The sequence below is a fragment of the Rhodopseudomonas pseudopalustris genome (genome assembly GCF_900110435.1).
Classification (GTDB): domain Bacteria; phylum Pseudomonadota; class Alphaproteobacteria; order Rhizobiales; family Xanthobacteraceae; genus Rhodopseudomonas; species Rhodopseudomonas pseudopalustris.
Genome location: NZ_FODT01000001.1, coordinates 563752 through 621422 on the forward strand (window position 1 = coordinate 563752; position 57671 = coordinate 621422).

The following is a 57671-nucleotide window of genomic DNA, read 5'->3' on the forward strand; positions in this document are numbered from 1 at the left end:
GCGGGGTCCTATATCAAGCTGTATCTGTTCAATCCCTGGGTGGTCTGCTTCTCGCTGATCGTCGGCGGCGCGATCCTGCTGTGGGTCGATCAGCTCGATCTCAATCCGCAACAGCACGACGCCACGGCGTTTCCGCTGCCGATGTACTTCTACATTGGATGCGCGCAGTGCCTGGCGATGATCCCCGGCGTGTCACGGTCCGGCGCCAGCATCGTCGCGGCGATGCTGTTCGGCGCCGACAAGCGCTCCGCCGCCGAGTTCTCGTTCTTTCTGGCGATCCCCACCATGGTGGGCGCCTTCGTCTATGATTTCTACAAGAATCGCGGCGAGATGACGACCGATCACCTGACCATCGTGGCGATCGGTTTCGTGGTGTCGTTCATCACCGCGGTCATCGTGGTGAAAACGTTCCTCGGCTACGTCACGCGCCACGGCTTCGAACTGTTCGCATGGTGGCGCGTCATCGTCGGCACGCTCGGCCTGATCGCGCTGGCGATGGGCCGATAATCGCACGTCCGAATGCCGGCGTCGGAACGCCGGACTCGGACGCTTGCTGACCGCTATCGGCTACGCGCTTTTGCGCGCGAACTGACCGGTCTTGCGGAATCGCCACAGATAAGACGGCACGATCGCCTGCATCGAATCCGGCGTGACGCCCAGGCCCTGCAGCGTCAGGCCGGCGCTCTTGGCTGCGTCCGACACGACGTTGTCGACCTTCAACAGCTCGACCTGATCCGGCGTCAGCTTGAGATCGCCCGGCGCGAATTGCAGCAGCATCGCCTGCATGCGGGCGAGCCCGAACGGCAACGGCAGCAGCACGCGCTTGCGGTCGATGGTCTCGAGGATGATCTCGATGATCTCGCGCATCGTCAGTTGCTCGGGACCACCGAGTTCGTAGGTCGCGCCCGGCCTGGCGTTGCCATCGACGGCCTCGGCCACCGCGGTCGCGACGTCGCCGACATAGACCGGCTGAAGTTTGGTGTCGGCGCCGACCAGCGGCACCACCGGCGAGATTCGCGCCAATGCGGCAAAGCGATTCGTGAACTGGTCTTCGGGGCCGAACACCACCGAGGGCCGCAGGATCGTCGCCTGCGGCACCGCGCTGAGCACGGCCTGTTCGCCGGCGGCCTTGGAGCGGGCGTAGCGCGCGGGCGAATTTGCATCGGCTCCGATCGCGGAAACGTGCACCATCCGCGCCCCCACGGCCGCGGCGGCCTTGGCGATCGCCGCTGCGCCCTCAGCCTGCACAGCGTCGAATTTTTGCGCGCCACCCTCGGCAAGAATTCCGACCAGGTTGATCGCCACATGGGCGCCGCGCATCGCCGCCGCAACCGACGCCGGATAGCGCAGATTGGCCTGCACCGCGTGGATCTGACCGACCCGCCCGAGCGGTTGCAGATGCCCCGCCAGTTCCGGACGCCGCACCGCCACCCTGATTCGGTAGTCCCGACGGGCCAGCGCGCTGACCACATGGCGGCCGATGAAGCCCGAACCGCCGAAAACCGTGACCAGGGTGTCGATATTCGTATTCATGCGGCGTGATCCTGTGAACAAATGCAGTGCCGGAAACGTCCGGCAATTGCCGTCAATCTGGCGGTTTGGCGTTATGCCATCAACCTTTCGCTGTATAGCGGATTTGGCGGCCGCCAAGCATTTGACATTTCCGTGTCGGGTCCCTATCAACCCGCCCGGGCCCAGGTGGCGGAATTGGTAGACGCGCTGGCTTCAGGTGCCAGTGGCTTCACGGCCGTGAAGGTTCGAGTCCTTTCCTGGGCACCACTCGCCCAATGCCCTGAAGCCGTCCTGTTCGAAACAACGTTTCGACGGCCCAAGCCGAAATCGCGCGGCGCTCGCCTTGGATTGATCGGGGCGATAGGTTGAGCGGGCGATTCGAGGCTGGCTCCGGCCTCTTCTTCGAAGTCAATTCCACCCCCTAAGGATATCCTGCCCATGACGATCCGTCTGCATCGCGGCGATCTGCCGGATCTTTCGCGCTATACGAATTCGGTGGCGATCGACACCGAGACGATGGGGCTGCATCCGCATCGCGACCGGCTTTGCGTGGTGCAACTGTCGAACGGCGACGGCAGCGCCGATGTGGTGCAGATTCCGCAGGGACACACCGACGCGCCGCATCTGAAGAAGCTGCTCGGCGATCCGGCCATCGTGAAGATCTTCCATTTCGCGCGGTTCGATCTCGCAGCGCTGTACAACGCATTCGGGGTGATGCCGCAGCCGGTCTACTGCACCAAGATCGCCTCGCGGCTGACCCGCACCTACACCGACCGCCACGGCCTGAAGGATCTGGTGCGCGAGCTGCTGAACGTCGACCTGTCGAAACAGCAGCAATCCAGCGACTGGGGCGCGGAGACGCTGAGCGACGCCCAGCTCGCTTATGCGGCCTCCGACGTGCTGCATCTCCACGGGCTGCGCGAAAAGCTGGACGCGATGCTGGCGCGGGAGAACCGGACCGATCTGGCCCAGGCCTGCTTCGGTTTCCTGCCGCACCGCTCCCGGCTCGACCTCGACGGCTGGAGCGAAGAGGATATCTTCGCGCATTCTTGACCTATTCGGTCCGGATTCGGCAGGCGAGCCGGCCCCGTTTCGGTCATACTCCTCGTCCTGATAGACTTTTGATGGAACCGCCGCCCGGAGACCCTCGCCTGTCGCGGCGATTGCGACTATCTGGGGTTGCTCCCCGCGCCGGATTTCGCCCGGCCGGTCCCCCGACGCGGAGCGCGAGACGACGATAGCAGGGCTCGAGGCTGGCTGGTCAGGCCAGGCCTCGGCACCACGCGGGAGCAACGGTGGCTTCGGTTCAGACGGCGGCCTATCACACCAGCATGGAGGCGCGCTTCGCGGCGGCGGCGCGCCATAGCCGGCTGGTGCGAACGCTGCGGGTCGCGGTGCCTCTGGTGGTGGCGCTGTCGCTCGCTGCGATCCTCGCCATCTCGATCTTCAACCCGTTCCGCCTGCTTTCGAAACTGCCGATCGACATCGGCGATCTGGTGGTGTCCGGGACCAAGATCACAATGGAGTCGCCGCATCTTGCGGGCTTCACCAATGACGGGCGGCCCTATGAGATGTGGGCGCGCTCGGCGACCCAGGATCTCACCAGCCAGGACCATGTCGATCTGCATACGCTGCGGGCGAAGTTGGTCAGCGACGACCAGTCCACCGTGCTGATCCAGGCCCGCGACGGCAAGTTCAACACCAAGGCGCAGCTTTTGAACCTGCAGAAGGACGTGTATCTGCGCACATCGACCGGCAGCGAGGCGTGGATGACTCAGGCCGACATCGATATGGGCAAGGGCAATGTCTCGTCTGACGAGCCGGTCGACGTCAAATGGCTCGGCGGCACGTTGCGCGGGCAGCGGCTGCGCATTACCGAGAAGGGCGACGTGATCCGATTCGAGGGCGGGGTGGTGATGAACCTGGACAACGCCAATCTGCCGGAGCCCGCCGAGGAGACCGACACGCGTGGGCAGCCCGCTCCGGCCGCGGTTCCGAACGCCGACGCGGCGGCCAAATCGAAGTCGTCGCAACCGGGCCAGCGCCGCGAAGTGAATCGCCCATGACAAACGCCCGTTGCCTTCTCGCTCGTCGCAAACTGCTTGCGATCGCCGGCGCAGCGTTTCTGGCCGGCTCGGCGAACTTGTCGGGCGCGTTGGCGCAAAGCGCCGTGCAAGGCGTGCCGAACGCGATGCAGGGCTTCTCGCAGAATCGCGATCAGCCGATCCAGATCGAATCCGACACGCTGGAGGTTCGCGACAAAAAGAAAGAGGCGACCTTCACGGGCAGCGTCAAGGTGGTCCAGGGCGACACCACCATGACCTCGAAGACCCTCGTGGTGTTCTACGATCAGGATCAGTCCGAGACCTCCGCCAAACAAGCCAAGCGCAAGGCGTTGCCCGCAGCGACGCCCGGTCCCGGCGGCACATCGTCGATTCGCCGGCTCGAGGCCAAGGGCAATGTGGTGGTCACCCAGAAGGATCAGGTGGTGACCGGCGACAGCGCGGTGTTCGATACCAAGACCAATCTGGTGACGATGCTGGGGAGCGTGGTGCTCACTCAGGGCAAGAACGTTGTGCGCGGCGATCGGCTGCTGGTCGACATGACCACCGGCGTGTCGCGCGTCGAATCCAACAGCGGCCGGGTTCAGGGCCTGTTTCAGTCGTCAGGCAGCGGATCAGGCGCCCCGCTCGGCATCGGGCCGCCCCCAGCGGGCCAGAAGAAATGACGGCGCGATCGCTTCGGATAGCGGCACGGCGCACGGCAGGACCTGATCGGTAACGGCATGGTAGACCTCCTCGGCATGTTCCGTCGTCGCGCCGCGAAACCCTCGGGCTTCGGACGCACGCGCATGGACATCACCGCGCTGCAAGGCGAGGTCGGCGACATGCTCGCCGCGCCGGTGCGCGACGCGCCGCCCGTCGCGCACGCAGGTGCGAACGAGCCAACGCAAACGCCGACACCCGCGCCAGCGCGTCCGCGTCGGCCTGCCGCGACGCAACCGCGCGAAAGCCATACCGGCTATCTCGCCGTGCATCGCGTCGAGAAGAGTTTCGGGACCCGCAAAATCGTGCGCGGCGTCAGCATCTATGTCCGCCGCGGCGAGGCCGTGGGCCTGCTCGGGCCGAACGGCGCCGGCAAGACCACGGTGTTCTACATGATCACCGGGCTGATCAAGGCGGATCGCGGCGCCATCGAACTCGATGGACACGACGTCACCAAGCTGCCGATGTATCAGCGCGCCCGGCTCGGCATCGGCTATCTGCCCCAGGAAGCCTCGATCTTCCGGGGCCTCAATGTCGAACAGAATATTCGCGCCGTGCTCGAAGCGGTCGAGCCGGACAAGCGCAAGCGCGAGGCCGAACTCGACAATCTGCTGCACGAGTTCAACATCGAGCGGCTGCGAAAGTCGCCGTCGATCGCCCTGTCCGGCGGCGAGCGGCGGCGCGTCGAGATCGCCCGCGCGCTGGCGAGCCGGCCGAACTACATGCTGCTCGACGAGCCGTTCGCCGGCATCGACCCGATTGCCGTCGGCGACATTCAGGATTTGGTGCGGCATCTGACCAATCGCGGCATCGGCGTGCTGATCACCGACCATAACGTCCGCGAAACGCTCGGCCTGACGGATCGCGCCTACATCGTCTATGCCGGCGAGATTCTGACCGAAGGCAGCCCGGAGGAGATCGTCAACAATCCAGACGTCCGCCGGCTTTACCTTGGCGAGGAGTTCCGCCTTTAAGACGGTTGCAGTTCCTGGCCCGCCGCGTAATGCTCGACCCGCCCCTTTCGCCCGATCCGAACCGGAGGGCGGGCCCCTACTCCAAATTTACAATCCGTCAAGCCGTGTACATCGCTCACGGAAAGGGGTAAGCAAGAAACGGACCAATTTGGATCGTTTTTGCCGCCATGGCGCTCACGCAACGCCTCGAATTTCGCCAATCGCAGTCGCTGGTGATGACGCCGCAGCTGATGCAGGCGATCAAGCTGCTGCAACTGTCCAATTTGGATCTCGCGGTGTTCGTCGAGGACGAGCTCGAGAAGAACCCGCTGCTGGACCGCGCCAGCGACAACGCCGAACCGCTGGTTGCCGGCGAAGCGTCGATGGACCGCGCCGAGAATGCGGGTGACGAGTTCGGCGGCAGCGAGGCCGGCGGCGAGGCATCGGACTTCGCCGACAACGCAGGCGGCGATTCCTTCGAGCCGGGCAGCGAAGAATGGATGCACCGCGATCTCGGCAGCCGCAGCGAGATCGAGCAGACACTCGATACCGGCATGGAGAACGTTTTCCCGGAGGAGCCGGCCGAGGCTGCGGCCCGCGCCGCTCAGGACGCGGCGCCCGCGTCATATACCGAGTGGGGCGGCGGCGCCTCCAGCGACGAGGGCTACAATCTCGAAGCCTTCGTCGCGGCCGAGACCTCGCTGGCCGACCATCTCAGCGAGCAGCTCGCAGTCGCGCTGTCCTCACCATCGGAACGCATGATCGGGCAATATCTGATCGACCTCGTCGACGATGCGGGCTACCTGCCAGCCGATCTCGGTGAGGCCGCCGAGCGTCTCGGAACGACCCAGACCGAAGTCGAAGCCGTGGTCGGCGTGCTGCAAACCTTCGACCCGCCGGGCATCTGCGCGCGTTCTTTGGCCGAATGCCTCGCCATTCAATTGCGTGAACTCGACCGGTTCGACCCGGCGATGCAGGCGCTGATCGAGCACCTCGATCTCTTGGCCAAGCGCGACGTCGTCAGCCTGCGCAAGATCTGCGGCGTCGATGACGAGGACCTCGCCGACATGATCGGCGAAATCCGTCACCTCGATCCGAAACCTGGCCTGAAGTTCAACTCCTCTCGCGTGCAGACCGTCGTGCCCGATGTGTTCGTGCGCCCCGGCCCCGACGGAGGCTGGCTGGTCGAACTCAACAGCGACACGCTGCCGAAGGTGCTGGTCAACCAGTCCTATTACTCGGAGTTGTCGAAGACGATCCGCAAGGATGGCGACAAATCCTACTTCTCCGACTGCCTGCAGACCGCAACCTGGCTGGTGCGCGCGCTCGACCAGCGCGCTCGCACCATTTTGAAGGTCGCGACCGAGATCGTGCGCCAGCAGGACGGCTTCTTCACCCACGGCGTCGCGCATCTGCGACCACTGAATCTGAAAGCGGTGGCCGACGCGATCCAGATGCACGAGTCGACGGTGTCGCGCGTGACCGCCAACAAATATATGGCGACCAACCGTGGCACGTTCGAACTGAAGTATTTCTTTACCGCGTCAATCGCCTCCGCCGATGGCGGCGAGGCGCATTCCGCCGAAGCCGTTCGTCATCACATCCGGCAATTGATCGATGGCGAGGATCCGTCAGCAATTCTGTCGGACGACACGATCGTGGAGAGGCTGCGCGGAGCCGGCATCGATATCGCACGTCGTACCGTCGCGAAATATCGCGAGGCGATGCGCATCCCCTCGTCGGTGCAACGGCGACGCGACAAGCACAGCATGCTCGGCACGGCCCTGACGGCGCCAGCCGATCGGTCCCGCGACACCGCTCCGGCTTGATTACGCCGCAGCGACGATTACTGTCATTCTCCCCTAGGACGAAAAGAGGCATCCCATGACCATCCGGGTCTCCGGCAAGAGCATCAGCGTCGGCGAAGCGCTGCGCGGCCGTGTCAGCGAGCGCACCGAAGAGGTGTTGCGCAAATATTTCGATGGCAATTATTCGGGCCATATCACGCTGAGCAAGGACGGCTTTGGATTCCGCACCGACTGCTCGCTGCATCTCGATTCCGGCATCACGCTGGAAGCCGAGTCGAACGCTGCCGATGCTTATGTCAGCGCCGATCAGGCGCTGCTGCAAATCGAGAAGCGGCTGCGCCGCTACAAGAGCCGGCTGAAGGATCGCTCGTCCCGCAAGGCCCATGCCGAGGCGACCGCCCTGGCCGAACTGACTGCGCCGGTCGACATGCCGAGCTACGTCATCGAGGCGCCCGGCGACGAGGAGCATCACGAGGACGCGTATAATCCGGTGATCATCGCCGAGGCCACCACCGCCATGAAGCGTCTGTCGGTGAGCGAAGCCGTGGTGGAGCTCGACCTCACCGGCGCGCCGGTGCTGATCTTCCTTCACGGCGGCTCCGGCCGTGTGAACATCATCTACCGTCGCGCCGACGGCAATATCGGCTGGATCGATCCGCCGTCGCTGAACGGCGCCGCGGCCTGACGAAACCCTATCCGCGGAAGGCGGTGTTCCCTGCAGTAGCGATGAGATCGGCCATTGACGCCCGTCGACGCCTCTGCATATGGTCCGCCGCCTTCTGCCGCTGCTGCCGCAACGGCCGGAGTTTGCCACCGCCGGCAGGGATGATATACTAGCTAGGTTGATGATTTCAGGGCGGTTTTCCCCAGGCTTCGAATGGCTCGGTGGACCTCTGGAGTTCGAGCTTGACGCAGCCTCCCCCTGTCCTATTTCACACTGACCGCACACCGCATCCTCGGAACGCCTCATGACGATTACCGATCTGGTCGCGCCCGAGGCCGTCATCCCGGCGTTGAAAGTTATCAGCAAGAAGCAGGCGCTGCAGGAACTCTCGGCGCGCGCAGCGGAACTCAGCGGCCAGAACGAGCGCGCGGTGTTCGAGGTCTTGCTGCAGCGCGAGAAGCTCGGCACCACCGCGGTCGGATATGGCGTGGCGATCCCGCACGGCAAGCTGCCGAAGCTCGAGCGGCTGTTCGGCCTGTTCGCGCGGCTGGAGCGCCCGATCGATTTCGAGGCAATGGACGGCCAGCCTGTCGACCTGATCTTCCTGCTGCTGGCGCCTGAAGGCGCCGGCGCCGATCACCTGAAGGCGTTGGCGCGCATTGCCCGCCTCCTCCGCGATCAGGACGTCGCCAAAAAACTGCGCGCCTCGCGCGACGCCCAGGCGATTTATTCGGTGCTGGCGCTGCCGCCTGCGACCGTCGCTTAGAGCTTTTTTTCGGTTCTGATCGAATCAGAACCGGCGCTCTGGCTTGATGTTCTGACGCGTATCCTGGACGCGAACCGGCCCCTCGAAAGCCCTATAGCTCGCGATTAGCCGCGGACCAAGTTACCCTCAACGACTCCGATGGAGCACGCCCTGACTTCAGGGAGAGGCTTCGCGAACGCACATTCCGCGACGGTGATCGGCAACTCGGGCGCCATCACTCAAGTCTCCGGCGCGATCGTGGGCGCGGTTGAAAAGCGAAGAGCTACCGCAGGAGTTTCCAAAATCTCAGGACGATTGCACGACTCAGTGATGTAACGGCCGAAATCGGACCGGCGTCCGGGCCGGGATAGTCTGGCACGTTGCTTATCGCTGAGGAAAACTACTGGGCTCAGGCACGGAGACTACTGGGGGCGGTGGGCGCAGCGTCAGCGCGAGCTCAATGATCACCGCATACGCGGGGTCCGTCACCGGACGCTCCGCGATGCGTAACTCTGAGTGTCAGCGCTCAGTGAACGCTGACGGCCTGCAGCTCCTGGCTCCAGGCATTCGCGACCGCCGCCTCCCGGCTATCGGTCAGCATGATCGGCGTTCCATCGGCTGAATGGAGTGCAAACAGCTTGAGGCCCGGCGCAATCTGCGGCGCTTGCGGAAACAGCCCGGGGACATCCTCGGAGCGGATCTGCTTCACATAGGCGATGTGACCTTCGCCCAGATGCGCCAGCGCTTCCGGCGTGACGCGTACATTCTCGTGGTTGGTACCCAGTTCAGCCATGGTCTCGACTCCTCTGTCAGACTAAGCGGTCGAGTCCGCTACTCGTTCCATTATTCGTGTTCGGTGATGGCGATTGTCTTAATGACCCGCTCAGGCTCAGGCCGGACCAGATCGATTGATAGCAATCCGTTCTTCAAGTCCGCTCCGAGCACCTGCATCCCTTCGGCCAGCACGAAGGTGCGCTGGAAGTGTCGCGCGGCGATGCCGCGATGGATGTATTGCCGGGTTTTGTCATCCTGCTGCCGGCCCCTGATGACGAGTTGATTTTCCTCAATCGTCACATCGAGTTGATCGCGGGTGAAACCCGCCACCGCCAGCGTGATCCGCAGCTTTTCCGGATCGCCGTTGCCGCGCTCGCAGCGCTCGATGTTGTAGGGAGGGTACCCGTCGGCGCCTTTCACGACGCGGTCGAGCGCACGCTCGATCTCGTCGAATCCCAGCAGGAAGGGACTTGATAACGTAGGAACACGAGACATCACAAAGTCCTCTCGAAGCGACTTTGAGGGGGTCCTTACGGCACCCCGCTGACCAGCCGGCACCTTGCCGGTCGGTCCAAACCAATATGGGCAGTGCGAAAAAAGGTTCAAGACGGCCGAAACAACGAATTTGGCCAGTGGGTTAGAGCTTCAGACGGCGATCCGCCGGCGGCCGTCGGCGCTGAACAGATGCAGATTGTGCCGCAGCGCAACCACCGAAATCCGCTCGCCGATGGCTGGAGCCTCCTGGCCCGGGATCCGGATGATGATCTCGTCGGGCGGCAATTCCCCGGGTTTGCTGCTGATCGCGGCGAGGTCGCCCCCTGGCGACCGCGTTCCGTAGACAAAGGTTTCCGGACCGACCCGCTCGATCGCCTCGACCGCAAGGTCGAGCGTCAGCCCGCCGGGCGCGGGCGGCTCGGACGAAATCGCCAGGTCCTCGGGACGCACACCCAGAACCCCCGCCTCGGTGACCGCGCCGCCGAACCGGGCGCGCACCCCTTCGGCATCGAGCGGGATCAGATTCATCGGCGGCGCGCCGATGAAGGAGGCGACGAAGGTGGTCGCCGGCTTGGCGTAGACGTCGAGGGGCGAGCCGATCTGCTCGACCTGGCCGGCGTTCATCACCACCAGAATGTCGGCCAGCGTCATCGCCTCGAGCTGGTCGTGGGTGACGTAGATCGCCGTTGTGCTGAGCCGGCGCTGCAGCTTGCGAATCTCGACCCGCATCGCCACCCGCAGCTTGGCGTCGAGATTGGACAGCGGCTCGTCGAACAGGAACACTTTCGGCTGACGCACGATCGCGCGGCCCATTGCGACGCGCTGGCGCTGGCCGCCGGAGAGTTGCCGCGGCTTGCGGTCGAGCATCGCGCCGATTTCCAATATCCGCGCCGCCTCCTGCACCCGCGCCTCGATCTCCGGCTTCGCCATGCCGCGATTGCGCAAGCCATAGGCCATATTGTTGTAAACGCTCATATGCGGATAGAGCGCGTAGTTCTGGAACACCATCGCGATGTCGCGATCGGCGGGCTCGACGTCGTTGACGACGCGACCGCCGATATCGATCTCGCCGGAGGTGATCGTTTCCAGCCCCGCCACCATCCGCAACAGCGTGGACTTGCCGCAACCCGAGGGACCGACCAGCACGCAGAACTGGCCGTCGCCGACCTCGAAGTCGACGCCCTTGATGGCTTCGAAGCCGCCCGGATAGGTCTTGCGGACATTGCGGAGAACGACGTTGGCCACAGCTGTTACTTCTCCGTCTCCACCAGTCCGCGCACGAACAGTTTCTGCATCAGCACCACCACCGCCACCGGTGGCAGCATCGCCAGGATCGCGGTCGCCATCACCACCGGCCATTCGGTCAGCGCGTCGGAGGTGACGATCATCTTGCGGATGCCGATCTGGATGGTCTGCATGTCGTCGCGCGTGGTGATCAGCAGCGGCCACAGATACTGGTTCCAGCCGAGGATGAACAGGATCACGAACAGCGCCGCCATGTTGGTGCGCGACAGCGGCAGCAGCGTATCCCAGAAGAATCGGAACGGCCCGGCGCCGTCGATTCGCGACGCCTCCAGCAACTCGTCCGGCACCGTCATGAAGAATTGCCGGAACAGCAGCGTCGCCGTCGCCGACGCGATCAGCGGCAGCGTCAACCCGGCGTAGCTGTCGAGCAAATGCAGATCGGCGACGATCTTGTAGGTCGGATAAATCCGGACTTCGACCGGCAGCATCAGCGTGATGAAGATCAGCCAGAAGATCGTCATCCGGAACGGAAACCGGAAATACACGATCGCATAGGCCGAGATCAGCGAGATCGCGATCTTGCCGACCGCGATCATCATCGCCATCACGAAGGAATTGAACAGCATCGTGCCGACCGGCTCGCGGGTGGTGCCGGAGGTGCCGACGAACAGCGTCTTGTAATAGGTCTCCAGGAAATGGCCGCCGGGCAGCAACGACATCTGGCCGTTGGCGATGGTCGCATTGTCCTGAGTCGAGGCGACGAAGGCGATGTACACCGGAAACGCGACGATCAGGACGCCGGTCCACAGCACGAGATGCGGCAGCAGGTTTCCGAACTTCCGGTGCTCGACCATCAGTAATTCACCTTGCGCTCGACGAAGCGGAACTGGAACGCGGTCAGCGCGATGACGATGCCCATCAGGATCACCGACTGCGCCGCCGAACTGCCGAGATTGCCGCCGAGCAGGCCGTCGCTATAGACCTTGTATACCAGCGTTTCGGTGGCCTTGGCCGGGCCGCCGCGGGTCATGGTGTCGATGATGCCGAAAGTTTCGAAGAACGCGTAGACGATGTTGACGACGATCAGAAAGAAGATCGTCGGCGACAGCAACGGGAAGATGATGGTCCAGAACCGTCGCATCGGCCGGGCGCCGTCGATCGCCGCGGCCTCGATCACGCTCGACGGGATCGCCTGCAGCCCGGCGAGGAAGAACAGGAAGTTGTAGGAGATCTGCTTCCAGGCTGCGGCGAGGATGATCAGGGTCGCGGCCTGATTGCCGTCGAGCAGCGGATTCCAGTCGATTCCGATCGCGCGCAGCCCGTGAGCAATCACGCCGAGCGAGGGGTTGAGCATGAACACCCAGAGCACGCCGACCACCGGCGGCGCGACCGCGTAGGGCCAGATCAACAGCGTGCGATAGAAGGTCGAGCCGCGCAGCGGCCTGTCGGCCATCACCGCGAGCAACAGCGCCAGCGACAGCGACGACAGCGCTATCGCAACCGAAAACAGGAAGGTGCGGAGAATCGCGCTGAAATAGTCCGGGTCGCTCAGTAGCTCGCGATAATTGTCGAACCATACGAAGGTGGTCGACAAGCCGAACGCGTCCTGCAACAGGAACGACTGGATGACCGCCTGCACCGCCGGCCAATAGAAGAACACCAGCACCACCGCGAGCTGCGGCAGCACCAGCATATAGGGTAGGAATTTCGAGTGGAAGACGGACTGCTTCTGCATGATCCTCGACCGCCCCGCCCTCACTGCCGTCATGCGCGGGCTTGACCCGCGCATCCGTCACTCTTGAGAAGGATGGATTGCCGGGTCAAGCCCGGCAATGACGGTTGGTGTGAATTGCGGATGACTTACTTCACCGCGGTCTTTTCGAATTGACGCAGCATGGTGTTGCCGCGGGTGACGGCAGCGTCGAGCGCTTCCTTCGCGGTCTTCTTGCCGGCTAGGGCCTGTTCGATCTCCTCGGCCCACAGGTCGCGCAGTTGCACCATGTTGCCGAGCCGCAGGCCGCGCGAATTCTCGGTCGGAGGCTTGTTGGTCAGTTCCTTGATCGGCGTCTCGAGATAGGGCGCTTCCTTGTAGAAGCCCTCGGCCTTGGCCTTCTCATAGGCCGCCATGGTGATCGGCAGATAACCCGAGGCCTTGTGGACCGCGACCTGGCGGTCGGTGTCGGACAGGAATGCCAGGAATTTGGCGACGCCCTTGTATTCCTCGGGTGTCTTGCCGCCCATCACCCACAGCGATGCGCCGCCGATGATCGAATTCTGCGGGGCGCCCTTCACGTCCGGGTAGTACGGCATCGGCGCGCTGGTCCAATTGAACTTGGCCTGCGACTTGACGTTGCCGAAGAAGCCCGACGAGGTCAGGAACAGCGGGCACTCGCCCGATGTGAAGCGTCCCTCGCCGGTGTTGGTGCGGCCGGAATAGTCGAAGGTCTTGTCCTTCTGCAACTCGATCAGCTTGTCGAGATGCTTGACCTGCACCGGTCCGTTGAATTCAAGCTTGGTGTCGAAGCCGTCGAGACCGTTCGCCTTGCTCGCCAGCGGCACGTTGTGCCAGGCGGACAACTGCTCGACATGGGCCCAGGTCACCCAGGCGGTGGAGAAGCCGCAGGTGGCATAGCCGGCCGCTTTCAGCTTCTTTGCGCCTTCGAAAACTTCGGGCCAGGTCTTCGGGATCTCGGCGATGTCGGCCTTCTTCAGCGCGTCGAGATTGACCCACATCACCATCGACGACGAGTTGAAGGGGAACGACAGCATCTCGCCCTTCGAGGTCGAGTAGTAACCGGTGATCGCCGGCAAATAGGCCTTGGCGTCGAACGGTTCGCCGGTCTCCTGCATCAATTTGTAGACCGGCTTCACCGCGCCGGTCGCCGCCATCATGGTGGCGGTTCCGACCTCGAACACCTGCATGATATGCGGCGCGTTGCCGGCGCGGAACGCGGCGATGCCGGCGTTCATCGTGTCGGCGTAGCCGCCTTTGTAACTCGGGACGACCTTGTAGTCGCTCTGCGCTGCGTTGAAGTCATTGGCAAGCTTGACGACGACGTCGTTGTTGCCGCCGGTCATGGCGTGCCACCACTGGATCTCGGTCGCCGCATGCGCCGGCGTGGCGATCGCCAGAGTCGCAGCGATCGCGGTTGCGGCCGCAGTCGGACCAAAGAAACGAAATGCCATATAAACCTCCCGGTTGGGCACTCATCTACGCGACTGGCGCGGTAGCAGCGCGAAATGACGGACAGATGACCCCAGCGGTGAGCGTATATGCGACCTGCCGACACGGGGAAAGCGCTGCAGTGGACAAACGTCTCTGCTGCGCTGCAACGGAGTGCGGCGCAGCGCGCGCGTGCGATGATCGGACGCAAGCCGAAACGCGCCTAGACTACCGTTTGCGTTCGGGCCCGCTGACTACGCCGTCCGCGACGAGCTTTGAGATCTCGTCCGGCGAATAGCCGAACTCGCCGAGCACTTCGCCGGCGTGCTGGCTGAATTTCGGCGGCAAGCCGCGCAGGCTGGCTTTGGTACGCTCGAACCGGATCGGCGACGCAACACCCTTGTACCAGTCCTGCTCAATCACATCGCCGCGGTGCGTGGTATGCGGGCTGGTGAGCGCCTTGTCGATCGACTGCACCGGCCCCGCCGGCAAGCCGGCATCGAGCAGCCGGTCGCATAGCGGCGCCGCATCGTGCTGGCGGAACACCGCCTCGAGCTCGGTGCGAAGCGCGGCCCGGTTGGCGATCCGGTCCTTGTTGCGGGCGAAGCGCGGGTCGGTGCCGAGTTCAGGCTTACCGATCTCCTTGCACAGCTTTCGGAAGGTGCCGTCATTGCCGACGCCGGTGAAAATCTTGCCGTCGCGCGCCTCGAAGATCGCATAGGGCACGAGATTGGGATGCTCGTTGCCGGTCAGCGCAGGCGGCTTGCCGTGCAGGAAATAGTTCGCCGTATGCGGGTGCATGATGGCGAGACCGGTCTCGTACAGCGTAGTTTCGAGGAACTGCCCCTTGCCCGAGCGCTGGCGTTCCGACAGCGCCATCAGGATGCCGATGGCGGCGTAAAGGCCAGTGGTGATGTCGACCAGCGGCACGCCGATTCGCATCGGCCCACTCTCGGGCGAGCCGGTCGCAGCGATCATGCCGGTCATCGCCTGGATGATCGCGTCGTAGCCCGGATTGCCGCCGCGCGGGCCGTCGGCGCCGAAGCCGGAAATCCGGCAATGCACCAGACGGGGGAATTTCTCCCGGACGATGTCGTTGCCGAGGCCCCATTTGTCCAGCGTGCCGGGCTTGAAGTTCTCGATCAGCACGTCGGCGTCCTTGAGCATCTCGAGCAGAACGTCGCGGCCGCCGGGCGAGGCGAGATCGAGCCCGATCGAGCGCTTGTTGCGGTTGATGCCAATGAAATACGCCGCATCGTCGTCGTGGAAAGGGGGACCCCAATCGCGGACTTCGTCGCCGGCGGGCGGTTCGACCTTGATGACATCGGCGCCATGGTCGGCGAGAATCTGTGTGCAGTACGGGCCGCCAAGAACGCGCGTCAGATCAATCACGCGCAATCCGGCCATCGCGCCGGGCATCAATGCAGCAGTCATGAGGGCTTTCTTGCGAAGCTTTGAGGGAGCGGAAACTTACCGTTCAAAGCCGTAGCTTGGCAAATGCCGCTCGCTTCGGGCTATGCCGCGTCAGTGTCCGCCAGCTTTGCGAAGGAACCGGGTGGTTTGCCTAATCGTCGCTTCAGACGCGAACGAAGGTTGGTGGAGCCAGGCGGGATCGAACCGCCGACCTCTTGCATGCCATGCAAGCGCTCTCCCAGCTGAGCTATGGCCCCTGACCTTGGGTGCGCGCGGGCAAATCGTCCGCGCGCGGCATTCGTTGATCACATATCGGCGACGATCTCAAGTCTCCTCATCGCCAGAAACGTCACCAATGATGTCGGTGACGTCTTCATCCCCTTCTTCTTCGTCGGCGATGAAGGTCGAATCGTCGTCATCCTCGATCGATTCGTCGATTTCGATATCGTCCTCGGACTCCGGAACAATCGCCTTGACCTTGCCGGTCTTCTCTTCGGCATCGGCCTCCTCGAGCGACACCAGCTCTTCGGCCTCCATCGCCTCGGGCGCCTCGGCGGCGGCAGGGGCTGCGGCAGAGCGCGAGTCGGCCCGGGTTCGCGGCGCCACCACCGGCGCAATCGGCACGACCTCGCCGGTATAGGGCGAGATCACCGGATTCTTGTTCAGATCGTAGAACTTTTTGCCTGTCGTCGGGCAAATACGCTTGGTTCCGAGATCGGATTTCGCCACTTGTGCAACCTTGGGATTTCTTGAAAAACGGTGCTTCACTTGGCTAGTTGCCACGCTGGTGTCAATAGCGGTTTATGCGGTACCGGCCGGCCACGCGCTGCGTACGGCCGCAATCGATCACGCGCCTGACGCGCAGGGGACCCCAATCTTGAGCCATTCAGACCAAACCTCACCGCTCGAGGCGCGCAAGAGCGCAGCGCTGAGCGGGACTGCCCGCGTGCCCGGGGACAAGTCGATTTCCCACCGCGCCCTGATTCTCGGGGCGCTCGCGGTCGGCGAGACCCGGATTTCCGGTCTGCTCGAGGGACAGGACGTGATCGATACCGGCAAGGCGATGCGTGCGCTGGGCGCCCGGGTCGAGCGCACCGGCGAATTCGCCTGGACGGTCCGCGGCGTCGGCGTCGCCGGCTTCGCCCAGCCCGAGGCGCCGCTCGATTTCGGCAATTCCGGCACCGGCTGCCGGCTGGCGATGGGCGCTGTCGCCGGCTCTCCGATCACCGCGACCTTCGACGGCGACGCCTCGCTGCGCAGCCGGCCGATGCGGCGGATCGTCGATCCGCTGGAGCAGATGGGCGCCCGGGTGATCCAGAGCCACGAGGGCGGCCGGCTCCCCCTCACCCTGCAGGGCGCACGCGACCCGCTGCCGATCACCTACCGCACCCCGGTGCCGTCAGCGCAGATCAAGTCGGCGGTGCTGCTCGCCGGGCTCTCGGCGCCAGGCGTCACCACCGTGATCGAAGCCGAGGCGAGCCGCGACCATACCGAGCTGATGCTGCAGCATTTCGGCGCGACGCTGGTGACGGAGCCGGAAGGCGCCCACGGCCGCAAGATTTCCCTGACCGGCCAGCCCGAGCTGCGCGGCGCCCGGGTGGTGGTGCCGGCCGACCCGTCGTCAGCCGCGTTCCCGATGGTCGCCGCGCTGCTGGTGCCGGGCTCGGACATCGTGCTGACCGAGGTGATGACCAACCCGCTGCGGACCGGCCTGATCACGACGCTGCGCGAGATGGGCGGCGCAATTGAGGAGAGCGAAACCCGCGACGATACAGGGGAGCCGATGGCGCAATTCCGCATCCGCGGCTCGCGGCTGCGCGGCGTCGAGGTGCCGCCGGAGCGGGCGCCATCGATGATCGACGAATATCTGGTGCTGGCTGTCGCGGCCGCCTTCGCCGAGGGCACTACTGTGATGCGCGGTCTGCACGAGCTGCGGGTCAAGGAATCCGACCGCCTGGAAGCGACCGCGGATATGCTGCGGGTCAACGGCGTCAAGGTCGAGATCGTCGGCGACGATCTGATCGTCGAGGGCAAGGGCCACGTACCGGGCGGCGGCCTGGTCGCCACTCACATGGATCACCGCATCGCGATGTCGGCGCTGGTGATGGGACTTGCCGCGGACAGGCCGGTCAAGGTCGACGATACCGCCTTCATCGCCACCAGCTTCCCGGATTTCGTGCCGATGATGCGGCGGCTGGGCGGCGAGCTGGCGTAATCGTTTCCGCGCGAATCTCAGGCCGGCTCGACCGGAATGCGGCCGACCAGCCGATCGGTCTCCTGCTGCGCGGCGGTCAGCGACGCCGACAGCCGCGCCCGGATCTCGGCGCGATCGGCATCGGCATCGACGATCACCGGCTCGCCGAATCGAATCGCAACCCTCGAAAACAGTCCTGGCAGCATCAACCGGTCCCAGCTGCGCAGCAGCTTGCCGCGCTGCAGGCTGACGGCGACGGGCAGGATCGGCAGGCCGGTCAGCCGGGCGAGGTCGAGAATGCCGTCGTTGTTGATATGCATTCGCGGGCCGCGCGGACCATCGGGCGTCACAAACAGGCTGTGGCCGTCCCGCGCCAGCCGCAGCATCTCGCGCGCCGCCCGCATCCCGCCCTTGGAACTTGAACCGACCGCAGTCTGGATCCCAAACACAGTGCCGGCCTTGCTGATGATCTGGCCGTCACGATGGCCACTGATCAGCGCGACCAACGGTTTGCTCCCGTTGCGCAGCATCGGAAGCATGTTCAGCCGGCCGTGCCACATCGCCAGGATGTACGGCTCCGCAATCGGAAACGGCGCACGATCAAACCGACCGGTCCACATCACGAACTGGAAATAGATTGCGGCGGGAATCACCGCCGTCCATTGGAATGCGTCGCTCCTCAGGATGCGTTTGACGAAAGCAGGAGTGGCCATACCGAGGATTGTCCGGGCAGAGATCTGTTCGCGGCATGCCGGGCTGGTTTCCGCGGCTCGGGGGTTTATACCGGCCAACGGGAAGCTGCAAACCACGCCGCTTGAAATCCATCTCGCTCACGTGTTGAACCGCAGCTGCGCCGTTGGCCTATTGGAAACTCGAGAACAGCATGATCATCGCCATCGACGGACCGGCCGCTTCCGGCAAGGGCACGCTCGGCAAGCGGCTCGCCGCCCACTATGGCTTTCGGCACCTTGATACCGGCGTAATCTACCGTGCGGTCGCCAAGGCGCTGCTGGACGGGGGCGCCGACCTGACCGACGAAGCCCGGGCTGTCGCCGCCGCGCGCAAGCTCGATCCCGGCATTTTCGGCGACCCCGCGCTCAAGAGCCAGACCGTTGGCGACGCCGCCTCGGTGATTTCGGCCTATGCCCCGCTCCGCGAGGCGCTGGTCAGCTTTCAAAGGCAATTCGCCGCCGATCCGCCGGGCGCCGTGCTGGACGGGCGCGATATTGGGACTGTGATTTGCCCCGACGCAGACGTGAAGATCTTTGTCATCGCCGATCCCGTGGTGCGCGCCCGCCGCCGGACGCTGGAGGCCCTTGCACGCGGCGAGGCTGCCGACGAGGCGCGAGTCCTCGCTGACATCCTCAAGCGCGACGAGCGCGACAGGAACCGCAGCGCAGCGCCGCTGACGCAGGCGCCCGATGCAGTCTTGCTCGACAATTCCAATTTGGATATAGAAGGCGGCGTCCGGGCCGCCATCGATATTGTCGAGGCCGTTCGAGCGGGCCGGCGTCGGGTCTGAGGACCAAACGACGCCGTCATTGGAGGAACGCCCGCTCCACGGTTTGAACAGATGGTCGAACGCACAACGTCCAGGTTTGTTTTGGCCTGCCGTATCGTTCACTGCCCGACCGATTCTTGGAATGACAGTTTTCTGATCCGATCGTTTCGGATCAACGGCTCGACCGTGCAGGCATGCTGCCGGCCCGCTCCGCAATGATTTGCTGAGCGGTCGTCAGGTTCGCGGACCCCTGACACTGCGCGCGCGAGACGTCCCTCAACCGAACTGCCGGCGACATCCGCATCTGGAGAACAAATGGCTTCGACTGATACTTACAACCCGACCCGCGACGATTTCGCCGCGATGCTCGACGAGTCCTTTGCCGGCGGCAATCTGCAGGAAAGCTCGGTCATCAAGGGCATCGTCGTTGCGATCGAAAAGGACATGGCCGTCATCGACGTCGGCCTGAAGACCGAAGGCCGCGTGGCACTGCGCGAATTCGCAGGACCCGGCCGTGAAAGCGAATTGAAGGTCGGCGACACCGTCGAAGTGTTCCTTGACCGGATCGAAAATGCGCTCGGCGAAGCCGTTCTGTCGCGCGACAAGGCGCGCCGCGAAGAGAGCTGGGGCAAGCTCGAGAAGGCCTTCCAGGGCAACGAGAAGGTGTTCGGCGTCATCTTCAACCAGGTCAAGGGCGGCTTCACGGTCGACCTCGACGGCGCCGTGGCGTTCCTGCCGCGCTCGCAGGTCGACATCCGTCCGATCCGCGACGTCGCGCCGCTGATGAACAACTCGCAGCCGTTCCAGATCCTCAAGATGGATCGCCGCCGCGGCAACATCGTGGTGTCGCGCCGCACGGTTCTCGAAGAGACCCGCGCCGAGCAGCGCCAGGAGCTGGTGCAGAACCTCGAAGAGGGTCAGGTGATCGACGGCGTCGTCAAGAACATCACCGATTACGGTGCGTTCGTCGACCTCGGCGGCATCGACGGCCTGCTGCACGTCACCGACATCGCCTGGCGCCGGGTCAATCACCCGACCGAGGTGCTGACGATCGGCCAGACCGTCAAGGTCAAGATCATCAAGATCAACCACGAGACCCACCGCATCTCGCTCGGCATGAAGCAACTGCTGGACGATCCGTGGCAGGGCATCGAGGCGAAGTACCCGCTGAACGCGCGCTTCACCGGCCGCGTCACCAACATCACCGACTACGGCGCGTTCGTCGAGCTGGAGCCGGGCATCGAAGGCCTGATCCACGTCTCGGAGATGTCGTGGACCAAGAAGAACATGCACCCCGGCAAGATCGTTTCGACTTCGCAGGAAGTCGACGTGCAGGTGCTCGAGGTCGATTCGGTCAAGCGCCGGATTTCGCTCGGCCTCAAGCAGACCATGCGCAATCCGTGGGAAGTGTTCGTCGAGAAGTACCCGGTCGGTTCGACCGTCGAAGGCGAAGTCAAGAACAAGACCGAGTTCGGTCTGTTCCTCGGCCTCGACGGCGACGTCGACGGCATGGTCCATCTCTCGGACCTCGACTGGAAGCAGCCGGGCGAGCAGGTGATCGACAACTTCAAGAAGGGCGACATGGTCAAGGCCGTGGTGCTCGACGTCGATGTCGAGAAGGAGCGCATCTCGCTCGGCGTCAAGCAGCTCGAAGGCGACCCCTTCGCCGAGCCGGGCGACGTCAAGAAGGGCGCGATCGTGACCTGCGAAGTGCTGGACGTGAAGGAATCCGGGATCGACGTGCAGATCGTCGGCACCGACTTCGCGACCTTCATCAAGCGCTCGGAGCTGGCGCGCGACCGCAACGATCAGCGCAGCGACCGCTTCGCGGTCGGTGAGAAGGTCGACGCCCGCGTGATCCAGTTCGACAAGAAGGCCCGCAAGGTCCAGGTGTCGATCAAGGCGCTCGAAGTCGCCGAAGAGAAGGAAGCCATCGCGCAATACGGCTCGTCCGATTCGGGCGCGACGCTGGGCGACATCCTCGGCACCGCGCTCAAGCAGCGCGACAAGTAAGCCTTTCGAGGCTTACGCCAAACGATCAGGGCTCCGGCATCGCCGGGGCCCTTTTTCTTTGACTTCGTTTGAAGGTTCTTGATGAATTGGCTCGATGCCGGCTCAGCCTGCGCCAGGGCGGCGAACAAATACGTCGCAAGCCGCCCGGACCTTGTTTTCTTCTTATTCGATTGCAATTGATGTAATCCCGTGACGGGAAATCAACGATCCCCTCTGACAACCGTGAACATCGCTTCGCCGGAGAACCTCTATGTCGCTTGATTCCGATGTGATCGTCGATCGCCGCCGCATCCGCCGCAAGCTGACGTTCTGGCGGGTCGCCGCGGTGTTGGTGGCCATCGTCGCCGTGGTGGCGGTCGGCGCGATGGTGTCGCCCGCCGGACAGGGTGGGCTCGCGACCTCCAGCTCGATCGCGCGGATCAAGATCGACGGCCTGATCCGCAGCAATTCCGAGCGGGTCGAGGCACTGGAGCGGTTGGAGAAGTCGCAGAGCGCCGCCGTGATCGTTCACATCAATTCGCCGGGCGGCACCACCGCAGGCTCGGAAGAACTCTACAACGCGCTGATGCGGCTGAAGGCCAAGAAGCCGATGGTGGTCGTGGTCGAGGGCCTGGCGGCTTCGGGCGGCTACATCGCTGCGCTCGCCTCCGATCACATCATCGCCCAGCAGAGCTCGCTGGTCGGCTCGATCGGCGTGCTGTTCCAATATCCGAACGTCTCCGAGCTGATGAAGACGGTCGGCGTCAAGGTCGAGGAAGTGAAATCGTCGCCGCTGAAGGCCGCGCCGAACGGATTCGAACCGACCAGCCCCGAGGCGCGCGCCGCGCTGGAATCGCTGGTGCGAGATTCCTACGCGTGGTTTCGCGACATGGTGAAACAGCGCCGCAGCATGGATGACAATCAGCTCAGCGTGGTCGCTGACGGCCGCGTCTTCACCGGCCGTCAGGCGGTCAGTCTGAAGCTGATCGACGAACTCGGCGACGAAAAGACCGCGGTGGCGTGGCTGGAGACCGAGAAGAAGGTCAAGAGCGGCTTGCCGGTGCGCGATTTCAAGCTGTCTCCGCAGTTCGGCGATCTGGCGTTCCTGCGGGTGGCGGCGTCGGTGACGCTGGATGCACTCGGCTTGGGCGCGATCGCGCGGCAGATCGAGCAATCGGGCGCGGTGCAGTCGGTCGAGCGGCTTGGCCTCGACGGCATGCTGGCGCTGTGGGCGCCGGGCGGCTCGCGCTGACGGCTCGCGGTATCCGAGAGCCTTTAAAACCGTCTTGCAAGCACCGCCGCGAGACATTGTCCAGCTCTGTCGATTTGATTTAGCGTCTTGACAGTTCACAGTATTTTCAAGGAAATGGCGATCCGCACGCACGGACCACATCCTCGATGATTAAATCCGAACTCGTTCAGCGTATCGCCGAGCACAACCCGCACCTCTATCAGCGGGACGTCGAGAACATCGTCAACGCGATCCTCGACGAGATTGTCGACGCGTTGGCGCGTGGCGATCGGGTTGAGCTGAGAGGCTTCGGAGCATTTTCGGTGAAGCATCGGCCCGCGCGTGCCGGCCGCAATCCGCGGACCGGCGCGCATGTTCCGGTCGACCAAAAGAGCGTGCCGTTTTTCAAGACCGGCAAGGAAATGCGCGAACGGTTGAATCGCGAGCCCGGGAATACTGATACCGGCGCGTGACGCGACGCCCGTTTGCGGGGCAAGGCGAGCGAGAACGACATGCAGAAGTTTTTGACGGCCCTGGTGCTGATCCCGCTCGGATTGATTTTCATCGTGTTCGCGGTCGCCAACCGCCATCTCGTGACGGTGTCGTTCGACCCGCTCGAGCCGCTCAATCCGATGGGCACGGTTCAAATGCCGCTGTTCGTCCTGATCATCGGCGTGGCGATCCTCGGCGTGATCGCCGGCGGCGTCGCGACCTGGGTTCGCCAGCGGCATTGGCGCCGCGCGGCACGGCGGCATCAGGCCGAGGCCATCCAGGCCCAAACGCAGCTCGCGAATTTACGCGCTAGCGTCGTCACCCCTGCCCAGAGCGAGCCGAAGCGGCTGTTGCTGGGACAGGGTTCCGCGGCCGGCAGGCGCGACAAGACCAGCGCGGCGTTGTAGAACACCGTCGTCTTGCCGGTGCCCCTGCGGCCGGCCGAACCCTGATCGTGAACAGATGTCCGTCGTCGTCAAAATCTGCGGCCTGTCGACCTGCGACACGCTCGAAGCGGCGGTCGCTGCCGGCGCCGACATGGTCGGCTTCGTGTTCTTTCCCGCTTCGCCGCGCCACGTCGGGCTCGACGTCGCCAGAGAACTCAGCGACCAGGTCGGCAGTCGCGCGGCGAAAGTGGCGCTGACCGTCGACGCCAGCGACGCGCTGATCCGCGACATCGTCGAGATCCTCAAGCCTGACCTATTGCAATTGCACGGCAGCGAGAGCCCCGAACGGGTTCGCGCGCTGAAGCAGGCCTTTGGGTTGCCGGTGATGAAGGCGATCGCGGTGGCGACCGCAGCCGATCTGGCGGTGCTGCCGGCCTACGCCGAGACCGCCGATCGCATCCTGTTCGACGCGCGACCGCCGAAAGACGCCACCCGCCCGGGCGGCCTCGGCATGACCTTCGATTGGGAGCTGCTGCGCGATCTCAACCTGTCGCTCCCCTTCATGGTGTCCGGCGGCGTCAATCCGGGAAATGTCGCGGCAGCGCTGCGGGTGACCGGGGCCGGCGGCGTCGACGTGTCGTCCGGCGTCGAACGTGCGCCCGGCGCCAAGGACCCCGAATTGATCCGCAGCTTCATCCGCGCCGCGCGCGCCAGCGAAGAGTTGATGACCTGACATGAATCAGATCCTGCCGAATTCGTTTCGATCCGGTCCCGACGAGCGCGGGCATTTCGGCATTTTCGGCGGCCGCTTCGTCGCCGAGACGTTGATGCCGCTGATCCTGGAGCTGGAAAAGGCCTACGCTGAGGCAAAAGACGATCCGGCGTTTCGCACCGAGATGGACGGCTATCTCAAGCATTATGTCGGCCGGCCGTCGCCGCTGTATTTCGCCGAGCGGCTGACCGAGCATTTCGGCGGCGCCAAGATCTACTTCAAGCGCGAGGATCTCAATCACACCGGCGCGCACAAGGTGAACAACGTGCTCGGCCAGATCATGCTGGCCAGACGGATGGGCAAGCAGCGGATCATCGCCGAGACCGGCGCCGGCATGCACGGCGTCGCCACCGCCACGATGTGCGCCAAGTTCGGTCTGCAATGCGTGGTCTATATGGGCGCGGTCGACGTCGAGCGGCAGCAGCCCAATGTGCTGCGGATGAAGGCGCTGGGCGCCGAAGTCCGCCCGGTGACCTCGGGCGCCAACACGCTGAAGGACGCGATGAACGAGGCGCTGCGGGACTGGGTCACCAACGTCCACGACACCTTCTACTGCATCGGCACCGTCGCCGGCCCGCATCCCTATCCGATGATGGTGCGCGACTTCCAGGCGGTGATCGGCCAGGAGGTGCGCGAGCAAATCCTGGAGACCGAAGGCCGGCTGCCGGATTCGCTGATCGCCTGCATCGGCGGCGGCTCCAACGCGATGGGCCTGTTTCACCCCTTCCTCGACGACGCCGGCGTCGTGATCTACGGCGTCGAAGCCGCGGGCCATGGCCTCAGCAAGCTGCATGCGGCGTCGATCGCCGGCGGCAAGCCCGGCGTGCTGCACGGCAATCGCACCTATCTGCTGATGGACGATGACGGCCAGATCCAGGAAGCGCATTCGATTTCCGCCGGCCTCGACTATCCGGGCATCGGCCCCGAGCACGCCTGGCTGCACGATGTCGGCCGCGTCAACTTCCTGTCGGCCACCGACGCCGAGGCGCTCGACGCCTTCAAGCTGTGCTGCCGTCTCGAGGGCATCATTCCGGCGCTGGAGCCGGCGCATGCGCTGGCCAAGGTCGCCGATCTCGCGCCGATCCTGCCGAAGGATCACTTGATGGTGCTCAACATGTCCGGCCGCGGCGACAAGGATCTCGCTTCTGTGGCCGAGCATCTCGGGGGCAAGTTCTGATGACGACGCGTATCGATACCCGCTTTGCCGAGTTGAAGAAGCAGGGCCGCTCCGCCTTCGTCACTTTCGTGATGGCCGGAGATCCCGATCTCGCCACCTCGCTGCAGGTCCTGAAGGCGCTGCCCGCCGCCGGCGCGGATATCATTGAGATCGGAATGCCGTTCACCGACCCGATGGCCGACGGACCGGCGATTCAGGCCGCGGGGCTGCGGGCGCTCCATTCCGGCGCCACGCTGAGCCACACGCTGGGGCTGGTGCGCGACTTCCGCAAGGACGACGACACCACGCCGATGGTGCTGATGGGTTACTACAATCCGATCTATATCTACGGCGTCGATGCGTTTCTCGCCGACGCCAAGGCGGCCGGCGTCGACGGGCTGATCATCGTCGACCTGCCGCCGGAGGAGGATTCCGAGCTGTGCCTGCCGGCGATGAAAGCCGGACTGAATTTCATCCGGCTGGCGACGCCGACCACCGACGAAAAGCGGTTGCCGGCAGTGCTCGCCAACACCTCGGGCTTCGTCTATTACGTGTCGATCACCGGCATCACCGGCTCGGCTTCGGCGGATTCGGCCGCAGTCGGCGACGCGGTGGCCCGGATCAAGCGCCACACCGACCTGCCGGTCTGCGTCGGCTTCGGCATTCGCACCCCGGAAGCGGCGCGGGCGATCGCCGCGGAGGCCGACGGTGCAGTCGTCGGATCGGCGCTGATCGACGCGCTGCAAAAGAGCCTCGACGCCGACAACCGCGCCACCAAGGCGACCGTCGGTGCGGTAGCGGACCTGGTCGCCTCGCTGGCGGCGGGCGTTCGCGGCGCCAAACAGGCTGCGGAATAGCAGCCATCAAATCCGGGACTGGTCTGGACGGAACCGTTGTCCGCAGCCATATCCCGACAGTGCAATGAACCTGGCGACGCCCACCCGGGAGCGACGCGGAGTACGTCATGAACTGGTTGACCAACGTCGTCCGTCCGAAGATCCGCAACATCCTGCGGCGCGAGACTCCGGAGAATCTCTGGATCAAATGTCCGGATACCGGGCAGTTGGTGTTCTACAAGGACGTCGAGCAGAACCAGTTCGTCATTCCCGGCTCGAACTATCACATGCGCATGGGCGCGTTGGCGCGGCTGCGGTCGGTTTTCGACAACGAGACCTGGTATGACGTCGCGCTTCCGGAAGTCACCGCCGACCCGCTGAAATTCCGGGACGAGCGAAAATATGCCGACCGCATCAAGGATGCCCGGACCAAGACCGGCGCCCATGACGCGGTCAAGGTCGGCTACGGCAAGCTCGAAGGCCTCGGCGTTGTCGCCGCCGTGCAGGACTTCGATTTCATGGGCGGCTCGCTCGGCATGGCGGCCGGCGAAGCGATCATCCGTGGATTGGAGCTTGCGGTCGAGAAACACGCGCCCTTCATCATGTTCGCGGCCTCCGGCGGCGCGCGGATGCAGGAAGGCATCCTGTCGCTGATGCAGATGCCGCGCACCACGGTGGCTGTGCAGATGCTGCGCGAGGCCGGGTTGCCCTACATCGTGGTGCTGACCAATCCGACCACCGGCGGCGTCACCGCGTCTTACGCGATGCTCGGCGACATCCAACTCGCCGAGCCGGGCGCACTGATCGGCTTTGCCGGCGCCCGCGTGATCGAACAGACCATCCGCGAGAAGTTGCCGGACGGCTTCCAGCGCGCCGAATATCTGCGCGACCACGGCATGGTCGACATGGTCGTGCATCGCCACGAACTGCGCCCGACGCTGGCGCGGCTGTGCCGAATCCTCACCAAGACGCCACTGCCCGCTGTGGAAGAAATCGCGGCATCCGACGATGCGGCCCAGGATGCGGAAGCCGCGGCGGCGACCGAAATCGTCGTGACGCCGCCTGAAGCGCCGTCGCCGACCGCGCCGCAGGCGTGAGCTCAGCGACTGCTCCGCAGCCGTCTGCTCTGGTCGGCGAGCTGCGCGCGCGCCTTGCACGGCTCCATCCCGCACAGATCGATCTGACGCTCGGCCGGATCGAACGGTTGCTGGCGGCGCTCGATCATCCGCAGCGCAGGCTGCCGCCGGTGATCCACATCGCCGGCACCAACGGCAAGGGCTCTACCCTCGCCTTTCTCCGCGCCATTCTCGAAGCCGCCGGCCTCAGCGTCCACGCCTACACCTCGCCGCATCTGGTGCGGGTCAACGAGACCATCCGGCTCGGACGGCCGGGAGGCGGCGTGCTGGTGAGTGACGATGAGCTGGCCAAAGCGCTGGCGCATTGCGAGCGCGTCAATCAAGGCGCGCCGATCACGCTGTTCGAGATCGAAACCGCCGCGGCGCTGTGGCTGTTCGCGCAACATCCCGCCGACGTCACGCTGCTGGAAGTCGGACTCGGTGGCCGGCTCGACGCCACCAATGTGATCGACCAGCCGCTCGCCTGTGTGCTGACCCCGATCGGCATCGACCACACCGAGTTTCTCGGGCCGACGCTCGCCGACATCGCCGCCGAGAAGGCTGGGATCATCCGTCGCGGTGTTCCGGTGATCGTGGCCGGGCAGCAGAACGATGCGATGGAGGTGATCGAGCGCGAAGCCGAGCGGCTACGCGCGCCGCTGCACGCGCGCGGCCAGCAATGGCATGTCGAGGTCGAACACGGCCGGCTCGCCTATCAGGACGACCGCGGCCTCATGGACCTCACCGCGCCAAAACTGTTCGGCCGGCACCAGATCGACAATGCCGGGCTGGCGATCGCGACGCTGCGCGCGCAACAACGCTTCACCTTTGACCAGGCCGCCTATCAGGCAGGGTTGTTGTCGGCGGACTGGCCGGCGCGGATGCAGCGGCTGACGACCGGCAGGCTGATCGACGACGCGCCACCCGGTAGCGAACTCTGGCTCGACGGCGGCCACAATGCCGACGGCGGCCGCGTCGCCGCAGCGGCGCTCGGCGATCTGGAAGAGCGGGTGTCGCGGCCGCTGGTGATCATTGCCGGCATGATGGCCAACAAGGACGCCAGCGCGTTCCTGACCAATTTCACCGGACTGACCCGCCACGTCATCGCGGTGCCGATCCCCGATCGCGACGGCGCGATGCCGCCGGAAAAGCTCGCCGACGCCGGGCGCGCGCTCGGCCTGCGGGTCGAACTCGCCGATAGCGTGGAGGCGGCGCTGAGCCGGATCGCCGGCCTTGCCTATGAGCTGCCACCGCGCATCCTGATCACCGGCTCGTTGTATCTCGCCGGCCATGTACTGCGCCTCAACGGCACAATGCCGAGCTGACGACCGGGCGTCTGCGCACCGCCGACCTGCGCGGCGACCATGCGACGCTCGGCGCTGGCTGGATCAGCCGGCAGCCTGATCGGACTGATCCCCCCTCAACGCAAACGGCCGGCTGATCGCCGGCCGGCCGTTCGAGGCAGATAGAGCATGATCCCGAAAAGTGGACGCCTGTTTTCGGAAAAGATCGTGCTCAAACAAGAACCTGGAGCGGGATGACGATTCGAAGATCAGGTCATCCTGCCCGAGAGCTTCGGTTCTGATAGAATCAGAACCGAAGCTCTAACTTTTTGTTCTGACGCGTTTTCTTGACGCGAACCGATATCCACTTCGCTCGAAAACGCTATCGTTGCGTGGCTCAGACCGCCGAGCTGATCCACTGCTGCAGCTTGGCTTTCGGCGCAGCGCCGACCTGGCGCGAGGCCATCTCGCCGCCCTTGAAGATCATCAGCGTCGGGATCGACATCACGCCGTATTTCGACGCGGTGACCGGGCTCTCGTCGACATTGAGCTTCACGATCTTGACCTTGTCGCCCATCGCGCCGGAGATTTCGTCGAGCGCCGGTGCGATCATGCGGCACGGGCCGCACCACTCGGCCCAGAAATCCACCACAACGGGGCCCTGCGCCTTGAGAACCTCGGTTTCGAAATCGGCGTCAGACACCTTGCCAACGGACATTGGGATACCTCGTGAAAGCGGGATGATGGCGCAGCGGGAATCGCGCCGGGATGCTGAATTCAAAGTATGAATGCGATGGGGCGGGGTCAAGCGCGCTCACGCCACCGTCAAGGCGGCCTGCTCCGCGTCCAGCGCAGAGGCTGAAATCTCCATGATTTCAGGCGCTTCGGTCCATAGCAGGGCGGCGCGGACGATCCGCTGTGGATACAGCAGCGATAGCACCGCCCGATACAATGCGAGCTGGCGGACGTAAGCCGGCGGTGTCTCGGCCAGACTGCGCGGCGGGGCGTGATTGGTCTTGTAGTCGACGATCAGAACTTCGGCGTCGGTCACCACCAGCCGGTCGATCTGGCCGGAGACCAGCACCGGCTCGCCATGCCGCTGCAAGCGACCGACGATCGGCACCTCGGCGCGGCTGCCAGGCGCGAAGACGACGGCGAAGCGGTCGTCGCTGATCACCTCCAGCACCCGCGCGGCAAGCGCGTCGCGCTCCTGCGGGCTCCAATCGTCGGCGTTGCGGAGCAGGAAGCGGTCGGCGGCATTGGCGCGAATGTCGGCCGGCAGATCGGGCAGCGACTGCAGCAGCCGGTGCACCAGCGTGCCGCGCTGCAACGCGCGCTGGCGTTGCGCCTCCGTTTCGCCGCGGCGGATGCGGCGATGATCGGCATCGTCCGGATCTGACGGCCGCAACAGATGATCCGGCCGGCGCAGCGCCGGCGCGGCCTTGTGGAGCCAGTCCGGCATGACGAGCGGCGGCGCGGCAAGCGCTTGTTCGGACGGTGCGATCTCTGTGACCTCGTCCTCGGGACGGCAATAGCGCTTCACCGCGCCGTCCGGCGGCGCCGCGCGCATCGTCAGGCCGGAGTTCTCCAAGCCCTTGCTGATCAGATCGTACCAGGACAGCGCGCGCACCTCGTTGCGATTGCCGGGCATACAGCCGCCGACGATCAGCCGATCGGCGGCGCGCGTCATCGCGACGTAGAGCAGCCGGCGATACTCATCCTCGGTCTCGCTGACCATCGCCTCGCGGGCCCGCTCGACGATGCGCGGATCGTTCGACTTGCGGCCGGCCCACACCGTCGCGCCGACGGAGCCCGGCTGCGCATTGCCGCCGGGCAGCCGGATCAGATTGAGCCGCTGGGTGTCGGACGGCGACGACGTCGTATCGACCAGGAACACCACCGGCGCCTCGAGACCCTTGGCGCCATGCACGGTCATCACCCGGACTTCGTCGCGCGAGATTTCCATGTCGCGCTTGATCTCGGTATCGGCGGCGCGCAGCCACGCCATGAAGCCCTGCAGCGACGGCGCAGCCTTCTGCTCGTAGCTCAGCGCCAATTCGAGAAACTCGTCGAGCGCGTCGTTGGCTTCCGGCCCCAGCCTGCGCAAAATTCTTGCGCGGCCGCCGACGCCGCCGAGCAGCCAGGCGTAGAACCCGAATGGCGTGTCGGTCTGCGACCGCTCCGCGCAGGCGTCGAGCCGCTGCAACGCGGTTGCCAACTTCGCGTCCCCAGTTGCCTTTTCGCGCAGCGCATGGCGCAGCGAGCCCTTGCGCCGCCACGCCAGCCTGAACAGATCGTCGTCGTCGAGCCCGAACAGTGGGCTCTTCAGCGCCACCGCGAGCGCGAGATCGTCCTGCGGCAGCAGCAACGCGTCGGCGAGATTCATCAGATCGATGATCGCGATATGCTCGGTGAGCTTCAGCCGATCGGCGCCGGCCACCGGAATGCCGCCGCGCTTCAGGGCCTGGATCACCGCGTCGAACGCCGAGCCGCGACGGCGCACCAGCACGAGCACATCGCCAAAACGCAGCCGCCGCCGGTCGCCGAGCGAGCCCGTCATCGTGCCGCCCGCAATCAGCGACGCGATCTCGGCTTGCACCTTCTGCGCCAGCCGCACCTCCGGACTGGTTTCCGACACCGCATCGAACGGCGCACGCCAGCCCTCGATGTTCTGCTTGTCGTCGGGCAGTTCGAGCGGCCACAGATCGATCACGCTCGGGCCGGCATCGGCCAGCGATTGATGCAGCGGGTAGGCAGCGTCGGCGTGGATACTGCGATAGATGTCGGGATCGCGGAACACGTGGTCCACGGACTGAAGGATCGTCGCGCCGGAGCGGAACGAGTAGTTGAAACTCACCTTCTCGAAGTTCAGTCCGGCGCCGTGGAAGCGCCGCTGCAACAGATCGCGCCGCTCGGCGAATTCCTTCGGAACCGCGCCCTGGAACGAGAAGATCGACTGCTTCTCGTCGCCGACCGCGAACACCGTGCGCCGCACGCCATCGCGCGCGCCCTCGCCGGCGGTGAATTCCGCGATCAGATGCGCGACGATGTCCCATTGCTTCGGGCTGGTGTCCTGCGCCTCGTCGATCAGCACGTGGTCGACGCCACGATCGAGCTTGAAATGCACCCAGCTCGACGCGCCGCTATCGAGCATCGCGAGCGTCTTGTCGATCAGATCGTCATAATCGAGAAGCCCACGCTCCTGCTTCTCGCGCCGGATCCGCTCGGCGACGTCGGCCGCGATCACCAGCAGCGCCCGCGTCCGCTCGCGCATCAGGAGCGCGCGGCGACGCTCGAGCAGATCTTCGAGCCGCGCGCCTTCGCGCTTCAGATCCTCGACGAACCCGGGCGCGGCGTCGGCGATCTTCTTGGTGGCCAGACTTTTGCGCGGGCCGTCCTTGGTGAAGAACACCTCGCAATACTTGTCGAGCTGCGCCACGTCCGACAGCGCGAGCGCCGCGCGCAGACGCTTCGCCTGCGCCTGGTCGTTGGCGCTCCCCGACTCGAACATCGCTGCTGCCGTAGACCATTGCGCGCGCGGCAGATTCGGGCCGTCGAGGATGTCGCGCTCGACGTCTTCGCAGCGATCCTGCGGCGCGACGCCGAGCGTCGCCGAGAGCTGCGCCATGGCGCCGTCGACGCCGCCGGCCTGCGTGATCCAGGCGAGGAAGCGATCGCGCCTGGTGCAGGCTTCCTGCACCACCTCGCGGAAGGTGACGTCGGCGGCGCTGGTCATCGCCAACGTCAGAGCCCGCCCCGCCGCGCTGTCCGGCGCGGCCGCCGCCTGCAGCAACACCGCGAGGCTGGCGCGCTGCATCAGCTCGGCCTGATCGCGATCGTCGAGCACGCTGAACCGCGCCGGCACATTGGCCTCGAACGGAAACTGCTGCAGCAACCGGGTGCAGAGCGCGTGGATGGTCTGCACCTTCAGCCCGCCCGGCGTCTCCAGCGCGCAGGCAAACAGTTTTCGCGCTTGCGCCAGAAGAGAAGGCCCAACCGACTTGATACCAGTCGCCTTGATCGCAGCCGTCAGCGCCTCGTCGTCGAGCGTCACCCAGCGACCGAGTGTCGTGAAGACGCGCTCGGCCATGTTGGCGGCGGCGGCTTTGGTGAAGGTGATACACAGGATGCGTTCCGGCGGCACGCCATCGAGCAGCAGGCGAATCACCCGCTGAACCAGCACATGCGTCTTGCCGGAGCCGGCATTGGCCGAGACGAACACCGAGGCCGAGGGATCGGAGGCGAGGATCTGACGCTCGCGCGCCTGATCGGGAATGCTGCGCGGCGCGCTCACAGCCGATCCTCCGCGCCGCCGCCGGCGGCCGACCATTCCTTGATCCGCGCCAGATCGTCATAGCGGCCATAGCGACGCGACCACATCGACAGCACCAGCGCGTGATACGGCTGCGCCTCGTCGTCGAAGCGCCGGATCAAAGTTTCGAGCTTGCTACGCGCTTCGGCGGCCGCGTCGTCGGGATGCTGCGGCTCGTCCTTGCGCTCGATCCTCAATTCCAGCACGCATTCGTCGCCGGGCGGCGAGTTGCCGCTGAGCTTGACGTAAGTGAGCTCGCTCACCGACGAACCGGCGTCGATGCCCTCGAAGCTGCCGTCGCGCAGGATTGCAGCTTCCAGCGTGAGTTGCGGCGACAGCCCCATCCGCACCTGCTTGCCGGTCGGCGGATTTCCGGTCTTGTAGTCCAAAATCGCGAAGCTGCCGTCGGCGCGATGCTCGATGCGGTCGGCGCGCGCGGACAGGATGAAGTTGCGACCGCCGTCGAGCGGGATGGAGAGGCTACCGTCGCGCTCGGCAAACACGCGGAGTCCGTCGGCGCGCCTCGCCTGCTCCCAATTGCCGAACCACGCGGCGATGCGGGCGAAGCGAGGCCACCACAGCGCGCGCGCTTCCGGATGAGCCATCAGCGGCGCGAAGTGCTTCTCGCCGATCTCGCGCAGCACCTGCGCCGGATCGGGGGGCAACGCATCCGGGAAAAGCTCGGTGAACTCGCCGAGCGCTTGGTGGATCGCCGAGCCGCGATCCGCCGCGGATAGCGGCATGTCGACCGGATCGATCGCCGACAGGCCGAGAATGAACTTGGCGTAGATCGTGTACGGATCGCGCAGCCAGTCCTCGATCGCGGTGACCGACAGCTTCAGCGGCCGCGCTTCGCGCGGCGGCTTCGGCGCCGGCTGGGCGATCGGCGTCACCTGGTCGGGACGATCGAGCGCCAGCGCGTAGTCGAGATAGCTTTGCCCGCGCGCCTTGACGGCGCTCCAGCGCGCCTTGCCGGTCACGGCTTCGAGCCGGTGCAGGAAGCGCGACACCACCGCCGGCGCGCCGCCGACCTTGTTGGCGTAAGTGAGGATCACCTCATCGGCGCCGAGTAGTTGCGCGAAGTCGTGCGCCGACAGGCCGATCCGCCGCTCCGGCAGGTCGAGGCCGAGGTCATGGCGCATCGGCCGCGACAGCCACGGATCGATCCGCGGCGCCGGCGGCCAGACGCCTTCGACCAGGCCACCGAGAATGACGCGATCATGCTGCGTCAACCGCGCTTCGAGCGGGCCGTAAATTCGCAGCGCCGCGCCGGCGAGTTCGGGCCGCCGCACGATGCGGTCGCTGAACGCGGTTTCGAACACGTCCGCGTAGTCGTGTGGCGGCACCAGCACGCCGCTCAGCGGCTCGACCGCCGCGAGATCGTCGAACGCTTTAAGCAGGGCCGATCCCTGCGATCCTTCGAAAGCGACCGCGATCTCGTCGTGATCGATCGACAGCGCGATCAGCACATCGCGGTGTCGACGCCCGAAGACGCACAGATCGAGCGGCTCCGCGCCCACCGTCTCCAAAGGAGCCAGCGCCGCGCGCAATGCCTCGATCAGCTCGTGCGCCGCGTCGAGGCTCTCGTCGGCGAGCCGCGCGCGCGGCTCCGAGGGATGCAGCGCGCTGAGTTCCCCGCGCTTCAGCCTGGTCAGTTCGGCGCGATATTTCGCGAACTCCTTGACCAGGCCTTCGCTGCCGGCAGCCGGACGCGTTCCGCGCAGCAGCGCCAGTTCCAGCGTCTCGATGGCGTGCCGCCAGCCGCCCGCGGCGCGGCCGAGCCGCAACAGCGGATGCTTCAGCAGCGCCAACAGCGTCGCCGGCTCGCAGCCATGCAGGGCCGCTTCAGCGGCGAGCCGGGCGAAGATGCCGGCCTGGGTCTCCATCAGCGAATCGCCGCCGGAATCATCGACCGGCAGATTCCAGCGGCCGAGCGCGGCGACGACGCGCCGGGCCAGCGCGCGATCCGGCGTCACCAATGCGGCGGATTGGCCGCGTTCGCGCGCCTCGCGCAGCGCCACCGCGATCGCCAGCGCCTCGATCTCGGAATTCGGCGCCTCGATCACCGTCAGGCCATTGACGCCTTGTTCGATCAGTCGATCGACCTCGGGATCGGCGAGCCGCTCGTGCCACGACGCCGTCGCCGCCGACGGCCGCATCGCCTCGGAGGCCAGCACTTCGCGGCCATGGCGCACGGCTTCGCCGAGCCGGACAATTTCGCGCCGCTCGAGTCCCATCCGGGTCAGCAGGCCGTGCATCGCGAATTGCGGATGATTCGGCGACGGCGGCGAGATCAATTGGCCCTGCTTGTCGCGCACGGCGCCGATCAGTCGCCACGCCTGTTCGTCGAGTTCGGTGTCCAGCCCCGGCAGGATAACGGCGCCGTTCGGCAATCGGGCGATGGCGTGCAGCAGCTTCGCGGTCGCCGGCATCGAGCCGGTCGAGCCTGCCGCGATCACCGGACCGCCGCGATGCGCCGCAAGCCGCGCTGCTTCCGCTTCGATCAGCAAGTCGCGCCGCGCCGCCGGTTCGATCTGGTCGCTCTCGCGCAGATGCTGCGGCCACCACTGGCCGGCGATCTTGAGGAAATCCAGCGTCAGTCGCCAGTAGCGATCGAACGCATCCGGCACCAGCGAGTCGAGCGCGGCCCAGTCGACGCCGCGCGTCGCCATGTCGTCGATCAGCCGCGCCAGATCGTCGGCGAGCGCCAATGTCGACGCCGGGCCGCCGACCACCAATGGCGACTGCTGCGGATCGCCGGACCGCAGCCCTTTTGCCCAGACCGCGATCAATTGCGCCAGCTGCAGGCGCCGTGGCAGCCCTTCGAGCGCCGGCGGAATGTCGAGATCGGCCGCGCCCGTTGCGGCCTGTGCGAACGCCAGTTCGTCCTCGTCGACATCGCCGAGTGGGACGATGCGCGGCAGCAACACCGCATCGGCGCCCAGGACATCGAGGAAGATGTCGCGCGCGAGGCGACCGGCGCGGCGGGTCGGCAGATACAGCGTGGCTTCGGCAAGGCGCTCGGGCTTTGCGCGCGCGTCGAACCCCGCGATCAGTTCGCCATCGACCAGAGCCTTGATCGTCGTGCGCAGAAACGGCGCGGAGGGCGGAACACTGAAAACGCGCATGGAAGTCCTGATTCGCCGGTCAGGCGATCATGGCACGCGGCGGACCGGCGCGGGAGGTGTCGCGCGGGATCTCAAGCAACGCTGGCGAGATAGGCGCGTTCGGCGGCCGCCACAGCGTCCGGCGTTCCGACATGCATCCAGACGCCGTCGAGCCGCAGCCCGAACAGCCGGTGCTGCTCGGCGGCGCGGTCGAACATCGTCGTCAGCGAGAACTCGCCTTGTGGCGCATCCTTGAAGATCGCAGGCTGCATAATCGCGACGCCGGCATAGACGAACGGCGTCACCTCGGTCTCCTTGCGCTTGCGCAACGAGCCGTCGGCGGCCATCGCGAAATCGCCCTTGCCGGCATAGCCGATGCTGTTGGCGGTGGGCGCCATCAGCAGCAAAATGTCCATCCGCGCCGGATCGAACGCTTCCGCAAGCCGCGCCAGATTCGGCTGCACGCCGTCGATCCACAGCGTATCGGCGTTGAGATGGTAGAACGGCTGGTCGCCGAGCAACGGCAGCGCCTTCACCACCGCGCCACCGGTGCCGAGCACGGCGTCGCGCTCGTCCGAGATGATCACCCGCGGACGGCTCCGCGCAGCGACGTGATCGATGATCTGGTCCGGCAGATAGTGCACATTGACCACGGCCTCGGCGACGCCGGCTTCCGCGAGCCGGTCGAGGACGTGATCGAGCAGCGGCTTGCCGGCCACGGCCACCAGCGGCTTCGGCTTATGATCGGTGAGCGGGCGCATCCGCACGCCGAAACCGGCGGCGAGAATCATGGCTCTGGAGGGTTGAACGGACATCGTCGCTCGCTGTTCGGAACGGACCGGATTCGTGCGAGCCCATTGTATCATGCAGCTCCAGCCGGTCTATCAGCGGTCACTGGGTATTCGCGAACCGTGACGAAGGTGCGACATGCGGCGCTCGAAAACAGTCGCGCGGCGATCCGGCGCACGCTTGCCGACCGGCGATCGAAACTCACGCAGCCGTGGCTGACGTGCGGCTGCCCGGTTTCTTTTTCTTGTCGTTGCGCAGGAAGCTGACGCCGATCTGGTCGCCATTGACCCAGCTCAGCTCGCAGCGGCGATAGGCGAGACCGGTCGACGACAGCAGCAGAAAGAACTCCTTGAGGTTCAGCCCTTCGACGGCCCCCACGACGGTCAGCTTCGCGCCGGCTTCGGAGACGCCTTCAAGCTGGCACGGCCGGCGCCAGGTTCCGTCGATCGCCATCATCTGGGCGCGGATTCCGCGCTCGAATACGACCCGGCCGTCCTTGTTACGTTCTGCAACCATTCCCTATCCCTCGCCCCGACACAGCGACCACGACACACTATTCCTGGGAAGACTACGGAGGAGGGAGCGTAACTAAATACAGGCTAACAACGCGTAAAGGCGACCGCTCAAATCAGAGCGTTTTCGAGCGAAGTGGAAACCGGTTCGCATGAAGAAAACGCGTCAGAACAAAAAGGGAGAGCTCCGGTTCTGATTTGATCAGAACCGGAAAAGCTCTACAGCGGCGCCGGGACATTGGCCTGATACCAGGCGCGGACCTCGGCCAGCGACGGATGCGCCAGCGAACGGCCGAGATAGGTCCAGATCCGCGGCTGGTGGCGGAGATATTGCGGCTTGCCGTCGCGCCGGTTCAGCCGCGCGAAGGTGCCGAGCAGCCGCGTGTTGCGCTGCGCCGACATCACCGCATAGAGCCGCGCGAAGGCGACCGGATCGAAGCCCGGTTCGGCGGCGCGACGGGTCTTGATGTAGCGGCCGAACAGCGCCAGTTCGAGCGCTTCGGGCACATCGACCCGGGCGTCCTGCAGCAGCGACACCAGATCGTAAGCGGCGGGCCCGAGCACGGTGTCCTGAAAGTCGATCACGCCGACGCGCGCGATCTCGCTGCGCTGCTCCAGCCAGATCAGGTTCGGCGAGTGGAAATCGCGCAGCACCCAGGTCGGCGCCTCGTCGGTGAGGCCGCCGAGCAGCCTGCGCCACATCGCGATGAATTCGCCGCGCAGCGCATCAGACGCGGACGCGCCGCGGTCCGGCAGATACCATTCCGGCATCAGCCCGACCTCGATCAGCATCGCCGCAGGATCAAACACCGGGATCGCATAGTCTTCGTCGGGCAACGGCAACGTATCGGGAAGCGTCTGGCCATGCAGCGCCGCCAGCATGTCGGCCGCGGCCTGATAGCGCTCGGCGATCGGTGCCGGCGGCGTCCCGGAGATGAAGCCGGACGCGCCGAGATCCTCGGTGATCAGAAAACCTGAATCGAGATCGGCGTAATGGATCGCAGGCGCCGAGAAGCCGCGCGCGCGCAGACCGCCCGCGATCGCGACGAACGGCCTGACGTCTTCGGCGAGATGCACGGCGGCGCTGTAGCTTTTGCCGCCATACAGCGCCGGTCCGTCCGGTCGCCGCGGCGCGTTCATCAGGATCAGCGACGCGCCGTCCTTAACCAACCGCGCATAGGACCGGGTCGAGGCGTCGCCGGGCATGTGGCGACGATCGGCATCGGCATAGCCGGACATTTCGATGAAGCTGCGCAACGCCGCGAGTCGTTCGACCCGCGCCGCCGCGGCGCCGTGACCGGTGATCTCGGCAGCGCGCGCCATCGAGCCGAGCGCCGGGCGATGGCTGAGGGCGATGTCGATGCGGTCGGACGGCATCGCGCCGGGCGCGCGTTCCGGCCATTCGATCAGCGCCACCGCGCCGTCGGGCAGCGGCGACAGTCCGATCTCTTCCAGTTCGGACGGATCGTTGACGCGATACAGATCGGCGTGAAGCAGGGGAAACGGCGGCAGCTCGTAGCTCTGCACCAGCGTAAACGTCGGACTGGGGACTTCCAGATCATCATCGCCGGCGAGGTAGCGGATCATCGCCCGCGCCGCCGAGGTCTTGCCGGCGCCGAGATCGCCCGACAGCGTGACGACATCACCCGGCCCGATCAGCAGCGCGATTTCCGCCATCAGCCGCGCGGTCGCCGTCTCGTTGGCGAGCGCGACCGAGAATGTCGCGGAGCCGCTCATTCGGCGGCGTTGCGCTGCGCGGACGGTTCGATCGGAAATTCGCAGATCACCGAAGTGCCGCGTCCGACCACCGAATCGACCTGGACCTTGCCGCCGTGCAGTTCGACGAAGGAGCGCACCAGCGCGAGGCCGAGGCCCGGGCCGCGATGCCGCGAACCCTGGGAATGGCTCTCGAACCAGTCGAACACCTTGTCCTTCAGCTCCGGCGCAATCCCGGGACCGGCGTCGGTCACGGTGAAGACCACCTTCGCGCCGATCTTGTGGACCACGAGCGTCACGGTCGCCTGGTTCGGCGAGAAGCCGACCGCATTGGCGAGCAGATTGTACAGCACCTGCACGACGCGGCGTTCGTCGCCGACAAATTCGCCGACCGCGGGATCGATCTCGACGTCGAGCGTGATCTGATCGCGCGCGAGGCGATCCTGAATGCCTTCGGCGGCCGCGTCGATCGCGCGACCGATATCGATCGGCCCGAGATTGAGCGTCATCGCGCCGGCGTCGATGCTGGCGAGATCGAGGATGTTGTTGATGATCGCCATCAGCGCGTTGGTCGACGAGGTGATGTAGGCGATGTATTCGGACTGCTTGTCGTTGAGCGGACCGGTGCTCGGATCGCCGAGCAGATGCGCGAAGCCGATGATCGTCGTCAGCGGCGAACGCAATTCGTAAGACACGTGGTGGACGAAATCGACCTTGATGCGGTCGGCCGTCTCCAGCGCCTCGTTGCGCTCCCGCAAGGCGCGCTCGACATTCTCGGTGTCGCTGATGTCCAGGAACGTCAGCATCGTCGCGCCGTCGGGCAGCGGCATCGTCTTGCAGGACAGCACGGTGCCGTCCTTGCGCTCGAGCTTCAGCAGCACGTGCTTGCGGTCGTCGATTCCGGTGATCGCGCTACGCAGCGCCTGCCAACTCACCGCGTCGTCGAACAGCGGGCGGCACCATTCCTCGACGGTTTCGATATGCGGCCGGTTGTTGAGCGCTTCCGGCGAGAGATTCCACATCCGCGTGAACGCGGGGTTGAACAATTGCGCGCAGCCATTGCTGCCGAACACCGCGACCGCCTCGGTCAGATTGTCGAGCGTTTCGCGCTGGACATCGATCAGGCCGCCGTAACGGCGCTGCAGTTCCAGGCTCTCGGTGACGTCGTCGAACAGATAGGTGACGCCGCCCTCCTGATTGGGCGTGGTGACGATGCTGATCGCGCGACCGTCGGGCAGATACCAGATCGCCTTCTCCGGCTCGACCGCCCGATAGGCCTCGTGCAGCTTTTTCTTCCACTCCCTGAAATCGCGCTCTTCGGGCAGTTTTCGCGCGGCGCGCAGACGGTCGATCACGCTGGAATCGTCCGGGTTGCTGTCGAGGAAGGCGCGGTCCAGATCCCACAGCCTGCGATAGGAATCGTTGTAGAAGGCGAGCCGGCGCTGCGCGTCGAACACCGCGACGCCTGACGACAACTGGTCGAGCGTGCGGCGATGCGCCTCCGCCATCCGCACCAACGCGGCGCCGAGCGCCGCGGCTTCGCTCGCATCCACCGCGATGCCGGCACTGCCACCGCTCAGCCGCAACGCGCGAACGTCGAAATAGCGGCGCTCGCCGCTGACCACGATCGGAAGACGCGCGGCGAATTGGGCATTGTCGTTGAGCGCACGCGCGAGATTGCCGCGGTCGTTACTGTCGAGCAGTTCGAGATTGCGATTGACCGCGTCCGCCGCGCTGCTCGCATCGGTCGCGCGCGCATAGGCGGCGTTGGCGAAACTCAGTTCGCCCGAGGCGCGCCGGGTCCAGATCGGCCAGGGCGCGGCATTGGCGAAGCCCCGCAGCATCTCGGACTCGTCCTGCAGTGACTTGAAGCGCCGCGACATGTCGGCGAGTTCGCGACGAATGCCGCTCAGTTCGCGGATCCGCAGGATCGCCTGACCGCCGATGGCGCGGCCCATCGCCTCGATCGAACGGCCGGTCGACGTCGTTAAATGCAGCAGAAAGGCTTCGCCCTTGTCGAGCAGCGCGTCGACCGCGTGATCCATCTGCAGCGCGGGTTCCGGCGGCAGCCATGTGCCGAAAGCGAGGACGCGCTGCGGCTGGGCGTTCGCCACCTCCTGCGGCAGCAACAGCGCGGTGTCGCCGCTGATCTGCGGCCGGTCGTCGCCGGCGGACCAGGAGATCAGCACCTGCGGCTCGGCGAACAGCAATGCGCGGAAGCGATCGGACTCGGCCTGAAGAGTCTGAACGTCGGCGCGCAGCTGCGCTTCCTGCGCGGCGGCGCGTTGCCGCGTGCGCATCAGCAGGATCGCGGACACGACGGAGAAGCCGAGCACCGACGCCGCCATCGCGAGCGTGACAAGCTCGTGGCGGTTGAAATCGAACATGAAGCGGGACGTCAGAGTGGCGAGCGGATCGTCAGCCGCCCAGGCGGGCGACGACGCCGCGAGAAGGCCAGCGCCCGCAAGGCCGCGCACCAGCGACGTGCACGACAAGCAGGTCCGACGCATCGACCCCAATACGTCTGACATGGATTGCCCCAAACCATCCGGCGCGATCACAGATCGCCAGCGTCGTCGCCGAATCGCTGGACATTATCCTGTTCGCGACTCTGCGGGTAAGAGTCCAGACCGTGAACGCGGCGGAGGTGCGTATCGAATTGGGAAAGTATATTTTCAGCCAACGAATCCGCGTGCGCTTGACACAAAATCTAGCGGCCGGTCGAGCCGAAACCTCCCACACCACGGGCTGTTTCGGACAGCGTCTCGACGCCGATCAGTTCGGCGCGGACCACCGGCGCGATCACCATCTGGGCGATGCGCTCGCCGCGGCGGATGGTGAAGGGCGCATCGCCGTGATTGATCAGCAGCACGCCGATCTCACCGCGATAATCGGCGTCGATCGTACCTGGCGCATTGAGCACGGTGACGCCGTGTTTGGCGGCGAGGCCGGAGCGCGGGCGCACCTGAGCCTCGTAGTTTTCCGGCAGCGCGATGGTGAGGCCGGTCGGAACCAGTACGTAGCTTCCGGGCGCAAGCAGCAACGGCGCATCGGCCGAATTCGCGGCGCACAGATCGAGGCCGGCGGCATGGGCGCTCTGATAGGCCGGCAACGGCAGGCCTTCGGCGTGCGGCAGTTGCTTGATCTCGACGGCGATGGTGTCGCTCATGGCGCGTGTACTTCCATGGTCTGCGCGATCCGCGCCACCAGCGCGCTCGCGACTTCGTCCTTGGTCATCAACGGCCATGATTCGACGTCGACCGCATCAGTTGCATTCATCAGCAGATGCACGGTGTTGCGGTCGCCGCCCATCACGCCGGTGGCGGGTGAAACATCATTGGCGACGATCCAGTCGCAGCCTTTGCGCGCGAGCTTGGCGCGCGCATTGTCGAGCAGATTCTCGGTCTCGGCGGCGAAGCCGATCACCAGGTTCGGGCGGTTTTCGCCGCGTTTCGAGATGGTTGCGAGGATGTCGGGATTCTCGGTGAGCTGCAATGGCGGCGGGCCGCCGGCGCCCTTCTTGATCTTCTGACCGCCTTCGCTTTCGACGCGCCAGTCGGCGACGGCGGCGGCGAAGATCGCGATGTCGGTCGGCAGCGCGGCCTGCACGGCGTCGAGCATCTCGCGCGCCGACTCGACGCGCGTCAGCGTCACACCGTCGGGCGCGCGCAGATCGACCGGGCCTGAGATCAGCACGACCTCGGCGCCGGCCGCGGCGGCGGCGGCGGCGATCGCGTAGCCCTGCTTGCCCGACGAGCGATTGGCGATGTAGCGCACCGGATCGATCGGCTCGTGGGTCGGCCCCGCGGTGATCAGCACGCGGCGGCCGAGCAACGGGCGCTGCGGTTGCGGTGTCCAAAACGCCTGTGCGGCAGCGGCTATTTCAATCGGCTCGGCCATCCGCCCGGTGCCGGCCTCGCCACGCTCCGCCATCTCGCCGGCATTGGGACCGACCAGCGCGACGCCGTCGCGCTTGAGTTGATCGACGTTGCGACGGGTCGCGGCGTTGTTCCACATCAGCGGATTCATCGCCGGCGCGAGCAGGATCTGGCGATTGGTGGCGAGCAGGATCGCGGTGGCGAGGTCGTCGGCATGGCCGCCGGCGATCTTCGCCATCAGGTCCGCAGTGGCGGGCGCGACGACGATCAGATCGCAATCGCGGGCCAGCCGGATATGGCCGGCGTCGAACTCGCTCTGCGGATCGAACAGATCCGTGTAGCAGCGCTGATGCGACAGCGCGCTCGCGGTGAGTGGCGTGACGAATTGCTGGGCGGCGCGGGTCAGCACCACGCGGACCTCGGCGCCGCGCTCTTTCAGTCGACGAATCAAGTCCATAGCCTTGTAGGCGGCAATTCCGCCGCCGACGATCAGCGTGATCCGGACGGATGCCGCCGGCTCGGAGGGAAAACCCTCGTCTTTTCCGGAGCTTGATTCAATTTTACCGGGCGCGGCGGGGTCCTCGCCGGGCTGCGGAAAGCTTGCGGCAAACCCGTGGCGCTTGTGGCAGACGTCGCGCAGGATCACCCGCACCTCGTCTTCCATCGACCGGCCATTGGCGGCGGCGCGCTGGCGCAGCTCCGCCTTGAGCGCATCGTCGAGTTTGCGGATCGTCAGGTTCGCCATGACCCGCAGATTAACGGACGCAGGCAGTGCCAGCAAGCCATGAACGCAATGCCATCGCAACTCGCGACCGCATTGCATCCATCAGGCGATTGCAATGCGGTCAGAGGCGCGACATCGCGATCAGAACCCCGATGAAGGTCACGGCGATGATCCACAGCGCCGCGGTGCGGCCACGGGTACGGCCGCGCTCGGTGCGGCCGATCGCCGCGATGGTCTCGGGCGCGAGGACGAGGCCGTCCTTGGTCATCACTTCGAGCTGGTTCAGCACGGTGACGGCGCGCGACACGATGGTGGGCAGGCTGCTCAGCGTGTGGCCGAGTTCGCCGGCGCCGGTCAGCGCGCCTTCGACCTTGCCGATCGGGCCGAGGTTGCGCTGAATCCATTCGCGCACCACCGGATCAGCGACCTTCCAGATGTCGAGCCTCGGATCGAAACTACGCGCCACGCCTTCGACCACCACCATGGTCTTCTGCAGCAGGATCAGTTCGGGCCGGGTCCGCATGTCGAACAGGCCGGTGACCTCGAGCAGCAGCGTCAACAGCTTGGCCATCGAGATTTCTTCGGCGAGGCGGTTGTGGATCGGCTCGCCGATGGCGCGGATCGCCTGCGCGAAATTCTCCACCGAATGATGCGCCGGCACGTAGCCGGCCTCGAAATGCACCTCGGCGACGCGGCGATAGTTGCGGGTGATGAAGCCGAGCAGGATCTCGGCGAGGAAGCGCCGCTCCTTCGGCAGCAGCCGGCCCATGATGCCGAAGTCCACGGCGACGAGCCGGCCTTCGGGATCGAGGAACAGATTGCCCGGATGCATGTCGGCGTGGAAGAAGCCGTCGCGCAGCGCGTGGCGCAGGAAGCTCTGGATCACCTTGCGGCCGAGCTCGACGGTGTCGACATTGGCTTCGGCAAGCCGCTTGTGATCGTTGAGCGGAATGCCGTCGATCCACTCCATCGTCAGCACGTTGTGAGTGGTGCGGTCCCAGTCGACGGTGGGGACGCGGAAGTCCGGATCGTCCTTGGTGTTCTCCGCCATCTCGGAGGCGGCGGCGGCTTCCAGCCGCAGATCCATCTCCATCGCGACCGAGCGCGACATCGTGTTGATGACTTCGACCAACCGCAGCCGCCGGGCCTCGGACGAATACTGCTCGGCCTTGTCGGCGACGAAGAAGAAATCCGACAGATCGCGCCGGAAGCGCGACGCCACGTTCGGCCGCAGCACCTTGACGGCGACCTGCTTGCGGACGCCGCCGATCTCGACCTCGCCACGATGCACCTGCGCGATCGAGGCCGCGGCGACCGGCGGGCTGAGGCTGACAAAGGCCTGTGCGACAGGCCTTTCCAGCGATGCAGCGATCACCGCCTCGGCCTCTTCCTGCGCGAACGGCGGCAACCGGTCCTGCAGCGCTTCGAGATCGCGCGCCATCGCCGCGCCGACCACGTCGGGCCGCGTCGCGAGAAACTGTCCGAGCTTGAGATAAGCGGGTCCGAGCCGCGTCAGCGCCCGCGACAGCCGCGCGCCGGACTTGGCGCCGGGCCGCTCGATCAGCCGCGCCAGCCGCACCGGCAGTTGACCGGCGGGCGGGATCAGCGACGGGTCGACCACGCCGAACACGCCCTCGCGCGCAAACACGTAGGCGGCGCGAACGAGCCGCGCCGCATGACTGAGCCCAGCGATCACAAACGCCAGCCCGAATGCAGCGCGACGATGCCGCCACTCATCATCTGCCAGTTGACCCGCGCGAAGCCGGCGTCGCGCATCATTTCGGCGAAGTCATAGGGCTTCGGAAATTTGCGGATCGACTCGACCAGATATTGATAGCTCTCGGCGTCGCCGGTGACGACGCGGCCGATCTCCGGGATCACCTTGAAGGAGAACAGGTCGTAGATCTTGTTCAGGCCCGGCACGTCGACGCTGGAAAATTCCAGACAGAGGAAGCGGCTGCCCGGCTTCAGCACGCGATAGGCTTCCTTGAGCGCCAGATCGATCCGCGGCACGTTGCGGATGCCGAACGCGATCGTATAGGCGTCGTAGCTGCGGTCGGGGAATTGCAACGCCTCGGCATTGCCTTCGACGAAATCGACCTGGCCGTCGAGATGGCGCTGCACGGCGCGCTGCCGGCCGACCTCGAGCATGTCGGTGTTGATGTCGCAGACGGTGGCCTGGAAGCCGGCGCCGGACGCCTTCGCGGCGCGGAACGAGATGTCGCCGGTGCCGCCGGCGACGTCGAGCAGCCGGAACGGCGCATCGTCACGCGGCGGGTTGAGCGTGGTGATCATCACGTCCTTCCACAACCGATGCATGCCGCCCGACATCAGGTCGTTCATCAGGTCGTAGCGGCTGGCGACGCTGTGGAACACGTCGTTGACCATCGTCTGCTTGTCGTTCAGCGGCACATCGCGGAAGCCGAAATGCGTGGTCTCGCCCGGCTGATTCATGAGGTCACTCCTGCGCGCGGAAGGTTTTTCAGGCCGATGACCGCCCGAAACGCGAAAACCAGGTCCGCGGCGGACCATATAGCGCGCCAGAGCCGGAGGCGCTATCACCTGAATGCCTAAAGCCGCCGGGCGGATGGCAGGCATCCAATCGGCCTCTCCCCGTCATCGCGTGCGCAGCGAAGCATCGCCCGGACCAACCAGAGCGCCCGAATGCCCGAACTGCCCGAAGTCGAAACCGTCCGCCTCGGCCTGACGCCCGCGATGGAAGGGTTCCGGATCGCGCGTGCGGTGACGAATCGGGACGATCTGCGGTTTCCGCTGCAGAAGGATTTCGTTGCGCGGCTGACCGGACAGACCGTCACGGGGCTGGGGCGGCGCGCCAAATATCTGCTGGCCGACCTCGCTTCCGGCGACGTGCTGCTGATGCATCTCGGGATGTCCGGCTCGTTCCGGGTGGTCGCCGCCGACGGCGCGCACACCCCGGGCGAGTTTCACCATCCGCGCAGCGAGGACCGCACCCATGATCATGTGGTGTTCGACATGTCGTCCGGCGCGCGGGTGATCTTCAACGACCCGCGGCGGTTCGGCTTCATGAAGATCTTTCCGCGCGCCGAGATCGACGACGAGCCGCATCTCAAGGGGCTCGGCCCCGAGCCGCTCGGCAACGCCTTCGACGCCGTGATGCTGGCGCGCGCCTGCGCCGGCAAGCAGACCAGCCTGAAGGCGGCGCTGCTGGACCAGCGCGTCGTCGCCGGGCTCGGCAACATCTATGTCTGCGAGGCGCTGTGGCGCGCGCATCTGTCGCCGAAGCGCAAGGCGGCGACGCTCGCCAGCCGCAAGGACGAGCCGACCGATCACGCGCTGCGGCTGACCGACGCGATCCGCGCCGTGCTCGGCGACGCCATCAAGGCCGGCGGCTCGTCGCTGCGCGACCACCGCCAGACCTCCGGCGAACTCGGTTACTTCCAGCATTCCTTCGCGGCCTACGACCGCGAAGGCGAACGCTGCCGCACCGACGGCTGCGGCGGCGCGGTGAAGCGCTTCGTGCAGAACGGCCGATCGACGTTCTGGTGTTCGGGGTGTCAGAAGTAGTTCGGCGACATCGCCGGCGCAGTGCTCGGCTCATCCCCCACCCCAACCCTCCCCCGCAAGCGGGAGAGGGGGCGCTCTGTGCTTGGAGGGATGTCGAGCATGAACTCTGGCGGCGGCTGAAATGATCACCAGCGTCGCCCCGCGACGCGGCGGGCTCCCTCTCCCGCTTGCGGGAGAGGGTTGGGGTGAGGGCGACGCGGGCGCTGACTCCGCACTGATGACTCCGCACGAAGATCACGCGTAGCGCGCAAAAAGAGGCGGCCGGACACCGAGGCGCCGGCCGCTGAGTTTGGTAGACCTCGCTCGGGAGGAAGCGGGTCCCCTGGAAAGTCCGCGTCCGGACGCCGGCTCGACGAACCGTGGCAGCCGGTCCGCACAGGGTCGCCGTCATCCGAATCAACAGCATCGAGCATGGACGCGGATGACAGTGCTGAAAATTGAGTACGATTACTAAGCGACGGCGAACTACGCGTCGCGTAGTGAGGTCGCCGGCGTTGTGCTCGGCTCGCCCCCACCCCAACCCTCCCCCGCAAGCGGGAGAGGGGGCGCGCTGTGCTTGGGGGGATGTCGAACATGAACTCTTGGGGCGGCAGAAATGATCACCAGCGTCGCTCCGCAACGCGGCGGGCTCCCTCTCCCGCTTGCGGGAGAGGGCTGGGGTGAGGGCGACGCGGGCGCTGAATCCGTGCTGATTACTTCCGGACGCAGATTACGCGGACCACGCTGGCCTTGGCGTCGGCTGCGGCGTCGGTCTCGGGTTGGATTTTGTTCGTCGCCAGGAATTTTCGCACAATGTCGGCGTCGACCAAGGCGGCCTGCGGCGCTGCGGCGCCGTTGACGGCGCCGGCCATGACCGGCGGCCGCAGCAGAGCGATGCCGGCGAATTTGCGGTCGGCGTCGCGCGCCGGGGCGCCGGAGAAGCCGAGGCCGGGCGCCGGCGACAGCGCGAGGCCGCCCGCGCTGCCGGTCGGCGTGACGCTGGCCTTACTGACGCTGACCACGGCTCCGCCGCCCTGGCTCTGCGGATCGGCGATGCCGGTCAGATCGACCGACGCTTTCGCCGCACCGCTGCCGAGCGCCAGCGGCTTCAGCCCGCGCGCGCCATAAATCCGCAACAGCGCCAGATCGTGCTCCTTGTCGGTCGCGGCGAGGTCAGCATTGCCATGACCCGCGACCACGATCGTCTGACAGCCATCGACCGCGTCGCGATCGGTGAGGATCGCACCGTCGTCGCTGACGATGACGCCGGTCGCATATTCGACCTTCTTGCGCGGCGGCGGGCCGGCCGGCGCGCCTGACGGGAACGGATTGAACGCGCTCGACATCGCGATCACCACCGGCTCCATCGTGCCTTCGGTGGCCTGATCGTACAGGACGGTGAGGATGCGGATTTCGGCGTCCTTGAACGCGCCGCGGGTGTAGAATTTCTTCAGGCCCTGGGTGCCGGACAGCACGAAGAAATCCGGCCTCACCGCGCTGTAGGTGACCTTGCGGCCGGGCTCCTTCTTCTCCTGATCGGCGAGCTTGGCGATCGAGGCCCCCGCCTCCTTGCGCCGCGCCAGCACGATCTGGATGGTGCCGGTCGAGGACGCCCATTTGCTGCCATTGGCGTCGCTGGTCTGCTGCGGCACCAGCTTGCCGGGGACGCCGAGCCGCGCGCCGGTGACCGGATCGCTGATCAGCTTCCAGCCGACATTGCCCTGCAGTTTTCGCGCGGCTTCGGCGAGCTGGGCGCGCTCCTGCGGATTGAGCACGCCGGTCGGCTTGGCGCCGTGGTTGTTCTGGAACGCCTTGATCGCCGCGACCATGCGGTCGGAGGCTTCGCCGTTGATCACGCCATTGTAGTCGCCGGTCCAGGCCAGATCGGACTGGATCGCCTCGCGTTCGCCCTGCGCCATCGATTTCGCGGTCTCGGCCGGGGTCTGCAGCGCCGGACGAATCGGCGTGGTCGCGACCGGCTTCGGCTTGACGCCCTGAACGGTACCGGACGGCGTCTGCGCGGCGGCGAGGCCGGTCGCGCTCACAATCATCAGGGTTGCGGCCAGCATCGATCTCATGACAATTCCGCCCCGTGTCGCGCCATCGTTGAGCTTCGCGCAGATAACCATAGATGCTTGGTCGGAAACAATCGCGGCCGGGTTCGATGGAGGGGCCGAAGATGAAAGAGACCATCCCGACATGCTGAGCGCCGACGAGCTGGAACGCTACGCCCGCCATATCGTGCTGCGCGAGGTCGGCGGGCCCGGACAGGCGGCGCTGCGCCGCGCGCGGGTGCTGGTGGTGGGCGCCGGCGGGCTCGGCGCGCCGGTGCTGATGTATCTCGCCGCGGCCGGAATCGGCACGCTCGATATCGTCGACAACGACGAGGTGTCGCTGTCGAATCTGCAGCGGCAGGTGATCCACGCCACGCCCGATATCGGCAAGCGCAAGGTCGACAGCGCGGCGGCGCGGATCAACGCGCTCAATCCGCATGTCGAGGTGAGGCCGCACGCGCTGCGGCTGACGCCGGCCAACGCGCTGGACCTGATCGACGGCTGCGATCTGGTGCTCGACGGCTCGGATAATTTTGCGACGCGCTATCTGGTGTCGGACGCCTGCTTCATCGCAAGGACGCCGCTGATCACCGCGGCGCTGGGGCCGTTCGACGGTTCGCTGACCACGATCCGCGCCCACGAGAAAAACCCGGCCGGCGAATTCAACCCGACCTATCGCTGCCTGTTTCCGGAAGCGCCGCCGCCCGGCACGGTGCCGGCCTGCGAGGAGGCCGGGGTGATGGGCGCGCTCGCCGGGATGCTCGGCTCGATGATGGCGCTGGAGGCGATCCGCGAGATCGTCGGCTTCGGCGAGGGGCTGGTCGGGCGGCTGTTGATGATCGACGCCCGCGCGATGCGATTCGAGACGCTGCGCTACAGCCGCGATCCGGCCAATCCGCTGAACGGGGATGCGCCGAGGGTGACGGATCTGAGCGGGCATCCGTAGGGCTGCGGACTCACTGCCCGCGGCTTCCCTCACCCCGGCCCTCTCCCGCAAGCGGGAGAGGGAGTGAGGCAGCGGTCGGTTTGGGCGTTTCCGTTCAACTTCGAACTCAGCAGCGCGCGGCGAGCCCCCTCGCCCGCTTGCGGGAGAGGGTTGGGGTGAGGGCTCACGGGGACAGCGGTGGAGTTGAGCGGCCTTACAGCATCGCGGGCAGGACGCGATCCGGCGGCTTGTGGTTGTCGAGGAAGGTGCGGATGTTGATGATCACCTTCTCGCCCATCTCGACGCGGCCTTCGATGGTGGCCGAGCCCATATGCGGCAGCAGCACCACCTTGCCGGCCTTGGCCAGCCGCACCAGCTTCGGATTGACCACCGGCTCGTGCTCGTAGACGTCGAGGCCGGCGCCGGCGATGTCGCCGGTTTCGATCAGCCGGGTCAGCGTCTCCTCGTCGATCACCTCGCCGCGCGCGGTGTTGACGATGAAGGCATCCTTGCGGATCAGTTTCAGCCGGCGCGCCGACAGCAGATGGAAGGTCGCCGGCGTGTGCGGACAATTGACCGAGATGATGTCCATCCGCGCCAGCATCTGGTCGAGCGAATCCCAATAGGTCGCGCCCAGCTCGTCGGCGATCCGCGGCGCCACCGGCTTGCGGTTGTGGTAATGGATCTGCAGCCCGAAGGCGCGGGCGCGGCGCGCCACCGCCTGGCCGATCCGGCCCATGCCGATGATGCCGAGGCGCTTGCCGCCGAGCCGGCGGCCGAGCATCCAGGTCGGCGACCAGCCGGGCCACTCGCCGCCGTCGGTGAGTAAAGCTGCGCCCTCGATCAGCCGACGCGGCACCGCGAGAATCAGCGCCATCGTCATGTCGGCGGTATCTTCGGTCAGGACCTTCGGCGTGTTGGTGACGGTGATGCCGCGGGCATGGGCCGCTGCGACGTCGAGATTGTCGATGCCATTGCCGAAATGCGCGATCAGCCGCAGCGTGCAGTCGGGCTGGTTCAGCATGGCGCTGGTGATGGTGTCGGTCACCGTCGGCACCAGCACGTCGGCGGTGCGCGCCGCCTCGGCGAGCTGGTCCGCGGACATCGGCACGTCGTCGAGATTGAGACGCGCGTCGAATAGTTCGCGCATCCGGGTTTCGATCGAGTCCGGAAGCTTGCGGGTAACGACGACCAGAGGCTTTTTCTTAACCGACATTCAACCGCTCTCTGACGAGTCTGACGAGACCGTTTAGTCCGCGTTAACCCAGCTGTTCGACACTCCCGCTGCAGCGCGACCGCAGGGGCGGGTCCCTTCCGTTCGGTCCCTTCACCACCTTGGGGTTACCGGATGCCTTCCGGCCTTCTCTAGCAGAAGACCGCGCCAAGACAAGGACCTCCGGGCTTCACCGAAGCGGCCGCGCACGATCACAATGGCGGAGAGACGTGTCGATGAAGCTGAAGAGACCGATCGCAGCAGTGTTGTTCGCTGGTGCAATGACAGGCGCTGCGGCGCCTGCGCTTGCTGCGAAAGACTCGCCGCTGTCGGCCAGCGGATTGCCGGTGCCGCGCTACGTCAGCCTTAAGTCGGATCACGTCAACGTCCGGATCGGGCCAACCAAGGACAACGACGTCGCCTGGGTTTACACCCGCGCCGGGCTGCCGGTGGAGATCACCGCCGAGTTCGAGAACTGGCGGCGGGTGCGCGATTCGGAAGGGGCGGAAGGCTGGGTGTATCACTCGCTGCTGTCCGGCCGCCGCACCGCGGTGATCACCATGAAGGACAAGGACGAACTGGCAACGCTGTACGAAACCGCCTCGACCGGTAGCGCAGTCGCGGCGCGGCTGCAGGCCGGCGTGGTGGCGCAGATCAAACGCTGCGATCCGAACTGGTGCCGGATCATCGGCTCCGGCTTCGACGGCTGGATCGAAAAGCAGCGGCTGTGGGGCGTGTACGCCGACGAACAGGTGAAGTGAGCCGGGCCGTTTCGCCTCGCCCGGGCAGCCGAACTATCTGAAGCCGCGACTCGCGGCGCCCCCACCCCAACCCTCCCCCGCGAGCGGGAGAGGGAGAGGGAGTTGGGCTGCGATCGGGGCGAGCTTTTCGGTTCGGCTTCACACTCAGCAACGCGCACGGCGCGCCCCCTCTCCCGCCTGCGGGAGAGGGTTGGGGTGAGGGCTCGCGGGCACAGCGCCACGCGGCTCTGCCCACCCTACCAAATGATGGTTTGGAATAGCTCGAAACAGTCCGCTCAGGACTTCTTGCGCAGCCGAACCACGACGTCGACGCGGGCGATTTCGTAGCCGTCTGGAACCTGCGGCGTCGAGCGCAGCGCGACGTGCTGATCCGGAATGTCGATCAGCTCGTGGTTGTTCTCGAGATAGAAATGCTGGTGCGCCGTGACGTTGGTGTCGAAATAGGTCTTGGTTCCGTCGACGCTGACCTGGCGCAGCAGACCGACATCGGTGAGCTGGTTGAGGGTGTTGTAGACCGTCGCCAGCGACACCGGAACCTTGGCCTGGCTGGCCTCTTCGTACAGCATTTCCGCGGTCAGATGCCGGTCGCCCTTGCTGAACAGCAGCCAACCCAGCGCCATCCGCTGGCGGGTCGGACGCAGGCCGACCGATTGCAGCATTTCGTTGACGTCGTGCCACGGACAACCGTTCAGGTGCGGCTCGACCGCATGGGCCAAAGTCACGCTTTCCTCTCGCGAATATGTCGCACGGTCACCGATGTCCACGTCCGCAGTCCTTTTTTGCACTGTGAGATGAGTATAGGAAGCATTCCAATAGCGTGCAAGCGCCTCGCAACTAGAACGCTTCGGACGTTTTACTTAAGGAGGAATACGGAGGTGCCGCTTTGCCGGGTGTTATGCCTATGTTAGACACCCCGCGAACTCCACCGTTGCACAAGGAACGGGCGGGTGCCGGCCGTCGATCACCACCGGGACCGATACGGCCGAATTCCGGGAATTGAAAAGGCAAAGCCGAATGCGGGACCGTCGTTCCAGCTACGAATATGAAGATCTGCTGGCCTGCGGCCGTGGCGAATTGTTCGGCCCCGGCAATGCGCAGCTACCGTTGCCGCCGATGCTGATGTTCGATCGCATCACCGAGATCAGCGAGACCGGCGGCGCGCACGGCAAGGGGCTGATCCGGGCCGAGCTCGACGTTAATCCGGACCTCTGGTTCTTCGCCTGCCACTTCAAGGGCGACCCGGTGATGCCGGGCTGCCTCGGCCTCGACGCGCTGTGGCAGATGCTCGGCTTCTTTCTCGGCTGGTCCGGCGGCGAAGGTCCCGGCCGCGCGCTCGGTAGCGGCGAACTAAAGTTCACTGGCCAGGTGCTGCCGCACGTCCGCAAAGTCGTCTACAATGTCGACATCAAGCGGGTGATGCGTTCGAAGCTGTGGCTCGGCATCGCCGACGGGTGGTTGTCGGCCGACGACGAGATTATCTACCGGGCTCAGGACCTCAAGGTCGGCCTGTTCAAGCAGACCGCGGCGAAGCCTGCGGCCTAAAAGTTTTTCGGATCGGTGCAGCACTGTCATCAAGCAACCAATCGCTGCTGCTAACGACCATGGAATGAACGAGGCGAGCATGAGACGGGTTGTTGTCACGGGGATGGGTATCGTCTCATCGATCGGAAACAACACACAGGAGGTGCTGGCGAGTCTGCACGACGCCAAGTCGGGCATCTCGCGAGCCGAAAAACATGCCGAGCTGGGCTTCCGCTCGCAGGTGCAGGGCTTGCCGTCGCTCAATCCGGCAGACGTGGTCGACCGCCGCGCGATGCGCTTCCTGGGCGAAGGCGCGGCCTGGAACCACGTCGCGATGGAACAGGCGCTGGCCGATTCCGGGCTCGAGGAAAGCGACATCTCCAACCCGCGCACCGGCATCGTGATGGGCTCGGGCGGCCCGTCCGCCCGCACCATCGTGGAGGCGGCCGACATCACCCGCACCAAGGGTCCGAAGCGCGTCGGCCCGTTCGCGGTGCCGAAGGCGATGTCGTCGACGGCGTCGGCGACGCTCGCCACCTGGTTCAAGATCAAGGGCGTCAACTACTCGATCTCGTCGGCCTGCGCGACCTCGAACCACTGCATCGGCAACGCCTATGAGCTGATCCAGTGGGGCAAGCAGGACGTCGTGTTCGCCGGCGGCTGCGAGGAACTCGACTGGTCGCTGTCGGTGCTGTTCGACGCGATGGGCGCGATGTCCTCGAAATACAACGACACCCCGGCCACCGCCTCGCGTCCCTATGACGTCAGCCGCGACGGCTTCGTGATCGCCGGCGGCGCCGGCGTGCTGGTGCTGGAAGAACTCGAACACGCCAAGGCGCGCGGCGCCAAGATTTATGGCGAGATCATCGGCTACGGCGCCACCTCGGACGGCTACGACATGGTCGCGCCGTCCGGCGAAGGCGCCGAGCGCTGCATGAAGATGGCGCTTTCGACCACCGGCGGCATCAAGATCGACTACATCAATCCGCACGCGACCTCGACGCCGGCCGGCGACCCGCCGGAGATCAACGCGCTCCGCAACGTGTTCGGCGCCGGCGACAAGTGCCCGCCGATCTCCGCCACCAAGGCGCTGACCGGCCACTCGCTCGGCGCCACCGGCGTGCAGGAAGCGATCTATTCGCTGCTGATGATGCAGAACGGCTTCATCTGCGAGAGCGCCAACATCACCGAACTCGACCCGGCGTTCGCCGACATGCCGATCGTGCGCAAGCGGATCGACAACGCCAAGATCGGCGCCGTGCTGTCGAATTCGTTCGGCTTCGGCGGCACCAACGCGACGCTGGTGTTCAAGCGGCTGGACGCGTAAAGCGCATTGAGTAACCTCTTCCCGCTCCCGCGGGAATCCATCGCGAAGTGAACCCTCATGGTGAGGAGGCGCCTGTTCGGCGCCGTCTGGAACCATGGGGGATGATGATTGCATCATCCTTCGAGACGCCCGGCTCCGCCCTTTGGGCTGCGCCGGACTGCTCGGGATGAGGGCCAGAACCAAGGAAGCGACGAATATGCAAGCACTGATGCAGGGCAAGCGCGGCCTGATCATGGGCGTCGCCAACAATCATTCGCTCGCCTGGGGAATCGCCAAGACGCTGTCGGCGCACGGCGCCGAACTGGCCTTCACCTATCAGGGCGACGCGCTCGGCAAGCGGGTGAAGCCGCTGGCGCAGTCCTTGAACGCCGAACTGGTGCTGCCCTGCGACGTCGAGGATCTCGGCAGCGTCGATGCGGTGTTCGCGACGCTGAAGGAGAAATGGGGCGGGCTCGACTTCGTCGTCCACGCCATCGGCTTTTCCGACAAGAACGAGCTGAAGGGCCGCTACGCCGACACCACCCGCGAGAACTTCTCGCGCACCATGGTGATCTCGTGCTTCTCCTTCACCGAAATCGCCAAGCGCGCCGCCGAGCTGATGCCCCCGACCGGCGGATCGATGATCACGCTGACCTATGGCGGCTCGACCCGGGTGATGCCGAACTACAATGTGATGGGCGTGGCGAAAGCGGCGCTGGAAGCCAGCACGCGCTATCTCGCCTCCGACTACGGCCCGCGCAACATCCGCGTCAACGCGATCTCGGCGGGTCCGGTGCGGACGCTGGCCGGCGCCGGCATCGCCGATGCGCGGATCATGTTCAACTACCAGCTCCGCCACGCGCCGCTGCGACGCACGGTGTCGATCGAGGACGTCGGCGGCTCGGCGCTGTACCTGCTGTCGGATCTGTCGAACGGCGTCACCGGCGAAGTGCACTTCGTCGATTCCGGCTACAACATCATCTCGATGCCGGAGCCCGACGCGCTGAAGACCGTCGACGAAGCGGAAACCGCCGCGGAACAACGCGCGGCGAAGGGCGAGTAGACGGTTCGCACCGGCGCTGCGCTCGGCGCGCCCTCACCCCAGCCCTCTCCCGCAGGCGGGAGAGGGAGTCCGGCAGCGGTCGGGGTGGGGCATCACCCTGCTTTTGAAATTGATTGATTGGCAAGGCGGCGCAACGGCCGCAGCGCGCCCCATCTCCCGCCTGCGGGGGAGGGTTGGGGTGGGGGAGACACGGGCACGGTGTTATCGGGACGCGTGCGAGCGCACGACCGCTCTCGATCGTCTCGCGAGACGACGCAGACTTCATTCAACCAGCAACGCAAAAGGGCGGCCCGGAGGCCGCCCTTTCGTATCTTGATATCAGCGCCGATTACTTCGCCGCGAGGTCGAACCGATCCGCGTTCATCACCTTGGTCCAGGCGGCGACGAAGTCCTGGGCGAACTTCGTCTGGGCGTCGGACTGACCGTAGACTTCGGCGAGCGCGCGCAGCTGCGAGTGCGAGCCGAAGATCAGATCGACGCGGGTGCCGGTCCAGCGCAGGTCGCCGGTCTTGCGGTCGCGGCCTTCATAGACGCCTTCGGCGGTGGCCGAGAGCGACCAGGCGGTCTTCATGTCCAAGAGGTTGACGAAGAAGTCGTTGGTCAGCTTCTCCGGCCGGTCGGTGAAGACGCCGTGGCTGTCGTGGCCGACATTGCCGCCGAGCACGCGCAGGCCGCCGAGCAGCACCGTCATTTCCGGCGCAGTCAGGTTGAGGAGCTGCGCGCGATCGACCAGCGCTTCTTCGGGCTGCATGAACTGATGCCGCTTGCCGATGAAGTTGCGGAAGCCGTCGGCCCGCGGCTCCAGCACCTTGAACGAATCGCCGTCGGTCTGCTCTTCCAGCGCGTCCATCCGGCCCGGGGTGAACGGCACCTCGACTTCGGTGCCGGCATCCTTGGCGGCCTTCTCGACCGCTGCTGAGCCGCCGAGCACGATCAGGTCGGCGAGCGAGACCTTCTTGCCGCCCGACTGCGCGTCGTTGAACGCCTTCTGGATCGCTTCGAGCTTGCCGAGCACCTGGGCGAGATCGGCCGGCTGGTTGACCTCCCAATCCTTCTGCGGCGCGAAGCGGATGCGCGCGCCGTTGGCGCCGCCGCGCTTGTCGGAATGGCGATAGGTCGAGGCCGAGGCGAACGCGGTCGAGACCAGCTGCGACACCGACAGGCCGGAGGCGAGGATCTGCGCCTTGAGATCGGCGATGTCCTTGGCGCTGACCAGCTCGTGGTCGACCGGCGGGATCGGGTCCTGCCAGATCAGATCTTCCTTCGGCACCAGCTTGCCGCGATAGCGCACCTTCGGGCCCATGTCGCGGTGGGTCAGCTTGAACCAGGCGCGGGCGAACGCGTCGGCGAACTGATCCGGGTTCTCGAAAAAGCGGCGCGAGATCTTCTCGTAGGCGGGGTCGAAGCGCAGCGACAGGTCGGTCGTCAGCATCGTCGGCACGCGCTTCTTGGTCGGATCGAACGGATCCGGCACGGTCGCCTCGGCGCCCTTGGCCTTCCACTGCTTGGCGCCGGCCGGGCTCTTGTCGAGCTCCCATTCGAAGCCGAACAGGTTTTCGAAGAAGAAGTTGCTCCACTGCGTCGGCGTCTGCGTCCAGATCACTTCCGGCCCGCCGGTGATGGCGTCGGCGCCGAAGCCGGTGCCGAACTTGCTCTTCCAGCCGAGGCCCTGATCCTCGAGTGCCCCGCCCTCCGGCTCCGCGCCGATCAGCGACGGATCGCCGGCGCCGTGGGTCTTGCCGAAGGTGTGGCCGCCGGCGATCAGCGCAA

Annotated in this window: 50 protein-coding genes and 2 tRNA genes (2 of these 52 only partly in view); 26 read left to right on the forward strand and 26 right to left on the reverse strand. The window is 65.7% G+C overall.

Annotation, left to right across the window (positions count from 1 at the left end):
- Positions 1-507 carry the 3' portion of an undecaprenyl-diphosphate phosphatase gene (locus BMY71_RS02640; protein ID WP_011500604.1) on the forward strand. The gene continues 300 nt to the left of window position 1, outside the view, so only the last 507 of its 807 coding nucleotides appear in the window; its start codon lies off the left edge, out of view; it ends in the stop codon at positions 505-507.
- A 60-nt stretch (positions 508-567) separates the two neighbouring features.
- Here the strand turns inward: BMY71_RS02640 and BMY71_RS02645 are convergent, their stop codons facing one another.
- Positions 568-1533 (reverse strand): complex I NDUFA9 subunit family protein, encoded by a 966-nt coding sequence (locus BMY71_RS02645; RefSeq protein ID WP_092681520.1) that lies wholly within the window; start codon positions 1531-1533, stop codon positions 568-570.
- Between the two features lie 159 nt (positions 1534-1692).
- Between BMY71_RS02645 and BMY71_RS02650 the strand changes: the two genes are divergently transcribed.
- The 8 genes from BMY71_RS02650 (at position 1693) to ptsN (ending at position 8468) form a co-directional block, all read left to right on the forward strand.
- Positions 1693-1779: transfer RNA gene (locus tag BMY71_RS02650), tRNA-Leu, on the forward strand.
- A gap of 171 nt (positions 1780-1950) precedes the next feature.
- Positions 1951-2565 (forward strand): ribonuclease D, encoded by a 615-nt coding sequence (locus BMY71_RS02655; RefSeq protein WP_092681522.1) that lies wholly within the window; start codon positions 1951-1953, stop codon positions 2563-2565.
- 278 nt (positions 2566-2843) lie between these two features.
- Complete coding sequence (lptC, locus tag BMY71_RS02660) at positions 2844-3578, forward strand: LPS export ABC transporter periplasmic protein LptC (RefSeq protein ID WP_175557601.1); 735 nt, start codon at positions 2844-2846, stop codon at positions 3576-3578.
- Positions 3575-4240, forward strand: a complete 666-nt coding sequence (locus BMY71_RS02665) for an LptA/OstA family protein (protein WP_092681526.1) — start codon at positions 3575-3577, stop codon at positions 4238-4240. Before lptC ends, BMY71_RS02665 begins: the two co-directional genes overlap by 4 nt.
- Positions 4241-4297: 57 nt before the next feature.
- A complete protein-coding gene (gene lptB, locus BMY71_RS02670; protein ID WP_092681528.1) occupies positions 4298-5251 on the forward strand; it encodes an LPS export ABC transporter ATP-binding protein in 954 nt (317 codons plus the stop codon).
- Between the two features lie 167 nt (positions 5252-5418).
- On the forward strand, positions 5419-7059 hold the full coding sequence (gene rpoN, locus BMY71_RS02675; protein ID WP_011500610.1) for an RNA polymerase factor sigma-54: 1641 nt from the start codon (positions 5419-5421) through the stop codon (positions 7057-7059).
- A 55-nt stretch (positions 7060-7114) separates the two neighbouring features.
- Positions 7115-7723, forward strand: coding sequence for a ribosome hibernation-promoting factor, HPF/YfiA family (hpf, locus tag BMY71_RS02680; RefSeq protein ID WP_011500611.1), 609 nt, complete (start codon positions 7115-7117; stop codon positions 7721-7723).
- A gap of 283 nt (positions 7724-8006) precedes the next feature.
- Entirely contained in the window at positions 8007-8468 is a 462-nt protein-coding gene (gene ptsN, locus BMY71_RS02685) for a PTS IIA-like nitrogen regulatory protein PtsN (protein WP_011500612.1), read from the forward strand.
- A 505-nt stretch (positions 8469-8973) separates the two neighbouring features.
- Here ptsN and BMY71_RS02690 read toward each other — a convergent pair.
- From BMY71_RS02690 to BMY71_RS02730, 9 genes are all read right to left on the reverse strand, one after another.
- Entirely contained in the window at positions 8974-9240 is a 267-nt protein-coding gene (locus BMY71_RS02690) for a BQ00720 family protein (protein WP_011500613.1), read from the reverse strand.
- Between the two features lie 50 nt (positions 9241-9290).
- Positions 9291-9716, reverse strand: coding sequence for an Hsp20 family protein (locus tag BMY71_RS02695; RefSeq protein ID WP_011500614.1), 426 nt, complete (start codon positions 9714-9716; stop codon positions 9291-9293).
- A 150-nt stretch (positions 9717-9866) separates the two neighbouring features.
- Entirely contained in the window at positions 9867-10961 is a 1095-nt protein-coding gene (locus BMY71_RS02700; protein WP_092681530.1) for a sn-glycerol-3-phosphate import ATP-binding protein UgpC, read from the reverse strand.
- Positions 10962-10966: 5 nt separating this feature from the next.
- Positions 10967-11815 (reverse strand): sn-glycerol-3-phosphate ABC transporter permease UgpE, encoded by an 849-nt coding sequence (ugpE, locus tag BMY71_RS02705; RefSeq protein ID WP_011500616.1) that lies wholly within the window; start codon positions 11813-11815, stop codon positions 10967-10969.
- Positions 11815-12696 carry a sn-glycerol-3-phosphate ABC transporter permease UgpA gene (gene ugpA, locus BMY71_RS02710; protein WP_041805072.1) on the reverse strand — a complete coding sequence of 294 codons (882 nt, stop codon included), beginning with the start codon at positions 12694-12696 and terminating at the stop codon, positions 11815-11817. Before ugpA ends, ugpE begins: the two co-directional genes overlap by 1 nt.
- Positions 12697-12821: 125 nt before the next feature.
- Positions 12822-14147 (reverse strand): sn-glycerol-3-phosphate ABC transporter substrate-binding protein UgpB, encoded by a 1326-nt coding sequence (gene ugpB, locus BMY71_RS02715; protein WP_011500618.1) that lies wholly within the window; start codon positions 14145-14147, stop codon positions 12822-12824.
- Positions 14148-14352: 205 nt separating this feature from the next.
- A complete protein-coding gene (locus tag BMY71_RS02720; RefSeq protein ID WP_011500619.1) occupies positions 14353-15558 on the reverse strand; it encodes a CaiB/BaiF CoA transferase family protein in 1206 nt (401 codons plus the stop codon).
- A 160-nt stretch (positions 15559-15718) separates the two neighbouring features.
- Positions 15719-15794, reverse strand: a tRNA-Ala gene (locus tag BMY71_RS02725).
- 67 nt (positions 15795-15861) lie between these two features.
- Positions 15862-16266 carry a TIGR02300 family protein gene (locus BMY71_RS02730; RefSeq protein WP_041805073.1) on the reverse strand — a complete coding sequence of 135 codons (405 nt, stop codon included), beginning with the start codon at positions 16264-16266 and terminating at the stop codon, positions 15862-15864.
- 148 nt (positions 16267-16414) lie between these two features.
- Between BMY71_RS02730 and aroA the strand changes: the two genes are divergently transcribed.
- Positions 16415-17752 (forward strand): 3-phosphoshikimate 1-carboxyvinyltransferase, encoded by a 1338-nt coding sequence (gene aroA / locus BMY71_RS02735; RefSeq protein ID WP_011500621.1) that lies wholly within the window; start codon positions 16415-16417, stop codon positions 17750-17752.
- A gap of 17 nt (positions 17753-17769) precedes the next feature.
- Here aroA and BMY71_RS02740 read toward each other — a convergent pair whose 3' ends face one another.
- Positions 17770-18444 carry a lysophospholipid acyltransferase family protein gene (locus BMY71_RS02740; protein WP_011500622.1) on the reverse strand — a complete coding sequence of 225 codons (675 nt, stop codon included), beginning with the start codon at positions 18442-18444 and terminating at the stop codon, positions 17770-17772.
- Positions 18445-18614: 170 nt separating this feature from the next.
- Here BMY71_RS02740 and cmk point away from each other — a divergent pair, with 170 nt between their 5' ends.
- The 10 genes from cmk to BMY71_RS02790 all read left to right on the forward strand — a co-directional run bounded on the left by cmk (position 18615) and on the right by BMY71_RS02790 (position 28537).
- A complete protein-coding gene (gene cmk, locus BMY71_RS02745) occupies positions 18615-19253 on the forward strand; it encodes a (d)CMP kinase (protein ID WP_011500623.1) in 639 nt (212 codons plus the stop codon).
- A 294-nt stretch (positions 19254-19547) separates the two neighbouring features.
- Positions 19548-21245, forward strand: coding sequence for a 30S ribosomal protein S1 (rpsA, locus tag BMY71_RS02750; protein WP_011500624.1), 1698 nt, complete (start codon positions 19548-19550; stop codon positions 21243-21245).
- A gap of 250 nt (positions 21246-21495) precedes the next feature.
- A complete protein-coding gene (gene sppA, locus BMY71_RS02755) occupies positions 21496-22476 on the forward strand; it encodes a signal peptide peptidase SppA (protein ID WP_092681532.1) in 981 nt (326 codons plus the stop codon).
- A gap of 146 nt (positions 22477-22622) precedes the next feature.
- Positions 22623-22928, forward strand: a complete 306-nt coding sequence (locus tag BMY71_RS02760; RefSeq protein ID WP_011500626.1) for an integration host factor subunit beta — start codon at positions 22623-22625, stop codon at positions 22926-22928.
- 39 nt (positions 22929-22967) lie between these two features.
- Complete coding sequence (locus BMY71_RS02765; RefSeq protein WP_041805544.1) at positions 22968-23354, forward strand: lipopolysaccharide assembly protein LapA domain-containing protein; 387 nt, start codon at positions 22968-22970, stop codon at positions 23352-23354.
- 55 nt (positions 23355-23409) lie between these two features.
- Positions 23410-24066 carry a phosphoribosylanthranilate isomerase gene (locus BMY71_RS02770; RefSeq protein WP_092681534.1) on the forward strand — a complete coding sequence of 219 codons (657 nt, stop codon included), beginning with the start codon at positions 23410-23412 and terminating at the stop codon, positions 24064-24066.
- Position 24067: 1 nt separating this feature from the next.
- The gene (gene trpB, locus BMY71_RS02775; protein ID WP_092681536.1) at positions 24068-25282 is read left to right on the forward strand and encodes a tryptophan synthase subunit beta; all 1215 of its coding nucleotides are present in this window, start codon (positions 24068-24070) and stop codon (positions 25280-25282) included.
- Positions 25282-26118, forward strand: a complete 837-nt coding sequence (gene trpA / locus BMY71_RS02780) for a tryptophan synthase subunit alpha (protein WP_011500630.1) — start codon at positions 25282-25284, stop codon at positions 26116-26118. The genes trpB and trpA overlap by 1 nt, the downstream gene beginning before the upstream one ends.
- A gap of 107 nt (positions 26119-26225) precedes the next feature.
- Positions 26226-27194, forward strand: a complete 969-nt coding sequence (gene accD / locus BMY71_RS02785) for an acetyl-CoA carboxylase, carboxyltransferase subunit beta (RefSeq protein WP_011500631.1) — start codon at positions 26226-26228, stop codon at positions 27192-27194.
- On the forward strand, positions 27191-28537 hold the full coding sequence (locus BMY71_RS02790) for a bifunctional folylpolyglutamate synthase/dihydrofolate synthase (protein WP_092681538.1): 1347 nt from the start codon (positions 27191-27193) through the stop codon (positions 28535-28537). The genes accD and BMY71_RS02790 overlap by 4 nt, the downstream gene beginning before the upstream one ends.
- Before the next feature lie 355 nt (positions 28538-28892).
- Here the strand turns inward: BMY71_RS02790 and trxA are convergent, their stop codons facing one another.
- From trxA to ubiE, 11 genes are all read right to left on the reverse strand, one after another.
- Complete coding sequence (trxA, locus tag BMY71_RS02795) at positions 28893-29213, reverse strand: thioredoxin (protein ID WP_011500633.1); 321 nt, start codon at positions 29211-29213, stop codon at positions 28893-28895.
- A gap of 96 nt (positions 29214-29309) precedes the next feature.
- Positions 29310-32789: a double-strand break repair helicase AddA gene (addA, locus tag BMY71_RS02800; protein ID WP_175557592.1), complete on the reverse strand. Its 3480-nt coding sequence runs from the start codon at positions 32787-32789 to the stop codon at positions 29310-29312.
- A complete protein-coding gene (gene addB, locus BMY71_RS02805; RefSeq protein WP_092681542.1) occupies positions 32786-35935 on the reverse strand; it encodes a double-strand break repair protein AddB in 3150 nt (1049 codons plus the stop codon). The genes addA and addB overlap by 4 nt, the downstream gene beginning before the upstream one ends.
- Before the next feature lie 71 nt (positions 35936-36006).
- Positions 36007-36729 (reverse strand): nucleotidyltransferase family protein, encoded by a 723-nt coding sequence (locus tag BMY71_RS02810; RefSeq protein ID WP_041805074.1) that lies wholly within the window; start codon positions 36727-36729, stop codon positions 36007-36009.
- 175 nt (positions 36730-36904) lie between these two features.
- Positions 36905-37219 (reverse strand): pilus assembly protein PilZ, encoded by a 315-nt coding sequence (locus BMY71_RS02815; protein ID WP_092681544.1) that lies wholly within the window; start codon positions 37217-37219, stop codon positions 36905-36907.
- A gap of 215 nt (positions 37220-37434) precedes the next feature.
- Complete coding sequence (gene tsaE, locus BMY71_RS02820; RefSeq protein WP_092681546.1) at positions 37435-38952, reverse strand: tRNA (adenosine(37)-N6)-threonylcarbamoyltransferase complex ATPase subunit type 1 TsaE; 1518 nt, start codon at positions 38950-38952, stop codon at positions 37435-37437.
- Positions 38949-41462, reverse strand: a complete 2514-nt coding sequence (locus BMY71_RS02825) for a sensor histidine kinase (RefSeq protein WP_092681548.1) — start codon at positions 41460-41462, stop codon at positions 38949-38951. The genes tsaE and BMY71_RS02825 overlap by 4 nt, the downstream gene beginning before the upstream one ends.
- 179 nt (positions 41463-41641) lie before the next feature.
- Positions 41642-42100: a dUTP diphosphatase gene (dut, locus tag BMY71_RS02830; RefSeq protein WP_011500640.1), complete on the reverse strand. Its 459-nt coding sequence runs from the start codon at positions 42098-42100 to the stop codon at positions 41642-41644.
- Entirely contained in the window at positions 42097-43554 is a 1458-nt protein-coding gene (gene coaBC, locus BMY71_RS02835; protein ID WP_092681550.1) for a bifunctional phosphopantothenoylcysteine decarboxylase/phosphopantothenate--cysteine ligase CoaBC, read from the reverse strand. Before coaBC ends, dut begins: the two co-directional genes overlap by 4 nt.
- Before the next feature lie 100 nt (positions 43555-43654).
- A complete protein-coding gene (ubiB, locus tag BMY71_RS02840) occupies positions 43655-45229 on the reverse strand; it encodes a 2-polyprenylphenol 6-hydroxylase (RefSeq protein ID WP_011500642.1) in 1575 nt (524 codons plus the stop codon).
- Positions 45226-45987: a bifunctional demethylmenaquinone methyltransferase/2-methoxy-6-polyprenyl-1,4-benzoquinol methylase UbiE gene (ubiE, locus tag BMY71_RS02845; RefSeq protein WP_011500643.1), complete on the reverse strand. Its 762-nt coding sequence runs from the start codon at positions 45985-45987 to the stop codon at positions 45226-45228. The genes ubiB and ubiE overlap by 4 nt, the downstream gene beginning before the upstream one ends.
- A gap of 210 nt (positions 45988-46197) precedes the next feature.
- Between ubiE and mutM the strand changes: the two genes are divergently transcribed.
- Positions 46198-47079 (forward strand): bifunctional DNA-formamidopyrimidine glycosylase/DNA-(apurinic or apyrimidinic site) lyase, encoded by an 882-nt coding sequence (gene mutM, locus BMY71_RS02850; RefSeq protein WP_092681552.1) that lies wholly within the window; start codon positions 46198-46200, stop codon positions 47077-47079.
- Positions 47080-47771: 692 nt separating this feature from the next.
- Here the strand turns inward: mutM and BMY71_RS02855 are convergent.
- Positions 47772-49136, reverse strand: a complete 1365-nt coding sequence (locus BMY71_RS02855) for a serine protease (RefSeq protein WP_092681736.1) — start codon at positions 49134-49136, stop codon at positions 47772-47774.
- A 121-nt stretch (positions 49137-49257) separates the two neighbouring features.
- On the opposite strand from BMY71_RS02855, the gene BMY71_RS02860 reads away from it, so the two are divergent.
- Positions 49258-50058, forward strand: a complete 801-nt coding sequence (locus tag BMY71_RS02860) for a HesA/MoeB/ThiF family protein (RefSeq protein WP_092681554.1) — start codon at positions 49258-49260, stop codon at positions 50056-50058.
- A gap of 193 nt (positions 50059-50251) precedes the next feature.
- Here the strand turns inward: BMY71_RS02860 and BMY71_RS02865 are convergent, their stop codons facing one another.
- Entirely contained in the window at positions 50252-51253 is a 1002-nt protein-coding gene (locus tag BMY71_RS02865; protein WP_011500647.1) for a 2-hydroxyacid dehydrogenase, read from the reverse strand.
- Between the two features lie 233 nt (positions 51254-51486).
- Here BMY71_RS02865 and BMY71_RS02870 point away from each other — a divergent pair, with 233 nt between their 5' ends.
- Complete coding sequence (locus tag BMY71_RS02870; RefSeq protein WP_092681556.1) at positions 51487-52011, forward strand: SH3 domain-containing protein; 525 nt, start codon at positions 51487-51489, stop codon at positions 52009-52011.
- 275 nt (positions 52012-52286) lie between these two features.
- On the opposite strand, the gene irrA is transcribed toward BMY71_RS02870, so the two are convergent.
- Positions 52287-52733: an iron response transcriptional regulator IrrA gene (gene irrA, locus BMY71_RS02875; RefSeq protein WP_283804806.1), complete on the reverse strand. Its 447-nt coding sequence runs from the start codon at positions 52731-52733 to the stop codon at positions 52287-52289.
- A 292-nt stretch (positions 52734-53025) separates the two neighbouring features.
- Here irrA and fabA point away from each other — a divergent pair, with 292 nt between their 5' ends.
- The 3 genes from fabA (at position 53026) to fabI (ending at position 55901) form a co-directional block, all read left to right on the forward strand.
- Positions 53026-53553 (forward strand): bifunctional 3-hydroxydecanoyl-ACP dehydratase/trans-2-decenoyl-ACP isomerase, encoded by a 528-nt coding sequence (fabA, locus tag BMY71_RS02880; protein ID WP_041805545.1) that lies wholly within the window; start codon positions 53026-53028, stop codon positions 53551-53553.
- 79 nt (positions 53554-53632) lie between these two features.
- On the forward strand, positions 53633-54859 hold the full coding sequence (fabB, locus tag BMY71_RS02885; RefSeq protein WP_011500651.1) for a beta-ketoacyl-ACP synthase I: 1227 nt from the start codon (positions 53633-53635) through the stop codon (positions 54857-54859).
- Positions 54860-55055: 196 nt separating this feature from the next.
- The gene (gene fabI, locus BMY71_RS02890; RefSeq protein ID WP_092681737.1) at positions 55056-55901 is read left to right on the forward strand and encodes an enoyl-ACP reductase FabI; all 846 of its coding nucleotides are present in this window, start codon (positions 55056-55058) and stop codon (positions 55899-55901) included.
- A gap of 328 nt (positions 55902-56229) precedes the next feature.
- Here the strand turns inward: fabI and katG are convergent, their stop codons facing one another.
- Positions 56230-57671 carry the 3' portion of a catalase/peroxidase HPI gene (gene katG / locus BMY71_RS02895; protein ID WP_092681558.1) on the reverse strand. Its footprint extends 757 nt past the window's final position, so the window shows 1442 of its 2199 coding nt (coding positions 758-2199); its start codon lies off the right edge, out of view — the gene reads right to left on this strand; it ends in the stop codon at positions 56230-56232.

What these genes read in the sequence shown, in the direction of transcription:
- BMY71_RS02645 (WP_092681520.1), bottom strand. Translation starts at nt 1,533, where the DNA reads ATGAATACGAATATCGACACCCTGGTCACGGTTTTCGGCGGTTCGGGC.
- BMY71_RS02655 (WP_092681522.1), top strand. Translation starts at nt 1,951, where the DNA reads ATGACGATCCGTCTGCATCGCGGCGATCTGCCGGATCTTTCGCGCTAT.
- lptC (WP_175557601.1), top strand. Translation starts at nt 2,844, where the DNA reads ATGGAGGCGCGCTTCGCGGCGGCGGCGCGCCATAGCCGGCTGGTGCGA.
- BMY71_RS02665 (WP_092681526.1), top strand. Translation starts at nt 3,575, where the DNA reads ATGACAAACGCCCGTTGCCTTCTCGCTCGTCGCAAACTGCTTGCGATC.
- lptB (WP_092681528.1), top strand. Translation starts at nt 4,298, where the DNA reads ATGGTAGACCTCCTCGGCATGTTCCGTCGTCGCGCCGCGAAACCCTCG.
- rpoN (WP_011500610.1), top strand. Translation starts at nt 5,419, where the DNA reads ATGGCGCTCACGCAACGCCTCGAATTTCGCCAATCGCAGTCGCTGGTG.
- hpf (WP_011500611.1), top strand. Translation starts at nt 7,115, where the DNA reads ATGACCATCCGGGTCTCCGGCAAGAGCATCAGCGTCGGCGAAGCGCTG.
- ptsN (WP_011500612.1), top strand. Translation starts at nt 8,007, where the DNA reads ATGACGATTACCGATCTGGTCGCGCCCGAGGCCGTCATCCCGGCGTTG.
- BMY71_RS02690 (WP_011500613.1), bottom strand. Translation starts at nt 9,240, where the DNA reads ATGGCTGAACTGGGTACCAACCACGAGAATGTACGCGTCACGCCGGAA.
- BMY71_RS02695 (WP_011500614.1), bottom strand. Translation starts at nt 9,716, where the DNA reads ATGTCTCGTGTTCCTACGTTATCAAGTCCCTTCCTGCTGGGATTCGAC.
- ugpE (WP_011500616.1), bottom strand. Translation starts at nt 11,815, where the DNA reads ATGGTCGAGCACCGGAAGTTCGGAAACCTGCTGCCGCATCTCGTGCTG.
- ugpA (WP_041805072.1), bottom strand. Translation starts at nt 12,696, where the DNA reads ATGCAGAAGCAGTCCGTCTTCCACTCGAAATTCCTACCCTATATGCTG.
- ugpB (WP_011500618.1), bottom strand. Translation starts at nt 14,147, where the DNA reads ATGGCATTTCGTTTCTTTGGTCCGACTGCGGCCGCAACCGCGATCGCT.
- BMY71_RS02720 (WP_011500619.1), bottom strand. Translation starts at nt 15,558, where the DNA reads ATGACTGCTGCATTGATGCCCGGCGCGATGGCCGGATTGCGCGTGATT.
- BMY71_RS02740 (WP_011500622.1), bottom strand. Translation starts at nt 18,444, where the DNA reads ATGGCCACTCCTGCTTTCGTCAAACGCATCCTGAGGAGCGACGCATTC.
- cmk (WP_011500623.1), top strand. Translation starts at nt 18,615, where the DNA reads ATGATCATCGCCATCGACGGACCGGCCGCTTCCGGCAAGGGCACGCTC.
- rpsA (WP_011500624.1), top strand. Translation starts at nt 19,548, where the DNA reads ATGGCTTCGACTGATACTTACAACCCGACCCGCGACGATTTCGCCGCG.
- sppA (WP_092681532.1), top strand. Translation starts at nt 21,496, where the DNA reads ATGTCGCTTGATTCCGATGTGATCGTCGATCGCCGCCGCATCCGCCGC.
- BMY71_RS02760 (WP_011500626.1), top strand. Translation starts at nt 22,623, where the DNA reads ATGATTAAATCCGAACTCGTTCAGCGTATCGCCGAGCACAACCCGCAC.
- BMY71_RS02765 (WP_041805544.1), top strand. Translation starts at nt 22,968, where the DNA reads ATGCAGAAGTTTTTGACGGCCCTGGTGCTGATCCCGCTCGGATTGATT.
- BMY71_RS02770 (WP_092681534.1), top strand. Translation starts at nt 23,410, where the DNA reads ATGTCCGTCGTCGTCAAAATCTGCGGCCTGTCGACCTGCGACACGCTC.
- trpB (WP_092681536.1), top strand. Translation starts at nt 24,068, where the DNA reads ATGAATCAGATCCTGCCGAATTCGTTTCGATCCGGTCCCGACGAGCGC.
- trpA (WP_011500630.1), top strand. Translation starts at nt 25,282, where the DNA reads ATGACGACGCGTATCGATACCCGCTTTGCCGAGTTGAAGAAGCAGGGC.
- accD (WP_011500631.1), top strand. Translation starts at nt 26,226, where the DNA reads ATGAACTGGTTGACCAACGTCGTCCGTCCGAAGATCCGCAACATCCTG.
- trxA (WP_011500633.1), bottom strand. Translation starts at nt 29,213, where the DNA reads ATGTCCGTTGGCAAGGTGTCTGACGCCGATTTCGAAACCGAGGTTCTC.
- addB (WP_092681542.1), bottom strand. Translation starts at nt 35,935, where the DNA reads ATGCGCGTTTTCAGTGTTCCGCCCTCCGCGCCGTTTCTGCGCACGACG.
- BMY71_RS02810 (WP_041805074.1), bottom strand. Translation starts at nt 36,729, where the DNA reads ATGTCCGTTCAACCCTCCAGAGCCATGATTCTCGCCGCCGGTTTCGGC.
- BMY71_RS02815 (WP_092681544.1), bottom strand. Translation starts at nt 37,219, where the DNA reads ATGGTTGCAGAACGTAACAAGGACGGCCGGGTCGTATTCGAGCGCGGA.
- tsaE (WP_092681546.1), bottom strand. Translation starts at nt 38,952, where the DNA reads ATGAGCGGCTCCGCGACATTCTCGGTCGCGCTCGCCAACGAGACGGCG.
- BMY71_RS02825 (WP_092681548.1), bottom strand. Translation starts at nt 41,462, where the DNA reads ATGTCAGACGTATTGGGGTCGATGCGTCGGACCTGCTTGTCGTGCACG.
- dut (WP_011500640.1), bottom strand. Translation starts at nt 42,100, where the DNA reads ATGAGCGACACCATCGCCGTCGAGATCAAGCAACTGCCGCACGCCGAA.
- coaBC (WP_092681550.1), bottom strand. Translation starts at nt 43,554, where the DNA reads ATGGCGAACCTGACGATCCGCAAACTCGACGATGCGCTCAAGGCGGAG.
- ubiE (WP_011500643.1), bottom strand. Translation starts at nt 45,987, where the DNA reads ATGAATCAGCCGGGCGAGACCACGCATTTCGGCTTCCGCGATGTGCCG.
- mutM (WP_092681552.1), top strand. Translation starts at nt 46,198, where the DNA reads ATGCCCGAACTGCCCGAAGTCGAAACCGTCCGCCTCGGCCTGACGCCC.
- BMY71_RS02855 (WP_092681736.1), bottom strand. Translation starts at nt 49,136, where the DNA reads ATGAGATCGATGCTGGCCGCAACCCTGATGATTGTGAGCGCGACCGGC.
- BMY71_RS02860 (WP_092681554.1), top strand. Translation starts at nt 49,258, where the DNA reads ATGCTGAGCGCCGACGAGCTGGAACGCTACGCCCGCCATATCGTGCTG.
- BMY71_RS02865 (WP_011500647.1), bottom strand. Translation starts at nt 51,253, where the DNA reads ATGTCGGTTAAGAAAAAGCCTCTGGTCGTCGTTACCCGCAAGCTTCCG.
- BMY71_RS02870 (WP_092681556.1), top strand. Translation starts at nt 51,487, where the DNA reads ATGAAGCTGAAGAGACCGATCGCAGCAGTGTTGTTCGCTGGTGCAATG.
- fabA (WP_041805545.1), top strand. Translation starts at nt 53,026, where the DNA reads ATGCGGGACCGTCGTTCCAGCTACGAATATGAAGATCTGCTGGCCTGC.
- fabB (WP_011500651.1), top strand. Translation starts at nt 53,633, where the DNA reads ATGAGACGGGTTGTTGTCACGGGGATGGGTATCGTCTCATCGATCGGA.
- fabI (WP_092681737.1), top strand. Translation starts at nt 55,056, where the DNA reads ATGCAAGCACTGATGCAGGGCAAGCGCGGCCTGATCATGGGCGTCGCC.